We start from the raw sequence: 55,803 nt of genomic DNA, 5'->3' as shown, positions 1-55,803 counted from the left end.
GGATGGTGACCGCCGCCGGATGGTCGACGCTCGCCGCGGCGCGCGCCTCGCGGTGCAGCCGGGCGTAGGCGCGCCGGTGCGCGGCGTCGTGCGGATCGCCGGGCAGCCGCGGCTGTTTGACCGCGACGTCCCGTCCGACCAGCTCGTCGACGGCACGCCATACGGTGCCCATGCCTCCGGAGCCGATGCGCTCGGCCAGGCGGTAACGCCCCCCGATCAGACGTCCGCCGTCCCGGCGCACCTCGTCCCGGCGTCCCCCGTCAGTGCTCATGCCTCATGAGTACCGTGCGGGGGACGTCCACGACCAGCGCGGTGATCCACCTGTGACAGTGGGGAGTCGGCGGGGCGGACCCGGACCGGACTCAGAGCTTGTCGAGTTCCAGGTCCGCGATGGCGGTCCTGGCGACCTCCCGGCCGCGTTCGGTGAAGTCGCCCTTGCCCGGGTAGCCGATCAGCAGCTTGTACATGTCGCCGGACTTGGTCTTGTAGTAGAAGGCCTTCAGCTCGCGCGGGAGCGGATTCTCGCTGTCCGAGGTGGAGTAGACGACCGTGTTCTCCGCGGCCTTCTCGCCCTTGAACTCGGTCTCCTTCGAGTCGCTCGTGGGAGCGGGGTCGGTGCCCATGCCGAGGTCGTAGTTGCCGGACTTCTTGTAGTCCGCGTCGTCGTCGTACATCTCGGCCGCCGCGGTCGCCGCGATCTCTCCGTTGGCGTCCTCGGACTTCTTCAGGAGGGAGAGGCTGATCCAGACGCTGCCGCTCGCGTCGGTGAACTGGACCCAGTGCTTCTTCTCGTCCGAGTCGTCGTCCTCGGACTTCTTGTAGCCCTCGGGGACGGCAACGGTCGCGGCCAGTTCCTTCGACGCGTGTGTCGTCCAGCCCTCCGCGTCCGACCCCCCGAAAGGATTCACCGCCACCAGTACGCCCGCCGCCACCGCCGCGACGACCACGCCGGCGACGGCCGCGAGCGCCTTGCGGCTCAGGAAGATGCCCTTGCCGCGCGGGGCGTCACCGGCGCCCGCGACCGTCACGACCTGCGTCGGCGCCGGCTGCGGGGGCCTGGCCGCCTCCTCCAGGAGGGCGCGGACCTGCGCGGCGTTCGGGCGCTGACCGGGGTCCTTGACCAGCAGACGGTTGATCGCTTCGGCGAGCGGGCCCGAGGCGGACGCGGGCGCGGCCGGCGTCGCGTTCAGGACGGACTGGAGCGTCGCGGGGGTGTTGGTGCGGCGGAAGGGCGAGACGCCCTCCGTCGCGGCGTACAGCACGACACCCAGCGACCACAGGTCGGACGCCGGACCGGGCCGCTGGCCCAACACCCGTTCCGGGGCGATGAATTCGGGCGAGCCGACGAAGCCGCCGGTGTCCGTCAGGTTCGTCTCGCCCTCGATCTGGGCGATGCCGAAGTCGGTCAGGACGACGCGGTCGTGCTGGCCGAGCATCACGTTGTCCGGCTTCACGTCGCGGTGCAGGATGCCGGCCTGGTGCGCGGCGTCCAGCGCGTTCAGCACGTCGAGGCCGACGCGGGCGGCCTCCCTGGCGCCCAGCGTGCCCTCCTGGAGCGCGGCGCCGAGCGAACGGCCCTGGACCAGCTCCATGACGATCCACGGCTGGCCCTCCTCGACCGCCACGTCGTGGACGTTGACGACGGCCGGGTGGTCGAGACGGGCCGCGGCGCGCGCCTCGCGGCGCATCCGCTCGAAGGCGTTGGCGCGCTCGCGCTCGGGCAGGTGGTCGGGGAGCCGCGGCTCCTTCACGGCGACCTCGCGGTCCACCGTCTCGTCCTTGGCGCGCCACACCGTGCCCATGCCGCCGTGGCCGAGCTTGGCGAGCAGCCGGTAACGGCCCGCGATCAGCCGCCCGGCGCCGGGCTCGGGTTCGGCGGACCGGTCCGGCCGACCCGCCGCGGCCTGGTGCGGCTGGTGCGCCGCGGCCTGCTGGGGCTGGTGCGGCACGGCCTGGGTGGGCTGCGCGTACGGGGAGGGCGGCGGCGTGGGAGCGGCGGCCTGCTGGGGCTGCTGCGACGGCGGTTGCTGCGAAGGCTGCTGCGACTGCGCGTACGGGTTGTCGGGGTGAGCACCACCGCTCTGGCCGGATTGCCCTGGTACGCCGGGCTGTTGCGGCGGCTGGAGGCCGAAGCTGGTGGGTTCGTACGGGCCGTAGGAGGCTCCCCCGTTGTTACTCATGCCCTCATGAGTACCTTGCGGGGCACCCCCGTTTCCAGCCAGGCCGCCCACTTGTGACCGGGGCGATGCACGGGGCCCTCCGGCATCGGCGTACGCGGGCGTGGCCCCCGCCCCGGCGGCGTACGGGGACGGCTCGGCCGCGCCCGTACGCCGCCGACTCAGCGGCGCACGAACGTGTCGACCGCCGCGTCGAAGTACCGCCGGCCCTGCGCCGCGTCCGCCACCGGCGCCGAGACCCACACGGAGTACATCCGGCCGCCCTCCTCCCAGCAGAGGTCGACCGTGCGCCGGGCACCCTCCGCCGCGCTGAAGCCGTTCCAGGTGAACTCCCGCAGGGCGGCGGGCCTGCCGTTGCGCGTGGTCTCCGAGACCCTGCCGTCGCGGTAGCCGGGGTTGCTCCGGGGCCCCTCGGCGGCGGCGCGGCGCTGCGCGGCGAGCGGGCCGCCGGGCTCGGTCGCCGTCCTCCTGATGCCGATGCGATAGGTGCCGCCGGGCGATACGTAGGAGACGCGGGGCCCGTCCGCCTGGCGCCGGAAGCCCTCCGGCACGGCGAGCGCGAAGCCCTCGGGGTCCTTCGCGATGCGGTAGCCCTGCGGGGCCTCGGGCGTCGAGGGCCCCGGCGTCGCGGTCGTCACGCTGACCGTGGGACTGGGCGAGGGCGCGGGCGCGGACGACGAGGTGCCCGGGGTGCCGCCGCCGTCGCCACCCCGGGCCAGCAGGAACACGGCGGAGACCCCGGCCCCGGCGACGGCGGCCACCAGCGCGGCGGCGATCAGGACGGCCCTGCCGTGCCCGTCGGGCCCCGGGCGGCCCGATGACCCCGCACGTCCGGGAAGCCCCGGGAGTCCGGTGCGCCACCCCGGTCTCTCCCGCGTCACCGCGGGCATCCGCCCCGTCTCGACGTACGCCCGCAGCAACCGCTCCGCCTCCGCCGCGTCGAGCCGCCGGTCGGGGTCGCGCTCCAGGAGGCCGAGCACGACGGGCAGCAGCGGGGCGGCCGCCGGCGGCGGGCGTAACTCCTCGTAGACGACGGCGTGCAGGACGCCGCCGATCGAGTCGCGGCGGAACGGCGACTCCCCGGCCAGCGCGGTGACGAGCAGCGCGCCCAGCGACCACAGGTCGGACTCGGGCCCGGTCCGCTCCCCCGCCATCCGCTCCGGCGCCGTGTACTCGGGCGAACCGACGAACGACCCCACCTCCGTGAGCGTCGTCGCCCCGGTGACCTGCGCGATCCCGAAGTCGGTGAGCACGACGCGGCCGGTGGCGCTCTCCAGGAGCACATTGGCGGGCTTGAGGTCGCGGTGCAGGATGCCCGACGCGTGGGCGGTGCGCAGGGCGCCGAGCAGGTCGATGCCGATCCGCGCGACGGCGTGCGCGTCCAGCGGCCCGGACCGCTGGATCCGCCCGGCCAGCGAGCCGCCCTCGATCAACTCCATGACGACGTAGGGATGTTCGTCCTGCACGACGACGTCGTGGACGACGATGATGTGCGGGTGCCGCAGCTGCGCCACCGCCCGCGCCTCGCGCAGGGTCAGCTCGCGCTGCTGCGCCGCCTCGGTGTCGGAGAGCGCCTCGCCGAGCGCCAGTTCCTTGACGGCGACCTGCCGGCCCAGAAGATGGTCGGTGGCGCGCCAGACGACCCCCATGCCGCCCCGGGCGAGCCGTTCCTCCAGGCGGTAACGGCCCGCGATCACACGGGTGTTGCCCCTGCCGGACCCGCCTCCGCCGACGCTGCCCCCGTCGGCGCCGGTGCCACCTGCGTGGTCTCCCAGGCTCCCCATGCGGCCATCATGCCCCACACGTGTGCGAACGGAATGGGTCTCACCGAGCGGCGGGCGGGTTCCGGCCGCCGGATCACGCCAGTTGGGGGCCGTACCAGACACCCCAGGGGTGGGCGCGGGCGCTCAGCGCTCCCGCCACCCCCGGAGCATGGCGTCGAACCGCTCCCGGTTGGTGTCCCAGTCGTCGGCGGGGGCCGACAGATAGATGGCGTACTCGACGCCGTCACGACCGAGATACGCCTGGTCGATGGCGCGGCGCGGACCCGCCGTCGTGTCGTTCGCCCCCGCCGTCCAGCTGAACTCCCACAGGGCGCCGGGCTGGTCGCGGAAGGTGTTCGAGTCCAGGTGCAGCCGCTTGTACTCGGGCAGCTTGACCCGCAGGCCCTTCTCCAGGGCCACCTGGTGCATGTAGGGGTTCTCGAACTGGGGGTTGTCGTCGACGCTGATGCGCAGGAAGGTCCGCCCCTCGTCGGGCGTGTAGTCGACCTGGCTGCCGTCGGCCTCGCGCTTCCAGCCCTTGGGCAGCATGAGGCTGAAGCCGTCCGGGTCGTTCACCCGCTCCCAGCCGTCGGGGATGCCGCCCACCGACTTGCCGGGGGTCTGCGCGTGGGTGCCGGTCTGCCCGTCGCCGCCCGTGAAGTGCAGATAGCCGAAGACACCGCCGCCACCGAGCAGCGCGGCCACGACGACGAGGGCGACGACGGCGAACCGGCTCCGCCGCCCGCCGCGTTCGTGCCCGCCCGTGGAGTGCGGGTCCGGCCCTGCGACGACGGTGGACAGCTCGTTCGGGGCGCCGCGGTGCGGGCCACCGGCCTGCCCCGGCGTCGCCGTGTGCGTCCCGGTGGCCCCGGCGCCGGACGCGTGCACCTGCGTCGGCACGTACGCCTGCGCCCCGCTCGGCCGCCGTCCCTCCGCCGCCTCGGCGAGCATCAGCTCGGCCTCCTCGGCGGTCGGCCTGGCCGCCGGGTCCTTGCGCAGGAGCGCGCTGATGACCGGGGCGAGCGCGCCCGCGTGTTCGAGGTGGGCGGGCTCCTCGGTGACGACGGCCTGCATGGTGCCGAGCGGCGAGGTGCGGCGGAACGGCGAGTAGCCCTCGACCGCCGTGTACAGCGTCGCGCCGAGCGCCCACAGGTCGGAGGCGGGCCCGGGATTCGAGCCGCTGACCCGCTCGGGCGCCAAGTAGTCGACGGATCCCACGACTTCGCCGGTCCGCGTGATCGTCGAGTCGCCCTCGATCGCCGCGATCCCGAAGTCCGTGAGCAGGATCCGCCGGTCCGTCGCCAGGAGTACGTTGCCGGGCTTGACGTCGCGGTGCAGGACCCCGGCGGCGTGCGCGGCACGCAGCGCCTTGAGGGTCCACAGGCCGATGCGGGCGGCCTCCACGGGCTCGACGCGGCCGTCGTCCTTCACGGCGTCCGCCAGCGAACGGCCCTCGACCAGCTCCATGACGATCCAGGGCCGGTCGTCGTACTGCACGACGTCGTGGACGGTGACGACGGCGGGGTGGTTGATCCGCGCGGCGGCCCGCGCCTCCGTCTGCGTCCGCGTGAAGAGGACCGCGCGGTCGGCCTCCTGCACGTACTGCGCGGCCGTCAGTTCCTTGACGGCGACCGCGCGGTGCAGCACCTCGTCCTGCGCGCGCCACACCCGTCCCATGCCACCGCGGCCGATGGACTCACCGAGTCGGTAGCGGCCCGCGAGGAGCAGGCCCTGCGTCTGATTCACGTTCCCCCGCATTGGTCTTGACAGGGCCAGGTTAAGGAGCGGGGGCCGCGCAGGGAACCACAGGGGGCCTTAGGAGACCGCACTGTTAGGTCACACCCGCCTCAGCGGGCCCGTGCGGGCCGGGACGCTGACGGTCCGTCGTCCGGGCACTCACGGTGGGTGTCCGCGGCACCGGAGCTCAGCCGGTGACCTGGTAGCTGGCAGAGGCCTGTTCGTACAGCCGCGTCACCTCGTCCCGCTCCGCCTCCGGCCCGCGCACCTGCACCACGTGGTACTTGCCGCCGACGACCATCACCAGATTGCGTACGTAGACCTCGCGTCCCCCGGTGTCCTGCCAGGTGAACTGCCCCTCCGCCATGGCCCGCCCGCCCACGTCGATGCGGCGCATGCCGCTGGAGGTGGCCCAGGAGGAGTCGCGGAACGGCTGCAGTTCGCGCTCGTCCTCGCGCTGGTACTTCATGGGGTCGCCGCCATAGCTGCCGGTGCTGTCGCGGCCGGGGACCACGAGGAGCTCGAAGTCGCCGTGCGTGTAACGGACCTGCCCCCGGCCGTTCTTGGGCTGGCGGTCCCAGCCGCTCGCGACGGCGACGCGGAAGCCCTCGGGGTCCTTGCGCAGCGTGAAGCCCTGCGGCAGCTCGGGCCCGGTCTGCGGCTCCTGCGAACCGGGGCTCTTGCCGGGCTTGTCCTTGTCGGGCTTGCCTTTGTCGGGCTTCCCCTTGTCCGACTGGTCCTTCTCCGGCTTGTCCTTGCCGCCGTCGGTCCCGCCGCTCGCCTCCGGCGCCGAACTGACCTCGCCCGCGTTCCCCGCCCGGTCGCCCGAACCGCTCTCGCCGGACTTGGGCATGAACATCATGGCGTAGACGACGGCCGCGGCGAGACCGAGGAGGATGGCCAGCAGCAACAGCCGCCCCAGCGAACGGGGCCGGGCACCGCCACGGGCCTGCGGCGGCCGGCCCGGGCGCTCGCGGGCGGGACGGGGCGCGCGCGGCATCTCGGGGCGGCGGCCCGGTCCTTCGCCGCGGGAGGGGCCGGGCTCGCGGAACGGGCCGGAGTCACGGAACAGCCCCGGCTCGTGGGACAGTCCGAGGTCGCGGGAGAGTCCGGAGTCGTGGGACGGGCCCGGGTCGCGCGGCTCCCGCGTGTCGCCGGGCGGCTGCACGGGCGGGGCGGCGCGCAGGTCCCTGGTCCTGCCGGCCTGGCCCTTGTCCGCCCTGGCCTTCCCGCTCCGGCCCTTGCCCCGCTTGTGCCGCCCGTGTCCGTTCCCCTCGGCGGGCGCGGTGCCGCCCCGGCGCTTGCGGACGACCTCGCCGCGGCGGCGCACGATCGGCAGCCGCCCCGCGTCGTACGGCGGCACCGGCACGACGTGCGCCCCGGCCTCCGGCTCCGGCGCGGAGCGCACCAACGAACGCAGCCAGCCGCTCAGCTCCTCGAAGTCGAGCCGGTCGGTGGGGTCCTGACGCAGCAGGGACTCGACCACGGGGCGCAGCGGCCCGCACTCCTCGGCGAAGGCGGGCGGCTCGGCGCAGACGAGCTGGACCAGCTCGGCCGTGCTGTCCTCGGGGTACGGCGCGTGTCCCTGGACGGCGCGGAAGAGCAGCGCCCCGAGGGCCCACAGGTCGGTGGCGGGGCCGATCGGCGCGGCGAGGCGCCAGTTCTCGTGCACGGGTCCGGCCTGCTCGGGCGACCAGCGCTCGGTGACGGCCCCGACGACCACCATGCGGGCGTGCCGGGCGCGCTCGGCGGCGAGGGCGGTGGCGGGGCCGCGCGTGGCGGGCCCTTCGGCGCCGTCGTCGTCCCAGCTTCCGCGCGGCGCCGTCCCGGGCTCCGCCCCGCCGAAGCCGCCGACGCCCGTGTCCCTGTCCCTGCCGTCGGCCGGCTCCGGGTGCCGGCCCGCGCCGTTCGCGGCGCCGCCACCGCGTGTGTCCTCGGGTGCTCCCACGTCCGCGCTCCTGCTGCGCGGAACCGCGCCGTGCCAGGGCTTCGTCCCCGCCACGCCATAGGGATCGGAGATCCGCCCGTGCGTCCCGGGCTCGTCGTCCCCGCGCTCCCCGCCCCGTCCCTCGTGCTCGTCGCGCCCTTCGTACGCGGACGCGTAGCCGCCGGGCAGGGCGAGGGTGCCGGTGCGGTACGCGGAGACGGTCCGCCGCACCGCGGCGTCCGCGCCCCCGGCCGGCTCCGGAGCGGGATCGAGGGGCGCGTCCCCGTCCTCGTACTCCTCGTACTCCGCGTCGTACGCCGCTTCGTGTCCCGCCTCGTACTCCGCGACGTTCCCGACGGAGCCCGCCGAACCGGCGGGCTGGCCCGCCTCCACCGGCCGCGGGTCGTACCCGCACAGCGCCTCCTCGGCGGCACCGGCCGCGAGGCCGGTCAGCATCACGCGGCCGTCATCGCATATCAACACGGTCCGCGCCGTGATGTTGCGGTGCACCCAGCCGTGCGCGTGGAGCACCCGCAGCGCCGCGAGGACGTCGGCCGCGACCTCGGCGGCCCGGTAGGGGCTGAGCGGCCGGTCCGCCAGGAGCGCGGCCAGCGGTCTGGCCGCCACCAGCTCACTGACTATCCACAGCGAGCCGCCCTCGGCGAACACGTCGAAGACCTGGTCGAGCCGGGGGTGGTCCGGAATCTGCGCGGCGGTCTGCGCCGCCTCGATCGCGCGCCGCACCGCCGGATCCGTGGGCCTGCGCGTGGTCCGCGCCGAGGGCCTGCGCACCCCGGCCCCGCCCGCCCCGCCGCGCGGCACGAACCCGTCGGGCAGATCGGTCTCGTCGAGCACCTCGGCCTCGACGATCTCGGGCAACGGCACCTGTCTGACCAGGACTTCCTGGCCGCTGTAGGTGTCGAAGGCGCGCGACTCGGCGAGCTCGTACTCGTCCGCGGGAGGCAGCGGCAGGCGGTAACGGTCGGCGAGCACCCGTCCCGCATAGTCGTCCACGATGCCTCCCCCGTCCGCCCGGTGGTCAATTCCGTTCGTCTTGCGGCTCGTTGCGGCTGCTTACGGTCCGCAGGCACTCACGATACGTGCCGTGGGCGAACCGCAATGAGGGATATGAGATCTCAGGCCCGAACTCGGGGGCGCGCGGCATCACGGCGCCCCTTGGCCATGGGTTCTGTCCCTCCCCCGGAAGCGGGTTCCCTCAGGACTTCGGCTTGAACGTCTTCGTGAAGGTCTGCCACGCGGCCTTGCGCTGCGCGCCGCCCCAGTCGTCCGCCTTGGCGGTGTACATCATTCCGTAGCCGAGGCCGCCGTTGACGACGAAGCCGCGGTCTATGGAGCGGTACTTGGTCCCGCCGTCCACGTAGGTGAACTCCCAGTCGGCCGTGTTCCAGCCGCGGTAGTCCACCTTGTCTATCCGGATCCGGTCGTACTGCGACCGGACCATGTACTTCTCCTGGTTCTTCCAGTCGCTGACCGGGTCGTCCTTGGGCGTGGTCGTCCAGCCGATGAGCAGCTTCTGACCGTTCGGCCCGCCGAATCGCGTGCCCGCGCGGCCCGTGGACTGGTACTTCCACCCCTTGGGCAGCCCGATCCGGAAGCCCTGGCGGTCCTTGTGCGTCGACGCGGCGCCGTCCCCGGGCTTCTTGCCGTCGTCGTCCTTGCCCGCGTCGTCGCCCTCGCCCTCGTCGGGTCCCGCGCTCTCCTCCTTGCCCGGGTCCTTGGCCTTCTCGTCCCCGGAGGCGGAACCGTCGCCGGTGTCCTTGCCCTGGTCCTTGCCGGTGTCCGCGGCCTTGCCGTCGCCGCCGGCGCTCGCCCCGCTGGACGCGGCCTTGTCGCCGCCCTTGCTGTCCTCGCCCGCGCCGCCCTTGTCGTCGCCGGAGAGGGCGAAGGCGAGCACCGTGCCGAGCACCGCGAGCACGGCCACCACGGACACGATGACCAGCGTCCGGCGCGGCACCACGTCGGTGAGCGACGCCTTGGGCGGCACCCGCGGCGGCACACCGCCCGTGCCGGAGGGCGAACCGGCGGACGTCGACCGCGACGTGGCCGAGGTCCCGGTGCCGCGCGCGGTGGCGGACGCGGCCGCCTTGCGCACCGACGTGAGGGCACCCTTCAGCCGGTCGGCGGCCTCCTCGGTCCTGCTCCCGCCGGAGACACCGGCGGCGCTCGGCCCCGTACCCGTACCCGTACCCGCGCCCTGGCCCGCGCCGACGGCCGCACCGGTCCCCGCCGTCCTGGCGGGCTTGGTCAGCCGGGACGTCCTCGGGGACTTCGAGGGCCTGGAGGCCTTGGGGGTCTTCGGCGCCCTGCCCGGCGCCGGGGGCAGGGGGACCACCTTGGTGGCCTCCACCGGCTCCGGCTCGGCCGGGGTCTCCGGCGCGTGGACGACGTCCATCAGGAGCGCCCGCGCCCCCGTGTCGTCGAGCCGCTGCTCCGGGTCCTTGGCGAGCAGGCCGTAGATGACCTTCTCCAACGGACCGGCGTTCGTGGGCTGTTCCACGTCCTCGGTCATGACCGCGGTGAGGGTCGCGATGGCCGACCCCTTGTCGTACGGGGGAACGCCCTCGACCGCCGCGTACAGCAGGCCGCCGAGCGACCACATGTCGGCCGCGGGGCCCGGCTTGTGTCCGCGCGCCCGCTCGGGCGAGATGTACGAGGGCGCGCCGACGAGCATGCCGGTGGACGTGATCGAGGGGTCGCCCTCGACCTGCGCGATGCCGAAGTCCGTCAGGACGACCCGGCCGTCCTCGGCGATCAGCACGTTCGACGGCTTCACGTCGCGGTGGAGGATGCCCTCGCGGTGGGCGGAGCGCAGCACGTCGAGGACGGCGAGGCCGACCTCGGCCGCCCGCCGCGGCGTGAGCAGTCCGTCCTCGCGGATCGCCTCGGCCAGCGACTTGCCCTCGACCAGCTCCATCACGATCCACGGCCGGTCGTCCTCGTCGACCACGTCGAAGACCGTCACGGCGCCGGTGTTGCGGATCCGCGCGATCGCCTTCGCCTCACGCAACGTACGCGTGATGAGGCGGCGCTTCTCCTCCTCGTCGATGCTGGAGGGGAAGCGCAGTTCCTTCACCGCGACCGTGCGCCCCAGCGTCTCGTCCTTGGCGCGCCAGACCGTGCCCATGCCGCCGCGGCCGAGCACTTCCCCCAGCCGGTAGCGCCCGGCGAGGAGACGTTCGCTCTTGTCCTGACGGGCCTCACCCGTCTGCTCCGCGTCCGACATGCGTCCCCTCTGCTGCTACCGCTGCTACCCGAGCAACCCGCCCTGACAGAGCCTTCATTGTCCCCTACTCAAGGACCGGCCGACGCCCAGGGTCCACCGTCCCCCATGAGGGACCGCGCACAAGCGGGGGCCGCCCGTGCCGACACCGCGCTCACCGCGGGCCCTCCTCCCCACGGCCACCCCTGGCGGCGTGACGGCAGGCCGCCCACGACCGGCGCCACCGGCCTCTGACACCACTCTTCCGCTGCTCACGGCCGTGGGCAAGGCCCCACCGCGGCCGTCCGCGACGGCCGACACTCCCTCACCTTCCTGGTCAACACGGACAAGTTGGCCGATCGGGACCCGGAACCGGCCCTCCTGGACGCGGAGTTCCGCCCCGGGCCCGCCCGGGAGCCGACCTGGCCGACCTGGCCGTCCTAGCCGAGCGGCACGATGTCCGGCGCCCCCAGCCGCGCCGCGTCGGCCGTCAGGTCGTCCGGCTGCCGCTGCGACTCCCGCTCGGCCTCCACCCGCTTCTCGTAGTGCTGGACCTCCCGCTCGATCTGGTCCTTGTCCCAGCCGAGGACCGGCGCCATCAGCTCGGCGCACTCCTTCGCGCTGCGCGTGCCCCGGTCGAAGGTCTCGATGGAGATGCGGGTCCGCCGCGTCAGGACGTCGTCGAGGTGGCGGGCGCCCTCGTGGGACGCGGCGTAGACGATCTCGGCCCGGAGGTAGTCGTCCGCGCCGGGCAGCGGCTCGCCCAGCGTCGGGTCCGCGGTGACCAGCGCGAGGACCTCCTCGGCCAGCGAGCCGTAACGATTCAACAAGTGCTCCACGCGCACGACGTGCAGGCCCGTGCGCGCGGCGATCCTCGCGCGGGCGTTCCACAGCGCCTTGTAGCCCTCGGCGCCGACCAGCGGGATGTCCTCCGTGACGCAGTCGGCGACGCGCTGGTCGAGGCCGTGCACCGCCTCGTCCACGGCGTCCTTGGCCATCACGCGGTACGTCGTGTACTTGCCGCCCGCGACGACCACCAGGCCGGGGGCCGGATGCGCGACCGTGTGCTCGCGGGACAGCTTGCTCGTGGCGTCCGACTCCCCGGCGAGCAGGGGCCTCAGGCCCGCGTACACCCCCTGGACGTCGTCGCGGGAGAGCGGGACCGCGAGCACCGAGTTCACGTGCTCCAGGAGGTAGTCGATGTCGGCGCTGGAGGCGGCCGGGTGCGCCTTGTCGAGGTCCCAGTCCGTGTCGGTCGTGCCCACGATCCAGTGCCGTCCCCACGGGATGACGAACAGGACGCTCTTCTCGGTGCGCAGGATCAGGCCGGTCGTCGAGTTGATCCGGTCCTTGGGCACGACCAGGTGGATGCCCTTGGACGCCCTGACGTGGAACTGCCCGCGCTCGCCGACCATCGCCTGGGTGTCGTCCGTCCACACACCCGTGGCGTTCACGATCTGCTTGGCGCGGATCTCGTACTCCCCGCCGCCCTCCACGTCCTGCACCCGGGCGCCCACGACCCGCTCGCCCTCGCGCAGGAAACCGGTGACCCGTGCGCGGTTGGCGACCTTCGCGCCGTACGCCGACGCGGTGCGGACCAAGGTGGCGACGTAGCGGGCGTCGTCCATCTGCGCGTCGTAGTACTGCATCGCGCCGACCAGCGCGTCCTTCTTCAGGCACGGGGCCACGCGCAGGGCGTGGCGGCGCGTCAGATGGCGGTGCACGGGCAGGCCGCGGCCGTGACCGCGGGACATCGACATGGCGTCGTAGAGCGCGACGCCCGATCCCGCGTACAGCCTCTCCCAGCCCTTGTGCTGCAAGGGGTAGAGGAACGGCACCGGCTTCACGAGGTGCGGGGCGAGCCGCTCCAGGAGCAGTCCGCGCTCCTTCAGCGCCTCCCGTACGAGGGCGAAGTCGAGCATCTCCAGATAGCGCAGCCCGCCGTGGATCAGCTTGCTCGACCGGCTCGAGGTGCCCGACGCCCAGTCCCGCGCCTCGACCAGACCGGTGGACAGGCCGCGGGTGACCGCGTCGAGGGCCGTCCCCGCGCCGACCACTCCCGCGCCCACGACCAGGATGTCCAGCTCCCGGTCGGCCATTCCCGCCAGTGACTCGGCACGCTCCGCCGGCCCCAGTGTCGCTGTCCTCACCGCTGCCTCCCGTTGAGATCGGGTGTGGTCGGACTCACATCATGCCCAGATTTCCCCGCCGCCCGCTGACCGCGACCCCAGCCTGTGGACAACACTCCGGAGCCCCGCGCCACGCAATGCCGCAAATCGGTCATATTTACTCCTAGTCTGACATTGCGCTGGTCCGCCTTGTCCACAGGGCTTGCGCGCTCGTCCCGGTCCGGCTATTGGGAGGACGGCCCACCGCCATGCCCGCAGATCTCGCTGTCATCGGTCTCGGCCACCTCGGCCTGCCCCTCGCGCAGGCCGCCGTCGCGCACGGCATCGCCACCATCGGCTACGACCCCGTCCGCGCCGCCGACCTGGCCGGCGGGCGCCTGCCCTGCGACGGCGCCGAGGGGACCCTCACCGCCGCCGACGTCCGCCGGATGCTCTCCAGGGGCTTCGTGCCCACCGGCAACCCGGTCGAGCTCGGCCGGGTCCGCACCGCCGTCATCTGCGCCCCCACCCCGCCGGCCGCCGACCGCTCGCTCGACCTGAGCCAGGTGGCCGAGGCGGCACGGGCGCTGGCCGCACGACTGCGCCCGCACACCACCGTGATCCTCGAGTCACCCGCCTACCCCGGAGCCACCGAGGAATTCCTGCGCCCCATCCTCGAGGCGGGCTCGGGCCTGCGCGCCGGACGCGACTTCCACCTCGCCCACTCCCCCGGCCGCCTCGACCCCGGCAACCGCACCCACGGCTACGCCGGCACCCCCAAGGTCATCGGCGGGCTCACCCCGGCCTGCACCGAGTCGGCCGCCGCCTTCTACGGCCGCCTCACCGACAAGGTGGTCCGCGCCCGCGGCCCCCGCGAGGCCGAGACCGTGCACCTCCTGGAGACCAACTACCGGCACGTGAACATGGCCCTGGTCAACGAGATGGCGGTCCTCTGCCACGACCTCGGCATCGACCTGTGGGACGTCATCCGCTGCGCCGAGACCAAGCCGTTCGGCTTCCAGGCCTTCCGCCCGGGACCCGGCGTCGGCGGCCACGGAGTCCCGCTCGACATCCCCACCCCCGCCCGCGGCACCCGCCCCCTGCGCATGGTCGAACTGGCCCAGCAGGTCAACGACCGCATGCCCCAGTACGTGATCCAGCGCGCGGCGACCCTGCTCAACGAACACGGCAAGTCCGCCCGCGGCGCCCGCGTGCTCCTCCTCGGCGTCACCTACAAGCCCGACATCGCCGACCAGCAGGGCGCCCCCGCCCAGGAGGTCGCCACCCGCCTGATGGAGCTGGGCGCGGCCGTCAGCTACCACGACCCCCACGTCCCCAACTGGAGCGTACTCGGCCGCCCCGTCCCGCGCGCGGACTCCCTCTACGAGGCGGCGGCCGACGCCGACCTCACGATCCTGCTCCAGCACCACCGCACGTACGACCTCCAGGGCCTCGCCGTGAAGGCGCAGCTGCTCCTGGACACCAGGGGCGCGACCCCGGCGGGCGCCGCCCACCGCCTCTAGGCACGCGCGCGTGCCCGCACGCGTGAAGGGCCCGGACGCATCCGCGTCCGGGCCCTTCACGACGTCATGCGCTCGGCGCGGGCGTCACCGCTTGTGCTGGGCGTCCGCGACGGTCACCTCGACGCGCTGGAACTCCTTGAGCTCGCTGTAGCCCGTCGTCGCCATCGCGCGGCGCAGCGCGCCGAAGAAGTTCATCGAGCCGTCCGGGATGTGCGACGGACCGGTGAGGATCTCCTCGGTCGTGCCGACCGTGCCCAGGTCGACCTTCTTGCCGCGCGGCACGTCCTCGTGGACGGCCTCCATGCCCCAGTGGTGGCCCTTGCCGGGCGCGTCCGTGGCGCGGGCCAGCGGGGAGCCCATCATCACGGAGTCGGCACCGCACGCGATGGCCTTGGGCAGGTCGCCGGACCAGCCCACGCCGCCGTCGGCGATGACGTGCACGTACCGGCCGCCGGACTCGTCCATGTAGTCACGGCGGGCGGCCGCGACGTCGGCGACGGCGGTGGCCATCGGGACCTGGATGCCCAGGACGTTGCGCGTGGTGTGCGCGGCGCCGCCGCCGAAGCCGACCAGGACACCCGCCGCGCCCGTGCGCATCAGGTGCAGGGCGGCCGTGTAGGTGGCGCAGCCGCCCACGATCACCGGCACGTCGAGCTCGTAGATGAACTGCTTCAGGTTGAGCGGCTCGGCGGCGCCGGAGACGTGCTCGGCGGAGACCGTGGTGCCGCGGATCACGAAGATGTCCACGCCCGCGTCGACGACGGCCTTGGAGAACTCGGCGGTGCGCTGCGGCGAGAGCGCGGCGGCGGTGACGACGCCCGAGTCGCGCACCTCCTTGATGCGCTGCCCGATGAGGTCGGCCTTGATCGGCGCGGAGTAGATCTCCTGGAGACGGCGGGTGGCGTTCTCCGGGGCCAGCTCGGCGATCTCGTCGAGCAGCGGCTGCGGGTCCTCGTGCCGCGTCCACAGGCCTTCGAGGTTGAGCACGCCGAGGCCGCCGAGCTCACCGATGCGGATGGCGGTCTGCGGCGAGACCACGGAGTCCATGGGCGCGGCCAGGAACGGCAGCTCGAAGCGGTAGGCGTCGATCTGCCACGCGATCGAGACCTCCTTCGGGTCGCGGGTGCGCCGGCTCGGTACGACGGCGATGTCGTCGAAGGCGTACGCGCGGCGGCCGCGCTTGCCGCGCCCGATCTCGATCTCAGTCACGTTGTGGGGCCTTTCCCTCTTGGTCTGCCTGTCCAGTATCCCCGACACGCATGGAAGGGGCGGCCCCGGTGATACGGGACCGCCCCTTCCCCGCGCGCGTGGCGCCGGAAGACTACTTACTGCGGCTGTAGTTCGGTGCCTCGACCGTCATCTGGATGTCGTGCGGGTGGCTCTCCTTGAGGCCCGCCGACGTGATGCGGACGAAGCGGCCGTTGGCCTGCAGGTCCGGGACGGTGCGCCCGCCCACGTAGAACATCGACTGGCGCAGACCGCCCACCAGCTGGTGGACGACCGCCGAGAGCGGGCCGCGGTAGGGAACCTGGCCCTCGATGCCCTCGGGCACCAGCTTCTCGTCGGAGGCGACGCCCTCCTGGAAGTAGCGGTCCTTGGAGAAGGAGCGCTGGTCGCCGCGCGACTGCATGGCGCCGAGCGAGCCCATGCCGCGGTACGACTTGAACTGCTTGCCGTTGATGAAGAGCAGCTCTCCGGGGGACTCCTCACAGCCGGCGAGCAGGGAGCCCAGCATGACCGTGTCGGCGCCGGCGACGAGCGCCTTGGCGATGTCTCCGGAGTACTGCAGGCCGCCGTCGCCGATGACCGGGACACCGGCCTCCTTGGCGGCGAGCGACGCCTCGTAGATGGCCGTGACCTGCGGCACGCCGATGCCGGCCACGACGCGCGTCGTACAGATGGAGCCCGGTCCGACGCCGACCTTGATGCCGTCGACACCGGCGTTGATGAGCGCCTTGGCGCCGTCGCGCGTGGCGATGTTGCCGCCGATGACGTCCACGCCCGGGGAGTCCGACTTGATCTTGGCGACCATGTCGCCGACCAGGCGGGAGTGGCCGTGCGCGGTGTCGACGACGATGAAGTCGACGCCCGCGGCGACCAGCGCCTGGGCGCGCTCGAAGGCGTCGCCCGCGACACCTACGGCGGCGCCGACGAGGAGGCGGCCCTCCTTGTCCTTCGCGGCGTTCGGGTACTTCTCGGCCTTGACGAAGTCCTTGACCGTGATGAGGCCCTTGAGCACGCCCGCGTCGTCGACCAGCGGCAGCTTCTCGATCTTGTGGCGGCGCAGCAGCTCCATGGCGTCCACGCCCGAGATGCCGACCTTGCCGGTGACCAGCGGCATCGGCGTCATGACCTCGCGCACCTGGCGCGAGCGGTCCGACTCGAAGGCCATGTCACGGTTGGTGACGATGCCGAGCAGCTTGCCGGCCGCGTCGGTCACCGGGACACCGGAGATGCGGAACTTGGCGCAGATCGCGTCGGCCTCGGCCAGCGTCGCGTCCGGGTGCACCGTGATCGGGTCGGTGACCATGCCGGACTCGGAGCGCTTGACCAGGTCGACCTGGTTGGCCTGGTCGGCGATGGAGAGGTTGCGGTGCAGCACACCGACGCCGCCCTGCCGCGCCATGGCGATCGCCATGCGGGACTCGGTGACCTTGTCCATCGCCGCGGACAGCAGCGGGACGTTCACCCGGACGTTCTTCGAGACGAGCGAGGAAGTGTCGATCTGGTCGGGCGCCATGTCCGACGCGCCCGGCAGCAGCAGCACGTCGTCGTAGGTCAGCCCGAGTGTCGCGAATTTCTCGGGCACTCCGTCGACGTTTGCAGTCATGACACCTTCCCCAAATGGCCTTGATCGGTGCGGATGTCCATGCTAACGGGAACCGGGGGTGTCTCATTCCACGATCAAGATCATCGGCAAGCTTTGTACGTTCACACGTACGTCACGCGCCGTGAACCGCCCCGCCCGTCACTGCTCCGCGAGCGCCCGCAACCGGCTCAGGGCGCGGTGCTGCGCCACGCGCACGGCCCCGGGTGACATACCCAACATCTGCCCGGTCTCCTCGGCCGTGAGGCCGACGGCGATCCTGAGCAGCAGCAGCTCGCGCTGGTTCTCCGGAAGGTTGGCGAGCAGCTTCTTGGCCCACTCGGCGTCACTGCTGAGCAGCGCGCGCTCCTCCGGGCCGAGCGAGTCGTCGGGCCGCTCGGGCATCTCGTCGGACGGCACCGCGGTCGATCCGGGGTGGCGCATCGCCGCGCGCTGGAGGTCCGCCACCTTGTGCGCCGCGATCGCGAACACGAACGCCTCGAAGGGGCGCCCGGTGTCCTTGTAGCGCGGCAGCGCGAGCAGCACCGCGACGCAGACCTCCTGGGCCAGGTCCTCCACGAAGTGCCGCGCGTCACCCGGAAGCCGGGACAGCCGGGTGCGGCAGTAGCGCAGCGCGAGGGGGTGCACGTGCGCCAGGAGGTCGTGCGTGGCCTGCTCGTCGCCCTCCACGGCGCGACGGACGAGGGCACCGATCACCGTCGTCTTGTCATCGCGCATCGGTCCATGGTGCCTTGGCGGCGACTGGTCCGCGGCACCGCGGCCGTAGTTGTGCACTGAAGCGTTATGAGCAGGTGCGCCGGAACTCATCTCCTGCGCCCTCCCCTCCCGCTCGATCGACTCGTCCCCGAGGAACTCCACACATCAAGGATGCGGCATCGGCGACGAAACAAGCAGCGGCGGGCATCGGTCGCCCCGCCCACCACGCGGCGGGCGGGGAATGCCGTGCCCCCGCGGCGGCACACTTAGCGGACCAGACCCCAGCGGAAGCCCAGCGCCACCGCGTGCGCCCGGTCCGAGGCGCCGAGCTTCTTGAACAGCCGCCTGGCGTGCGTCTTCACCGTGTCCTCGGAGAGGAAGAGCTCGCGCCCGATCTCCGCGTTCGACCGGCCGTGACTCATGCCCTCCAGGACCTGGATCTCCCGCGCGGTGAGCGTGGGCGCGGCGCCCATCTCGGCCGAACGCAGCCTGCGCGGGGCGAGCCGCCAGGTCGGGTCGGCGAGCGCCTGCGTGACGGTCGCGCGCAGCTCGGCGCGCGAGGCGTCCTTGTGCAGATAGCCGCGGGCACCGGCGGCGACGGCGAGCGCGACCCCGTCCAGGTCCTCGGCGACGGTGAGCATGATGATGCGCGCACCGGGGTCGGCGGACAGCAGCCGCCGGACGGTCTCCACGCCGCCCAGGCCGGGCATGCGTACGTCCATCAGAATCAGGTCCGAGCGGTCGGCGCCCCAGCGGCGGAGGACTTCCTCGCCGTTGGCCGCCGTCGTCACACGCTCTACACCGGGCACGGTCGCGACCGCGCGGCGGAGCGCCTCTCGGGCAAGCGGGGAGTCGTCGCAGACAAGGACCGATGTCATGACTGTCCTCCGCGGCTCTCACAGCTGCTGCGCGTCACCTTGAGCCTCCAGGCTGGTACATATTCGTCACCTGTGCGGTTGACGCTCTCGGACACCTGCCCGAGCGCTTGTTCTTTCAACCGCCTCGCACTCTCAACGACGGTCACCCGAAAGAGTTACGGGGCGATCGGCCACCTTCGGCACTCTACGTGAGGGCGCGGACACAGCGCAGAGAGCGCGACGGACCCTCAACCTTTCATCACAAGCTATGCCCCATTTAGCGGCATTTCTTCCCTTTTCCTGGTGTCTGTGGCTAGATTCGCAATGAGTCATATTTTCATCTCCTTAGACAGTAGATGTACGGTCATCGACACCGTATCCGCGTCAGAACAGCTTCAATCCGCGTCAGAACGGCTTCAAGGGGACCAGCAATGGCAGATTTCTCCCGCCTTCCCGGACCGAACGCAGATCTCTGGGACTGGCAGCTCCTCGCGGCCTGCCGCGGGGTCGACAGCTCGCTCTTCTTCCACCCGGAGGGCGAGCGCGGAGCGGCACGCAGCGCACGCGAGAACTCCGCCAAGGAGGTCTGCATGCGGTGCCCGGTGCGTGCGGAGTGCGCGGCACACGCGCTCGCGGTGCGCGAGCCGTACGGCGTGTGGGGCGGCCTGACCGAGGACGAGCGCGAGGAGCTCATGGGCCGCGCGCGCCACCGCCTGGTCACGGCATCGGCGCCGGCGGGCGGGGCAGCCGTCCCGCACGGCTGAAGGAACGTTTCTTCGAAAGAGTCGCGGAGGCGGTGTCCCCGCCCCTCCGTCAGCGGGCCGCGGCCCGCGCGAGGTGGTCCAGCGTGGCGGCGACGGCCGGCACCTGCGCCAGGTCCGGCAGGGTGAGCGCGACGATCTCCCGCCGCACCGCGGGCTCCACCGTCACGGTGCGGGCGCCCCTGGGGCGCACCGGCTCGATCGCGAGCTCGGGCAGCACGGCCACCCCGAGGCCCGCGCCGACCAGCCCGATCACCGCCGGATAGTCGTCGGTCGCGAAGTCGATCCGGGGCACGAAGCCCGCGCTCTCGCAGACCTCCACCAGCTGCCTGCGACAGCGGGGGCAGCCCGCGATCCACGGCTCGTCGGCGAACTCACCCATCGTGACCGCGTCCGCCCCGGCGAGCCGGTGCCCCTCGGGCACGAGCCCGACGAGGCGGTCCGCGAGCAGGGGGCGCACGACGAGGTCGTCCCACTCCTCCGCGGCGGTCGCCCCCTCGTACCGGAACGCGAGCGCCACGTCGCAGTCGCCCTCGCGCAGCATCTCCACCGAGCGCGGCGGCTCGGCCTCCACGAGCGAGACGCGGGTGCCCGGGTGGGCCGCGCGCAGCGCCGCAAGCGCGCCCGGGACGAGCGTCGAGCTGCCGCTGGGGAAGGAGACGAGCCGGACCCGGCCCGCGCGCAGGCCCGCGATGGCGGCGACCTCCTCCTCGGCGGCGGTGAGTCCGGCGAGGATGCCCGCGGCGTGCCGCACCAGGGCCTCGCCCGCCTGCGTCAGGCGCATCTCACGGCCGGTGCGGATCAGCAGCGGTGTGCCGGTCGAGGCTTCGAGGGCCTTCATCTGCTGGCTGACCGCGGGCTGGGTGCAGCCGAGCTCGCGGGCCGCGGCCGAGAAGGAGCCGGTGGCGGCCACGGCGCGCAGGACACGGAGATGACGGGCCTCGATCATGCCGCGAGCATAAGCGACGCTTGGGCCCGGCGCGAAATATCGCGTCGCCGCTTTGAGATCGACGGGCATAGCCTGCCTGCATGGAGCTTCTTTCGGTAAACGTGGGCCGTCCCAAGGCCGTCGAGTACTCCGACGCACCCGCCGGCACCGGCATCGACAAACAGCCCGTCGAGGGCCCGGTCCGGGTGACCGCCCCGGGGCCCAAGGGCGTCTCCGGGGGCGGCCTCGCCGGTGACGCGATCTGCGACCTGCGCCACCACGGCGGAAACGACCAGGCGGTGTACGCGTACGCACGCGAGGACCTCGACGTCTGGGAGCGCGAGCTCGGCCGGACCCTGACCTCCGGCATCTTCGGCGAGAACCTCACGACGTCCGGCGTGGACGTGAACGGCGCGAAGATCGGCGAGCGCTGGCGGATCGGCCCCGACCTGGTCCTCGAAGTGACGAGCGGCCGCATCCCCTGCCGTACGTTCCAGGGGCACCTCGACGAGAAGGGGTGGATGAAGCGGTTCACCCGGCAGGGCGCTCCGGGGGCCTATCTGCGGGTGATCGAGCCGGGCGAGATCCGGGCCGGCGACAGGGTCGAGATCGTGCACCGCCCGGAGCACGAGGTGACCGTCGCCCTCTACTTCCGGGCCGTCACCACGGAGCAGGAGCTGCTGCCGCGCCTGCTGGCGGCGGGCGACGCGCTGCACCCCGAGGCGATCGAGCGCGCGCACACGTACGTGGCGAAGTACGCGCGACACGGCGGTCACTAGATCTCACTAGCCTTGGCGCATGACTACGGCTCTGATTACGGGATCTACCGCCGGCATCGGCGCCGCCTTCGCGCGGCGCCTCGCCGGTGACGGGCACAACCTCGTTCTGGTGGCGCGCGACACCAAGCGACTGCAGGACCAGGCGACCGAACTGCACGACCGGCACGGCATCGAGGCGGAGGTGCTGACCGCGGACCTCGCCACGGACGCGGGCATCGAGGCGGTCGAGCAGCGCCTCGGCAACCGCAGGGACCCGGTCGACCTCCTGATCAACAACGCCGGATTCGGCAACAAGGGCCGTTACCTGGAGGTCTCGCTCGCCGACGAGCTGACCATGCTCAAGGTGCACTGCGAGGCGGTGCTCCGGCTGACGTCGGCGGCGACGCGGTCGATGCAGGAGCGGGGCCGCGGCGGTGTGGTGAACGTGGCGTCGGTGGCGGCGTTCGTGCCGCGCGGGACGTACGGGGCCTCGAAGGCGTGGGTCGTGCAGTTCACCCAGGGCGCGGCGAAGGACCTGGCCGGCTCCGGGGTGCGGCTGATGGCGCTGTGCCCCGGCTTCGTGCGCACGGAGTTCCACCAGCGCGCCGGGATGGGCACGTCCAACATCCCCGGCTGGATGTGGCTCGACGCGGACAAGTTGGTCACGACCGCGCTGGCGGACCTCTCGCGCGGCAAGACCCTGTCGATCCCCGACCCGCGCTACAAGGCGCTGATGGGGGTGGTGAAGGTGACGCCGCGGGGCCTGCTGGGCGGCGTCACGTCGAGGACGGGCAGGAAGTACGGCCCGCAGTAGAGCGCCCTGAAGGGGCGCGGGGAACTGCGCGACCGGCCGGGAACAACCTGCACTCGGCAACGGGAAGCAACCCGGCAGACGTATTCCCGAAAAGGGCTGAGGCCCGGCTCCCTCGTACAGGGAGCCGGGCCTCAGTCACCGTTCAAGCGAGCGCGGCGGTCAGTGCGAGTGACCGTGGCCGTGGCCGTGACCGGCCTCGGCCTCTTCCTCGGCCGGCTTCTCGACGACCAGGGTCTCGGTCGTGAGCAGCAGCGACGCGATGGACGCGGCGTTCTCCAGGGCGGAGCGGGTGACCTTGACCGGGTCGATGACGCCGGCCTTGACCAGGTCGCCGTACTCGCCGGTCGCGGCGTTGAAGCCGAAGCCCTTGTCGAGCTCGGCGACCTTCGAGGTGATGACGTAGCCCTCGAGGCCGGCGTTCTCGGCGATCCAGCGCAGCGGCTCGACGGCGGCGCGGCGGACGACCGCGACACCGGTGGCCTCGTCGCCGTCCTTGTCGAGGTTGCCCTCGAGGACCTTGACGGCGTGCACCAGGGCGGAGCCACCACCGGAGACGATGCCCTCCTCGACCGCGGCGCGGGTCGCGGAGATGGCGTCCTCCAGACGGTGCTTCTTCTCCTTCAGCTCCACCTCGGTGGCGGCGCCGACCTTGATGACGCACACGCCGCCGGCCAGCTTCGCGAGGCGCTCCTGGAGCTTCTCGCGGTCCCAGTCGGAGTCCGTGGCCTCGATCTCGGCCTTGATCTGCGAGACGCGGCCCTCGACGTCACCGGCGTTGCCGCCGCCGTCGACGATCGTCGTGTCGTCCTTGGTGATGGTGACGCGGCGGGCGGTGCCCAGCACGTCCAGGCCGACCTGGTCGATCTTGAGGCCGACCTCTTCGGCGATGACGGTGCCGCCGGTGAGGGTGGCGATGTCACCGAGCATGGCCTTGCGGCGGTCGCCGAAGCCGGGGGCCTTCACCGCGACGGCGTTGAAGGTGCCGCGGATCTTGTTCACGACCAGGGTCGACAGGGCCTCGCCCTCGACGTCCTCGGCGATGATCAGGAGCGGCTTCGAGGCGTTGGCCTGGATGACCTTCTCGAGCAGCGGCAGGAGGTCCTGGATGGAGGAGATCTTGCCCTGGTGGATCAGGATGTACGGGTCGTCGAGGACGGCCTCCATGCGCTCCTGGTCGGACACCATGTACGGCGACAGGTAGCCCTTGTCGAAGGCCATGCCCTCGGTGAAGTCCAGCTCCAGGCCGAAGGTGTTGGACTCCTCGACGGTGATGACACCGTCCTTGCCGACCTTGTCCATCGCCTCGGCGATGAGCTCGCCGACCTGCGGGTCCTGGGCGGACAGACCGGCGACGGCCGCGATGTCGGCCTTGTCGTCGATCGGACGGGCGGTGGCGAGGAGCTCCTCGGAGACGGCCGCGACGGCGGCGTCGATGCCCTTCTTCAGGGCGGCCGGGGAGGCGCCGGCGGCGACGTTGCGCAGGCCTTCCTTGACCAGGGCCTGGGCGAGCACGGTGGCGGTGGTGGTGCCGTCACCAGCGATGTCGTTGGTCTTGGTCGCCACCTCCTTCACCAGCTGGGCGCCGAGGTTCTCGTACGGGTCCTCGACCTCGACCTCACGGGCGATGGTGACGCCGTCGTTGGTGATGGTCGGGGCGCCGAACTTCTTGTCGATGACGACGTTGCGGCCGCGGGGGCCGATCGTCACCTTGACCGTGTCGGCAAGCTTGTTGACGCCGCGCTCAAGGGCGCGACGGGCGTCCTCGTCGAACTTCAGGATCTTCGCCATGGGAGCGATTCAGCCCTCTCGAAAACTCGGGTGAACGAACTGCGCCCCTCGCCGCCCGGCAATCAGCGGGGTGACCAGGGGCGCAGCTCAAAAGCAAATCTGCTGGTGAAGCAGGTAAAGCAGTGAAGCGGTGAATTACTTCTCGACGATCGCGAGCACGTCGCGAGCCGAGAGGACGAGGTACTCGTCGCCGTTGTACTTCACCTCGGTGCCGCCGTACTTGCTGTACAGCACGACATCGCCGACCTTGACGTCGAGCGGCAGGCGCTCGCCGTTCTCGAAGCGGCCCGGACCCACGGCGAGGACGGCGCCCTCCTGGGGCTTCTCCTTCGCGGTGTCCGGAATGACCAGGCCAGAGGCCGTGGTCTGCTCGGCGTCGAGCGGCTGGACCACAATGCGGTCCTCGAGCGGCTTGATGGCAACCTTGGAGCTGGCGGTCGTCACGATCCGGTCTCCCCCTTCGGAGATCTCACGGGGTTAAGAGTCTGAGTGTGGCGACCAGGTGGATCCGTCGTCGCGGGTGCCGGACCTGCCCGTCGCTGTTGGCACTCTCCAGTGGGGAGTGCCAGAAGCGAGACTAGGACGGGGATTAGCACTCGGTCAAGCGGAGTGCCAATCGACTGCGTCGGGCTTTACGGGGACGGGGTGCCCCGCGCCGGGGCCGGCGGCGTCTTGCCCCTGTCGGGGCAGCGGGTTCTCGGAGGGGTGGGCCCTTCTTCCGCAGATCCTTGGTGTCCCTCTGCGATGTGGGGGCGCCTCGGTTCCCCGTACTCGGCACCGGGGGCTGTGCCCACCCGTTCCGCCCTGCGGAACGCCTGCCCACAGCGGTGCGGAGAACCTGGCTGGCCCGTCGGCTTGCGCTGGGGCATCTTCTGGGCCGCCTTCCTGCCCAGCCTCTCGATCGGGTCCACCGACTCCGCGCATCCCGTGAGCAGCGCGGGCGCGAGTACGCCGCAGAGGAGGGCCCCGGCGAGGAGGCGGCGGCGCGCTCGCGCCCGGGGGGTCACAGGTAGTCCTCCAGCCTGGCCACCGCGTACCCCTTGTCCGTGACCGTCTTCATGACCCTGCGGACCATGTCGGGCATGGTGCCCTTCCAGTCCTCACGGCCCCGGAAGTGCGTGAGGATGATGTCGCCGGGGTGCAGGTCGCGGTCCCACTCGCGCCACTCCATGTGGTCGGCGAAGCCCTCCGACGCCCACAGCGGGACCGCCTTGACGCCGCAGGACTTGGCGGCGCGCAGGGTGTCGGCGTTGTAGTTGCCGTACGGCGGGCGGAAGAGCTCGGGGCGCTTGCCGTAGCGCTTCTCGATGGTGTCCTGCATGCCGCAGATCTCGCGGCGCTGCGCCTCGTACGAAAGTCCGGGCAGATAGCGGTGGTTGAGGGTGTGGTTGTTCAGGGAGACACCGCGGTCCCGCATCTTCTTGAAGTAGCCGTAGTCCTCCTTGACCAGGTAGTCGCTGAGGAACGCCGTGTACGGGATGCGCAGCTCGCTCATCATCCTGAGCAGCTCCGGGTCCTTCTCGGCGCCGTCGTCGATGGTCAGGAAGACGACCTTGTCCTTCGTGGGGATCGTCGTGAAGACCGGCGGCAGGCTCGACTGGCCCTTCACCTCGAAGCCCTTGCGGGTGGTGATCCGCGGCTTGGCCTTCGGCGCGGGGGGCGCGGCCAGCGGGGTGCTCGCCAGGCCCCAGCGCTTGGCGGCCGCGGCCCGCGCGGCCTGGGCGGCGGCGAGCTTGTGGGCGTAGGAGTCGAGGGCGCGGGCGGGCGGGGCCTGCAGGGGCTGCTGGCCGTGGGCCGGCTTGACCGCGTCCGAGTCGGCACCGGAGGCACAGCCCGACGCGATCGCGGCGACGACCAGGACGGCCAGCGCGGTACGCGTCTGGTTCTTCCGTCTTCTGGCGGATTCTTCCTTTTGTCGTACTAGTTGCATGGCGCCGGATCTTTGCAGCTCACAGCCCCTTCGGGGCGCCGACACCGCCACCGGCCGCGCACCATCCACCGACTGGCCCACAATGGGGCGGGTGAACGACCCGAACACGCCGAGCGGCCGCGACGCCGGCCTCGACGACCCCCTCGCCGCCTTCGCCGCCCTTCGCACCGAGGAGGGCCGGGCCCTGCTCGACGAGGTGCGGGACGTCGATCCCGCGCAGGAGCTCGCCGCCGCGACCCGGCTGCGCCGCGAGCACCCGGCGCCGCTGGTCTCGGCGGCCCTGGCACAGGCGCGGCTGCGGCAGCGGGCCGTGGCGAAGTTCAGCGCCGAGGACGCGGCCCGGATGTTCTTCACGCCGAACGGCGTCGAGCAGGCCACCCGCACCTCCGTCGCCGCCTACCGCGCCGAGCGCTTCAAGGCCCTGGGCGTGCGCTCCCTCGCCGACCTGTGCTGCGGCATCGGCGGCGACGCCATCGCGCTGGCGCGGGCCGGTGTCTCCGTGCTCGCCGTCGACCGGGACCCGCTGACCTGCGCGGTCGCCCGCGCGAACGCCGAGGTGCTCGGGCTCGACGGGCTGATCGAGGTCCGCGAGGCCGATGTCACCGACGTGGACACCTCGGCGCACGACGCGGTGTTCGTGGACCCGGCGCGACGCTCCTCCAAGCGCGGCCGCATCTTCGACCCGGAGTCCTACTCCCCGCCCCTGTCCTGGGCGGTCGGGACGGCGCTCAAGGCCCCGCGCGCCGCGCTGAAGATCGCGCCCGGCATCCCGCACCAGGCGGTCCCCGCCGAGGCGGAGGCCGAGTGGATCTCGGACGGCGGCGACGTGAAGGAGGCGGTGCTGTGGTTCGGCACGGGCGCGCCCGCCTCGCACCGCGCGACGCTCCTGCCCGGCGGCGCCACCCTGTGGAGCCCGCTGGCCACGCTGCCGCCCGACCCGGAGGTGCGGCCCGTGGGGCGCTATCTGTACGAGCCCGACGGCGCCGTCATCCGCGCCCACCTGGTGGCCCGGGTGGCCGAGGAGGTGGCGGGCGGGCTGATCGACGAGACGATCGCGTACGTCACCTCCGACGCACGGCACGATTCGCCGTACGCCACCGCGTACGAGATCACCGACCAACTTCCCTTCAACGTGAAGAAGTTGAAGGCGCTGCTGCGGGAGCGGGAGGTCGGCATCCTGACGGTGAAGAAGCGGGGGTCGGCGGTGGAGCCGGAGGAGCTGCGGCGGAAGGTGAAGCCGCAGGGCAGGAACGCGGCGACCGTCTTCCTGACGCGGGTGGCGGGGGCGCCGACCATGCTGATCGGGCACCCGGCCCCGTGAGGGGCGCGGGAACCGCGCGACGCCCTCCCGGATACGCAGAGCCTCAGCAGTCGTCCGCCCGCGCCCGCAGCAGTTCCCGCTCCCGCTCGTTCCGCGCCAGCGCCGCCGCCCGTTCGAACTCCGCGCGCGCCTCGGCCCGACGGCCGAGGCGGGTGAGCAGGTCGCCCCGCACGCTGGGCAGCAAGTGGTAGTCCTTCAGGGCCGGTTCGGCGGCGAGCGCGTCGACCAGGGCCAGGCCCGCCTCGGGGCCCCGCGCCATCGCGACCGCGACCGCGCGGTTCAGCTCGACGACCGGCGAGGGTGCGCGGGCCGCGAGCAGGTCGTAGAGGGCGGCGATCTGGTGCCAGTCGGTCTCCTCGTACGTGTGCGCGTGGGCGTGGCAGGCGGCGATCGCGGCCTGTAGGGCGTACGGGCCGAGGGGGCCGCTCGCCGTGGCCTGGGCGCGCGCGAGCGCGGCGAATCCGCGCCGGATCAGCATCTGGTTCCAGCGGGTGCGGTTCTGGTCCTTGAGCAGCACGGGCTCGCCGGACGGGCCCGTGCGGGCGGCCGAGCGCGATGCCTGGAGCTCCAACAGGGCGGCCAGTCCGTGCACTTCGGGTTCCTTGGGCATGAGTCCCGCGAGCACCCGGGCGAGCCGGAGGGCGTCCTCGCACAGCGCAGGGCGCAGCCAGTCGTCGCCCGCCGTGGCGGCGTACCCCTCGTTGAAGATGAGGTAGATGACCTCAAGGACCGAGCCGAGGCGGGCCTCGCGGTCGGGGCCGTAGGGGACCTCGAAGGCGACGGCCCTGGCGGCGAGGGTGCGCTTGGCCCGCGAGATCCGCTGCGCCACGGTCGGCTCGGGCGTGAGCACGGCGCGGGCGATCTCCGCGGTGGTCAGGCCGCCGAGCAGGCGCAGGGTGAGCGCCACGCGGGCCTCCGTGGAGAGCACCGGGTGGCAGGCGGTGAAGACGAGGCGCAGGAGGTCGTCGTCGATGGCGTCGGGGTCGGCGGGCTCGTCCAGGTGGGGCGGCGCGGACTCCAGGTCGCGGCCCATCTCGGCCAGCTTGCTCGCGTAGCGCTCGCGGCGCCGGACCAGGTCGACGGCGCGGCGCCGGGCGGTGGTCATGAGCCAGGCGCCCGGGTTGTCGGGGACGCCCTGCTCGGGCCACTGTTCGAGGGCGGCCACCAGGGCGTCCTGCGCCAGTTCCTCGGCGATGCCGACGTCCCGTACGATCCGCGCGACACCGGCGATGATGCGCGGCGCCTCCATGCGGAAGACGGTCTCCACGGTGCGGCGGGGGTGCTCCGGAAGGTGGCTCACGGCCACCCATCAGAGCACCCCGGCGCCACGGCCGCAAAGGCGGGGGATCAGCCCTCGATCTCCCGGACCTCGGCGGTGATCGTCCAGTAGTCCTCGTGGGTCTTCAGGAACCGCTTGGTCCACTCGACGGCCTCGGCCATGTCCTTGGCCTGGCAGATGGAGTAGCCGCCGATGACCTCCTTGGTCTCGGTGAACGGGCCGTCGGTGACGGACAGTTCACCCTTGTCCCAGGTCACACGGGCGCCCTCGGCGGTCGGGCGCAGGCCCGCGGTGTCGAGCATCACCCCGGCCTTGGTGATCTCTTCGAGCAGCGCGCCCATGCGCTCCTGGAGCTCGGGGCTCGGGCCGCCCTCGGGCGCGTTGTTCTCGTCGATGCGGATCAGCGTCATGTAGCGCGGCATGGTGGTCTCCCAGCGGGTGGCGGCGGGGCTTCTCCTCGCCTCTCACCCCTGCGTCGAACGGGAGACGCCCGTTTCGACATCGTCGCCGAAATTCTTTGAACTTTCTTCCGGGGAGTACGTTTCCGCAGGTCGCGGCGGTGTCGGGGCGGGCGTTCGGCGGCCGTGGAGCACCGCGGTGGCCAGCGCGGCCGCCACCAGGAGCCCCGCGGAGACCGCGAAGGCCGCCGCGTGGCCCTCGGCGAGGGCGGCCCGGTCCCGCCCGGCGCCCGTGGCGCTCGCCGCGACGGTGACCAGGACCGCGAGGCCCAGCGAGCCGCCGAGCTGGCGCGAGCTGTTGAGCAGCCCGGAGGCCATGCCGGTCTCCTCGGGGGCGACGCCGTCGGTCGCCGCCGTGCCCAGCGGCACGAAGCACATGCCGATGCCGACACTGGCGACCAGGGACGGACCCAGGATCGAGCCGAGGAACGTGCCGTCCGCCCCGGCGGTCAGCGCGAACCACCCGAACCCGGCGGCGCCGAGCAGCCCGCCCGCCACGAGCAGCGTCCGCGCGCCGAGGCGCCCCACGGCCTTCGTCGCCACCGTCGACCCGGCCACGACGCCCGCGCAGAACGGCAGGAACGCGGCGCCGGCCGCCGTCGGCCCGTACTCCATGACCTGCTGGAGGTGGAGCGAGGTGAAGTAGAAGGCGGCGAACTGCCCCGAGGACATCAGGAGCGCGAAGACGTTCGCGGAGAGCACCGGCCGGTGGGCGGTGCCGAGCAGGCCGAGGCGCAGCAACGGGGCGCGCTTGCGGGCCTCGACGGCGACGAAGGCGGCGAGCAGGACGAGGGCGAGGGCGAGCGTGCCCAGCGTGGTGCCCGATGCCCAGCCGTACGTCTCCGTGCGCACGAGGCCGAGCACGAGCACCGCCGTGCCGGCCGTGACGAGCAGGGCGCCGGTCACGTCGAGGCGGGGCGCGGGGCCCGTGCGGCGGTCGGCGGGCACCCCGCGGCGCGCGGCGAGCAGCGCGCCGATCACCACGGGGACGTTGACCAGCATCACGGAGCGCCAGCCGACCCAGTCGGTGAGCAGGCCGCCCGCCATGATCCCGACCGCGCCGCCGAGCGCCCCGGCGACGCCCCACAGCCCGAGGGCGCGCAAACGGGCGGGCCCCGCCGCGTAGTTGACGGTGATCAGGGCGAGCGCGACCGGGGCGAGCGCCGCCGCGCCCGCGCCCTGCACGGCCCGCGCCGCTATGAGCTGCCCCGGCGTCAGGGCGAGTCCGCCCGCGAGGCTCGCGGCGCCGAAGACGACGAACCCCCACACGAGGGTGCGCCGCCGTCCCACCAGGTCGGCGAGGCGCCCGCCGAGCATGAGCAGGCCGCCGAAGGCGAGCGCGTAGGCGTTGACGACCCAGAGCAGCGAGTCGGCGGCGAAGCCGAGGTCGTCGCCCATGTCGGGCAGGGCGATGTTGACGACGGACATGTCGAGGGAGACGAGGAACTGCACGGTGAGCAGCACCGGCAACAGCAGATTCCCTTGCGTGGCTTTGGAGTTCACCATGCGGGGCACATTACTGTACGGCGTACGGAAATTGCACGCACGATCGCAGGCTCCCCCGGCGGAAGGCCGCGACCAGGGGCGCGACAATGGACGTCGTGGCAGCAGAGGAAGCAGCACAGGAAGCGGCCGGGGCGCCGGCGGGGGAACCGGCGCGGACGGAGGCCGCGGACAAGGCGGCGGGGAGCGCGGCCGGGCGCGGCGGGAAGAAGCGGGGCGTCGGACGCCCCCGCCGCATCGAGCCGGAGGCCATCGCCGCCGCCGCGCGCCGGATCCTCCAGGAGGAGGGCCTGGCCGGGCTGAGCATGCGCCGGGTGGCCAAGGAGGTCGGCACCACGCCGATGGCGCTCTACCACCACGTGCGCGACAAGGACGACCTCCTGATGCTCACGCTCTCCGGCACGGCCGACACGCTCCCCCGCCCCGACCTGCCCGCCGACCCGCGCGAGCGCCTGCTCACCGTCGCCCTGCACATGCACGCGACGCTGCTGCGGATGCCGTGGGTGGTCGAGGTGCTCAGCCTCGGCGACCTGACCGACCGGGGCGCCCTGTGGATGGTCGAGGAGATCATCGGCACCTGCGTCCGCCGCGGCATGACGCCGGCGGAGGCCGTCCGCGCGTACCGGACCATCTGGCACTGCGTCTACGGCGACCTGGCCTTCCGCCGCGCGATGGAGCGCCGCGCCGCCGACCCGGAGCGCAAGCGGTACTTCCCCGACCTGCTCACGGACGCGGACGCCGCCGAACTCCCCCACCTGGCGGCGCTGGCAGGCCAGTGGGCCGAGCTGACCGAGGACTACGACCCGCCCGGCCAACTGGGCGCGGTCATCGACGGGTTGCTCGCCCGGACCGCACGCCCGGACCGGCCCGAGGGGATGTGACAGGCTCCCCCGCATGCCCTTCGACCACAACGACCACTACCACCGGCTGCTCCTGCGGAAGCTGCCGCCGCACGGCCGCACCGCCCTCGACATCGGCTGCGGCACCGGCCGGTTCGCCCGCGCGCTCGCGGCCCGGGGCTACGAGGTCGACGCGCTCGACCCGTCGACCGAGGTCGTCGCCGAGGCCGAGGCGGCCGGCGGCGGCCCCCGCTACCGCGTGGCGGACGTGACCCGGGAGGACCTGCCCGCGGGGCACTACGACGTCATCACGTGCCTGGCGAGCCTGCACCACATGCCGTTCGACACGCTGACGCGACTGCGCGCCGCCCTCGCCCCCGGCGGCACCCTGCTCGTCCTCGGCTGCTACGCGGGGACGACCCCGTGGGACGTCGTGGCGTCCCCGGCCAACGCGGTGGCCCGGGTGACGGTGTACGCCTCGGAGCGGCTGCGCGGCGCGTACCCGCCCCCGCTCAAGGCTCCCGTGCGGCAGCCGGACATGCGCCTGCCGCAGGTCCGTGCCGAGGCACCCCGCCTCCTGCCCGGCGCGACCGTGCGCCACCTGCTCTTCTGGCGCTATCTGCTGACGTACCGCAGGCCGCTGGGGACCTGACACCCCGCCGCCGGGGCGGATCCGGCCGCCCGGCCGTCACCGGAGCAGACGGTCGACCAGGCCGTCCACGTACTCCGGGGTGAGCGGGCCCGCGCCGAACAGGACGCGGATGTACATCGGGGCCATGACGTGGTCGAGGACGGCCAGCGCGTCGGGGGCCGGCTCCCCGCGCTCGCGCGCCCGGTCGAGCATGGACTCCATCTGCCGTGCGCGTTCGGCGAGGAAGCCGTCGCGCAGGCGCAGGCCCTCGGGTCCGGAGCCGGAGCCGGACAGGGCGACGGCCAGGCGGAGCACGGCCAGACCGTCGGGTCCGGTGATCTCGCGGGCCACGGCGGCCGCGTAGGTGCGCAGGTCGCCGACCAGGTCCCCGGTGTCGGGCATCGGCGACCGCGCGTTGAGGCGGGTCAGCGTCACATCGGTGAGCAGCTCTTCGAGGCTGCCCCAACGCCGATAGACGGTGGTGTCGGCGACTCCCGCGCGGGCCGCGACCTCGCTGACGGTGAAGCCCCCGTACCCGCGTTCGCCCACCAGGTCGGTGACGGCCTGATGCACCGCCGCGCCGACGCGGGCGCTCCTTCCGCCGGGCCGCCGGGTGCGCTGTTGCTCGTCCATGCCTCCCACCTTAAAGCAGCCCGCACTTGCGTTTGTGCACCCGACTGCTCTACGGTCTCGCTTAACGCAGCCGCTGGCTGCTTTTAGGCGCAGGGGGAAGGACGTCATGCTCGTAGTGACCTGCCTGGGGCAGTTCATGGTGCTGCTCGACAACACGATCGTCGGCGCGGCACTGCCCGACATGCAGGACCGCCTGGGCGCGGACCTGACCGGCCTGCAGTGGATCGTGGACGCCTACGTCCTGCTGGTCGCCATGCTGCTGCTGTCCGGCGGGGTCTTCGCCGACCGCTTCGGCCGCAAGCGCGTGTACCTGAGCGGTGTCGCGGTGTTCACCGCCGCGTCCGTGCTGTGCAGCGTCGCCCCCTCGGTCGGCTGGCTGGTGGCCGGGCGGGTACTGCAAGGGATCGGGGCCGCGGCCCTGAGCCCCGCCTCGCTCGCGCTCCTGGTGGCCGCGCATCCCGCCCCGCAGGAACGGGTCAGGGCGATCGGGCTGTGGGCAGGGCTCAGCGGCATCGGCCTGGCCGCCGGGCCCGTGGCCGGCGGCGCCCTGACGCAGGCGTTCGGCTGGCCCGCGATCTTCCTGGTCAACGTGCCCATCGGCGTGGTCCTGCTGGTGGCCGGCCGACGCGTCCTGGCCGAGTCCCGCAACCCGGACGCCCGCGCCCTCGACATCCCGGGCACGATCCTGTCCGTCCTCGGGGTCGGCACCCTGTCCTACGCCCTGATCGAGGGCGGCGCGCGCGGCTGGACCTCACCGGTGATCCTCGGCGGCTTCGCCGCCGCGGCCGTCCTCCTCGCCGCGTTCGTCGCCGTCGAGCGGCGTCACCCCGCGCCGATGCTGCCGCCGGGCCTGTTCCGCCGACGGCTGTTCACCGTCTCCAACTCCGCCATGGTCGTGGTGGGGTTCGCGCTCATGGGCTCGTCGTTCTTCTTCTCGCAGTTCTTCGTGTACGTCCAGGGCAGCTCGATCCTGCGGGCCGGACTGCAGACCCTGCCCATGACCCTCGCCATGGTCGTCGTCAGCCCCTTCGCGGGCCGCCTCGCCGCCGCGTACGGCTACCGGTCCGTCGTCACCGGCGGCCTGGCCCTGGCCGGGCTCGGGCTCCTCACGCTGGGCGGGGTGCACGCCGACACCGGTTACGCCGCCGTGTGGTGGCGGCTCGCCACGGTCGGCGTCGGCTTCGCCCTGGCCATGTCCCCGCTGACCGGCGCCGCCATCCAGGCGGTCGACCCGCGGGAGGGCGGCCTCGCCTCGGGCATCAGCAGCACCACGCGGCAGATCGGCGCGGTGCTCGGTGTGGCGGTGCTCGGGGCCGTGGTCCGCGCCCGGCAGTCCGGCGGCGCCTCCTTCGAGGACGGCCTCGACAGCGCCTTCACCGTGGCCGGAGCCGTCACCCTGGCCGCCGCGCTGTGCACCGGCCTGTGGCTGGTGACGTCCCGGCCGACGCCCGCGCCGCCGGGCCCCGGCCGCGCGCCCGCCGGGCACTCCGATGCGCCCGGCGAGCCGGTGCGGAGTGCACCGGATCAGACGCCCTAGCCCGCCTCGACCGGCTCGAAGCGCCAGCGGTGGACCGCCCGCGTGACCAGGTCCGGCGCGGGCTCGGCCAGCTCGGGCAGTGCGGCGTCGAACGCGGCGTCCCACCAGGTGATGACGAGGACCCGGTCCTGCGGCGCCCGGAAGGTCTCGCGCCGCAGCGGCTCGGCGGAGAGCCGCTGCGCCCGCGCCCAGTCGAGCAGCTCCTGCCCGCGCCCCTCGACGGCGCGGGCCTCCCACATCAGCGCGACGCTCACGAGTAGAGGTTCTCCTTGCTGATCTCGTGCACGTGGTCGTGATCGTGGCCGTGGCCATGACCGTGCCCCGGCACGTGCGGCTCCGTCACCGGCAGCGACGAGTCCGCCGACAGGTCCCAGGACGAGGCGGACCGGTTGCGCGCCACCATCTCGGCGCCGAGCGCGGCGACCATCGCGCCGTTGTCCGTGCACAGCTTGGGACGCGGCACGCGCAGCCGGATCCCGGCCTTCTCGCACCGCTCCTGCGCGAGCGCCCGCAGCCGCGAGTTGGCGGCCACGCCACCGCCGATCATGAGGTGGTCGACGCCCTCGTCCTTGCAGGCCCGCACGGCCTTGCGGGTCAGCACGTCGACGACCGCCTCCTGGAAGGACGCCGACACGTCCCGCACCGGCACCTCCTCGCCCGCGGCCCGCTTCGCCTCGATCCAGCGCGCGACGGACGTCTTCAGACCGGAGAAGGAGAAGTCGTACGCCGGGTCGCGCGGCCCGGTGAGCCCGCGCGGGAAGGAAATCGCGTTCGGGTCGCCCTCGCGCGCGTAGCGGTCGATGACGGGACCGCCGGGAAAGCCGAGGTTCAGCACCCGCGCGATCTTGTCGAAGGCCTCGCCCGCCGCGTCGTCGATGGTCGCGCCGAGCGGCCGCACGTCCGAGGTGATGTCGGCGGACAGGAGCAGCGAGGAGTGACCGCCCGACACCAGCAGCGCCATGGTCGGCTCGGGCAGCGGCCCGTGCTCCAGCTGGTCCACGCAGATGTGCGAGGCGAGGTGGTTGACGCCGTACAGCGGCTTGCCGAGCGCGTACGCGTACGCCTTGGCGGCCGAGACCCCGACGAGCAGCGCGCCCGCGAGCCCGGGGCCCGCCGTCACGGCGATGCCGTCGAGGTCCTTCGCGCTCACGCCCGCTTCCTTCAGGGCGCGGTCGATCGTGGGGACCATCGCCTCCAGGTGGGCGCGGGAGGCGACCTCGGGCACGACGCCGCCGAAGCGGGCGTGCTCGTCGACGCTGGAGGCGACGGCGTCGGCGAGCAGGGTGGTGCCGCGGACGATGCCGACGCCGGTCTCGTCGCAGGAGGTCTCGATGCCGAGGACGAGGGGTTCGTCGCGCGAGTCAGCCATGAATCTCGGTTCCTTGTACGGATACGGAAGTGGAGGGGTCGGTGAGGCGCATGACCAGGGCGTCCACATTGCCCGGCTGGTAGTAGCCGCGCCTGAAGCCGATGGGCTCGAAGCCGAAGCGCTCGTACAGCTTCTGGGCCCGCGTGTTGTCGACCCGCACTTCCAGCATCACCTCGGCGCACTCGAAGGCGCTCGCGGCCCGCAGCAGGTCGGTGAGGAGCCGGGCCCCGAGGCCGGTGCCCCAGTGGTCGCGGGCCACGGCGATGGTCTGGACGTCGGCGAGGTCCCCGGAGGCGGCGAGCCCCGCGTACCCGACCAGGCGGTCGCCGTCCATGGCCACCACATAGCGGCGGGTGGCCTGCGGCCCGCGCGCGTGGGCGAGCTCGGACCAGAACATCCCGCGCGACCAGGCGTCGTCCGGGAAGAGCCCCTTCTCCAGGGCGAACACCGGGTCGATGTCCCACCAGCGCATCTCGCGCAGCACGGCGGCCGCGGTCACCTGGGTCACTTGGGGGTGACCACCTTGTAGTTCTTGGGCACCTGCGCGTCCGGCCTGCGCAGGTACAGCGGCCGTGGCTCCAGGAGCTCCTCGCCCGCGGCCAGCTTCGCGGCGGCCAGCGACGCGAGCGCCGCCGCCGAGACGTGCTCGGGGGCGCGGGCGTCGGGGAAGGTGTCGGGGTAGAGCAGCGCGCCGGCGCCGACCGCGGGCAGGCCCGCGACCTCGGCGGCGATGTCCGCGGGACGGTCCACGGCGGGCCCGCTCGCGCGGGTGCGCACGTCGTCGTAGCGCGCCCAGTAGACCTCCTTGCGCCGGGCGTCGGTGGCCACGACGAAGGGTCCCGACTCGATGCCGGAGGCGTACGCGAGGCCGTCCAGCGTGCACACCCCGTGCACGGGGACGCCGAGCGCGAGGCCGAACGTGTCGGCGGTCATCAGGCCGACGCGCAGGCCGGTGTAGGGGCCGGGGCCCACGCCGACGACGATGCCGGTGACGGCGTCGAGTCTCAGTCCGGCGTCGGCGAGCACACGGTCGACGGCCGGGAGCAGCAGTTCCCCGTGGCGCCGGGCGTCCACCTGGCTCGACTCCGCGATGACGGAGGAGCCGTCGTGGAGGGCGACGGTGACGGCGGGCGTGGCGGTATCCAGAGCGAGCAAGAGCACGCGAACAGCCTACGGCTCCGGCGCGCCGCGCACGGCCGTACCGGCATGGGGTGCGGCTGCCCGGGGAAGGGGCGCGGCTGCTGCTACCGTCACTCCGTAGCCGTACGCAGTACGAAGAGGTGGGTGGCGCAAGGTGTCAAGGAGCAGCTCGGGATTCGTGGCCGGGCTCACCGCCGCCGCGGTCGCCGCGGTCGGTTTCCTCGCCTATCAGGCCTCGGCCAGCGTGCCGGACGACCTGGGCAAGCGCCCCGACACGTCGCCCTCGGCCTCTGCGCGCTCCCCCAAGGACAAGAAGAACCCGACGGCGGTCCCCGCGGAGTCCGGGACGGGCAAGCGGGTCGTGTACTCCCTGGGCGACGACCGCGTCTGGCTGGTCGAGGAGTCCGGGAAGGCGCAGCTCACGTACCAGGTCACGCCGGGCACGGTGGATCCCGCGCCGGGCACCTACCGGGTCAGCTCGCGTTCCGGGACGGTCACCGGCACGGACGGCGTGCCGATCGAGCACGTCGTGCGGTTCACGACCGTCGACGGGATCACGGTCGGCTTCAGCGCCGCGGTCGACGGCTCGACGCCGAAGCCGGACCCGGAGAAGAAGACGGGCGGCATCCGCGAGTCACGCGCGCACGGCAACGCGATGTGGGAGTTCGCGGGGATCAGCCAGAAGGTCGTCGTCGTTCCGTAGGGACGTCACCCTCAGGAGTGCCCCCCTGCGGGCGCCGGGTCGTGCGGAGGCGTGTCGCACGCGCGGGTGTCGTACGCAGGCGCGTCGCGCACGGCGGCGTCGCACGCAGGCGCGGTACGCGCAGGCGTGTCGCGCGGAGGAGTGTCGCGCGGAGGCGTGGAGACCGCGCTCGCCGCGGCGCACGACGCCAGCAGATCGCTCATGGACAGGCGCGTGGGGGCCAGCGCACCCGACGGTCCCCGCAGCCCGCGCTGCCGCGGCTGTGCGTCACGTTCTGAAGCCGACATGGATGCCTCCTGGGACTTCGGGAGCAGACGTGGTTAGGTAGACCTAACCAAGACCCGTAACCCATGTGACCACGTGCGGCGCGCACAGCGCAACATTTTCCCGACGTCTTGTCGGAACGTTCGGGCGAACGTACGAGAACCGCCGGTGACGCGGTGGTCTCAGGCCGCGAGCGAGGCCAGATCCGCGTCGGCCCAGCGCGCGCCGAGCGCGGTCAGCGTCACCTCGCGCACCTCGTCCGTCGTGTCGCCCACGGCCCGGTCGATGACGACGTGCAGCCGGTCGTCCGAGAGCTCCTCGACCTTGCCGTCGCCCCACTCCACGACGATCACCGAGTCGGGCAGGGACACGTCGAGGTCCAGGTCCTCCATCTCGTCGAGCCCGCCGCCCAGGCGGTACGCGTCGACGTGCACCAGCGCGGGACCCGCGCCCAGCGGCGGGTGCACACGGGCGATGACGAAGGTCGGCGAGGTGACGGCGCCCCGCACGTCGAGGCCCTCGCCGAGGCCGCGGGTCAGGGTCGTCTTGCCGGCGCCGAGCTCACCGGTGAGCATGACGAGGTCGCCGGGGCGCAGCAGTTTGGCCAGGCGGCGGCCCAACTCACCCATCTGCCCGGGGGAGTTGACGGTGATCTTGAGCGTGTGGGCGGGGGCCTGGTGGTGCGGTGCTTCCATACCGCCCACGGTAGCCCCTGCGGGCGGGCGCTCCGGCCCACCCGACGACGGCCGCGGGCCTCACAGGGCCGCGCTGCGCGCCTCCTCCACGGCCCGCACCAGCAGGTCCGCGAGCCGGTCCGTGACCACTTCGGGGTGCTCCAGCATGACCAGGTGCCCGGCGTCCGGCACCAGGACCAGCTCGGCGTCCGGTAGCCGGTCGGCGATCGCCTCGCTGTGCTCGCTCGGCGTGACCAGGTCCTTGTCGCCGGCCAGCACGAGCACCGGCAGCTCGGCGAAGTGCTTGAGCGCCTCCGCCTTCTCGTGCTCGGCGAAGGCCGGATAGAACTCGGCGACCACGTCGATCGGCGTCGCCTCGATCATCCGCTCCGCGAACCGCGCGACGGCCGGATCCACGTCCTTGCGCGAGAACGAGTAGCGCTTGATGACGCCCGCGAAGAGGTCCGCGGTGGCCCGCCGCCCCCGCTCCACCAGCTCGGCCTGCGAGCCCAGCGCCCGCAGGACGCCGGGCAGCACCCGCCGGACCGCGTTCATCCCGGCCACCGGGAGGCCGAAGTTCACCTCGCCGAGGCGCCCCGACGACGTACCCACCAGGGCGACGCCCACGACGCGCTCACGGATCAGCTCGGGGAAGTGGTCGGCGAGGGCCATGGTCGTCATGCCGCCCATGGAGTGCCCGACGAGGATGAGCGGGCCCTCGGGCGCCGCGGCGTCGATGACGGCCTTCAGGTCGCGCCCCAGCTGGTCGATGGAGACCGGCGCCTTCCGGTCGGCCTGCTCGACACCGCGCCCCGAACGGCCGTGGCTGCGCTGGTCCCAGTAGACGGCGCGGACGACGCCGCGCAGGGCGGCGCGCTGGAAGTGCCAGGAGTCCTGGTTCAGGCAGTAGCCGTGGCTGAAGACGACGGTGACCGGCGCGGGCGAGCGGCGGCCGAAGAGGCGGCGCCGGCGCGGGGCCTGGGCGCTGTCCGCCTCGACCTCCTCGACCTCGTAGCTCAGCTCGGTGCCGTCGTCCGCGTACGCCGTGCCGGGCATGCCGCGCAGGGAGCCGTAGGGCCCCGAGGCGTCGAGCGCGAGCCGCGCCTTCTTGCGCATGCCGCGGCCGACCGTGAGCCGCTCGATGGCGACACCGGCCGCCGCGCCCGCGGCGATCACTCCTATCGCGGCGCCCGCCACCCCGGCCCGGCGCCAGTTCCCGGTCGCGGCGGCGGCCCGTGTCACCGCTTCCGCCGCGGCCGCCCCCGTGCTGGTCTCGCTCACGTGCCGCTCCTCGTCAGTTCACCGATCAGTCGTCCGGCTGCTCGTCCACTCCGGGTCGCTCGTTCACATAGACGCGCGGGACGCGCGATCCGATGCGGGTGATGATCTCGTACGCGATGGTGCCCGCGGCCTGCGCCCAGTCCTCGGCGGTCGGCTCGCCGCGGTCGCCAGGACCGAACAGCACCGCCTCCGCGCCGACCTCGGGCTCGTCCCCGCCGAGGTCGACGACGAACTGGTCCATCGCGACGCGGCCCGCGACGGTCCGCCACTTGCCGTCGATGAGGACCGGGCCCGTGCCGGACGCCTGGCGCGGGATGCCGTCGCCGTACCCGGCGGGGACGAGCCCGAGGGTCGTCTCGCCGGGGGTGATGTAGTGATGCCCGTAACTGACGCCGTGCCCCCCCGGGGCGTGCTTCACATGGGCGAGCGACGCGGAGAGCGTCATGACGGGCCGCAGCCCGAAGTCCTGCGGGGCGCCGACCTCGGGGCTCGGCGAGACGCCGTACATCGCGATGCCGGGGCGGACCAGGTCGAAGTGGGTCTCCGGGAGCGTGAGCGTGCCCGGGGAGTTGGCGATGTGCCGCACCTCGGGGCGTATCCCCCGCTCCTCGGCGTACGCCACCATCTCGCGGAAGACCGTGAGCTGCGCGGCGATCGAGGGGTGGCCCGGCTCGTCGGCGCACGCGAAGTGCGACCAGAGGCCGGTGACCTTCACCAGTCCGTCGGCCTCGGCGCGCAGGGACTCGGCGATCAGCTCGGGCCAGTCGGCGGGCAGGCAGCCGTTCCGCCCCAGGCCCGTGTCGGCCTTGAGCTGGATGCGGGCGGGGCGCCCGGCCGCGCGGGCGGCGTCCGTCACCTCGCGCAGCGCCCACAGCGCGCTCACCGACATGTCCAGGTCGGCCTCGATGCCCTCGCGCCAGGGGCCGCCCGGCGTCCACAGCCAGCACATGATCCGGCCGGGCAGGCCCGCGGCGCGCACGGCCAGGGCCTCCTCGGGCGTGGCGGTGCCGATCCAGGTGGCGCCGGCCTGGCGGGCGGCACGGGCGCAGGGCACCATTCCGTGGCCGTACGCGTCCGCCTTCACCACGGCCATGAACGCGGCATCCGGCGCATGGGCGCGCAGCGAGCGCACGTTGGCGCGCAGGGCGGCGAGGTCGATCTCGGCGCGGACACGGAAAGGGGCTGTCTCGTTCATCGCGGACAAGTGTCTCAGAGGGCGCCGACAGCCCCCGCTCCCACGGGTCGGGCCGGGCCTCAGGTGCCCGGCTTGCGGCCCCACACGTAGACGCGGTCGCCCTTGAAGAGGGTCTTCCACAGCGCGCGGGCGTCGGCGACCCGCATGTTCACGCAGCCGCGCGAGCCGGGCGGGCCGTACACGTTGCCGTAGATGGCGTGGAACGCCTGGCCGCCGTTGAAGAACTGGCTGTACGGCATGGGGGTGTCGTACAGCGACGACCAGTGGTTCTTGTGCTTCCAGTAGACCTTGTGCCAGCCGGTGCGGGTCCGGTAGCCGGCGCGTCCGGTACGGATGGGCACGGGCCCGAGCAGCACCTTCTCGCCCTTCTGCACCCACATCACCTGACGTGACAGGTCGACGCAGGCGAGGCGGTACGCGCGCGTGGGGCACCGCTTCGCGGCGTTCGGGTTCTTGCGGGCCGTGATCAGCCGCATCCGGGCCCAGGTCACCGGCCCGGCGAACCCGATCGCGGGCCGGATCCCCTCCTTGCGCTGGAACGCCCGGATCGCCCGGCAGTCGGCCGCGGACTGCCGGCCGTCCACCTCGCGCTTCAGCCAGCGCTCGATCTGCCGCTGGTAGGGACCGGTCCGCTTGGTGCAGGCGGGCGCGGCCTTGGTGGCGACCTCGCTCGGCGGCACGTACTCGACGAGCTCGTCGGCGGAGTCCGGCGCGTCCATGGGCTCGATCGCGTCCTCGGCGGCGCTCGGTGTGTACACGTGCGGCGCCAGCGCCTGGTCGGGGGTGTCGAGCTGCCACGGGTGGGGCGCGGGCGCCGGGAGGCCGGGGACCAGCGCGGCGGTCCCGGGGGCCGCGGGCCGCGGCGGCACGGGGTCCGCGGACGCGGGGACGGCCGGCAGGACGGCGGCGAGGGCGAGCAGCACGGGGATTCCGCGCCGGGCTGTCTTACTGATCATGTGATGAGCGAACCCGGCCCGGTGCCGTGCGGCGGTCAGCCGCGCGGAGGCGTCACTCGAAGGGCCGCCTCCGCACCGGCTCAGCGGCGGACGTCCCGCCAGGCGGCGGGCAGCGCGTCGGCCACGTCCTGCGCCCCCACGGGGGCCCCGTCCGCCGCGAGGCGTCCGGCGAGCCCGTGCAGATACGCGGCGACGGACCCCGCGTCACGCGCGTCGAGCCCCGCCGCCAGCAGGGATCCGGCGAGCCCGGACAGCACGTCGCCGCTGCCCGCGGTGGCGAGCCAGGGCGTCCCGGTGGGATTGACGCGTACGGCGCCCGCGGCCGAGCCGACCAGCGTGGTGGACCCCTTGAGCAGCACGGTCGCGCCGTACCGCCCCGCCAGCTCCCGTACGGCGGCGAGCCGTCCCGCCTCGACCTCGGCGCGGGCGACGCCGAGCAGCGCGGCGGCCTCGCCCGCGTGCGGGGTGAGCAGGGTGGGCGCGGTCCTGGCCCGTACGGCCGCCTCGCCCGCGAGCCGCAGTCCGTCGGCGTCGATCAGCACGGGGACGTCGGCCGCGAGCACGTCCGCGAGGCGGTCGGCGTCGTCGCCCAGGCCAGGCCCCGCGACCCAGGCCTGGACGCGGCCCGCCCTCGCCGGGGGCCCGGCGGACACCAGGGCCTCGGGGAACCGGGCGATGACGGCGTCCGCTGCGGGGCCCACGTACCGCACGGCGCCCGCGCCGCCGCGCAGGGCGCCCGCGACGGCGAGCACGGCGGCGCCCGGGTAGCGGGCGGAGCCGGCCACGATGCCGACGACGCCGCGCCGGTACTTGTCGCTCTCGCCGCCGGGTGTGGGCAGCAGCCGCGCCACGTCCTCGAAGTGCAGGGCCTCCGCTGCCCGCTCGCCGGCGTCGAGGCGCAGCCCGATGTCGACGAGCCGCACGGCGCCCGCGTGCTCCCGGGCGGGATCGATCATCAGGCCCGGCTTGTACGTACCGAAGGTCACCGTCACATCGGCGCGCACCGCGGCGCCGTGCACCTCGCCGGTGTCGGCGTCGACGCCGCTGGGGAGGTCGACGGCGACGACCAGGGCGTCCGGCCTGGCGGCGGCGACGAGGCGGGCGGCGGGCTCGCGGAGTCCGCCGCGTCCTCCGATGCCGACGATCCCGTCGACGACGAGCCGCGCCCGTGACACGAGCCCTTCCGCGCGCGCGTCGTCGCTCGCCACGACCAGGCCGCCCGCGGCCCGGAGCGCGGCGAGGCCGCCGGGGTGGGCGCGGTCCGGGGCCAGGAGCACGGCGCTCACCCCTGCGCCCCGCCGGGCCAGGCGGGCGCCGGCGTACAGGGCGTCGCCGCCGTTGTCGCCGCTGCCGACCAGGAGTGCGACCCTCGATCCGTACACCTTGCCGAGGAGCTGTGCGCACTCCGTGGCGAGGCCTGCGGCGGCGTGCCGCATCAACGCGTCGGCGGGCCCCTGGGCCATCAACTCCCGCTCGGCCGCCCGAACGCTGTCCACCCTGTACGCACTCCGCATCCCCCTAGTCTCCCCCGCGCACAGTTCCCCGGCACGGTCCGGCTGCGCCGGGGCTGGAGCCACACTTCCCGCCACCCGGCACCGTGGGCTGTGCCCACCCGTTCCGCCTTGCGGAACGCCTGCCCACAGCGGGAGCGGCCCCCACCGGCCCGCAGGCGCCCCACGGCCCGAGGGGACGTGGGGGTATGTGCGAACGGAGCACTGAGCGGGCGATGGCGTCTTTGGACTTGAGGCGCGGCGCAGGGATGGCGAGTACGCACATACCCCCGCGGCCCCGCCCCACAGACGGACAAGAGGCGCAGACGCCCACCCAAGGCGCCCCGCCAGAACCCTCACGCCTCCGCCACCACCACCGCCGAAGCCACCCCCGCGTCATGGCTGAGCGAGACGTGCCACGAGCGCACCCCCAGCGCCGACGCCCGTTCCGCCACCGTCCCCCGCACCCGCACCCTCGGCTGCCCGCTGTCCTCCACGTACACCTCCGCGTCCGTCCAGCGAAGCCCCGCCGGCGCGCCCAGCGCCTTCGCGAGTGCCTCCTTCGCCGCGAACCGCGCCGCCAGCGAGGCGACCCCCCGCCGCTCCCCGCTCGGCAGCAGCAACTCACCGTCCACGAACAGCCGTTCGGCCATGCCGGGCGTCCGCTCCAGCGCCGCGCCGAACCGGTCGATCTCCGCGACATCGATGCCAACCCCAATAATCACCGGGTCAGCGTGACACACCCCACCCTCCGCCCCGTTCAAACAGCCGTAACAATGGACTGTGATCTCTTCGGTCTCCGAGCCCACCAAGGCTCCGCGGAGCGCCCACCGGCACAAGCCGGAGGCGACTCCCTACGTCGACCTCACCCGCACGGAGTGGAGCGCGCTGCGCGCCAAGACTCCCCTGCCGCTGACCGCCGAGGAGCTGGAGAAGCTCCGCGGCCTCGGCGACGTCATCGACCTGGACGAGGTCCGCGACATCTACCTGCCGCTGTCCCGCCTCCTGAACCTCTACGTGGGCGCGACGGACGGCCTGCGCGGCGCCCTCAACACGTTCCTCGGCGAGAAGGGCTCCCAGTCGGGCACCCCCTTCGTCATAGGAGTCGCCGGCTCCGTGGCCGTCGGCAAGTCGACCGTCGCCCGCCTCCTCCAGGCCCTGCTCTCCCGCTGGCCGGAACACCCCCGCGTGGAGCTCGTCACCACGGACGGCTTCCTCCTGCCCACCAAGGAGCTGGAGGCCCGCGGCCTGATGTCCCGCAAGGGCTTCCCCGAGTCGTACGACCGCCGCGCCCTCACCCGCTTCGTCGCGGACATCAAGGCGGGCAAGGACGAGGTCACCGCCCCCGTCTACTCGCACCTGATCTACGACATCGTCCAGAACCAGCGCCTGACGGTCCGTCGCCCCGACATCCTCATCGTCGAGGGCCTGAACGTGCTCCAGCCCGCGCTCCCCGGCAAGGACGGCCGCACCCGCGTGGGCCTCGCGGACTACTTCGACTTCAGCGTGTACGTGGACGCCCGCACCGAGGACATCGAGCGCTGGTACCTGAACCGCTTCAAGAAGCTGCGCGACACGGCGTTCCAGAACCCGTCCTCGTACTTCCGCAAGTACACCCAGGTCTCGGAGGAAGAGGCCCTCGACTACGCCCGCACCACCTGGCGGACCATCAACAAGCCGAACCTCGTGGAGAACGTGGCCCCCACCCGCGGCCGTGCCACCCTCGTCGTACGCAAGGGCCCGGACCACAAGGTGCAACGCCTGAGCCTGCGCAAGCTGTAAGCCACCCGGAAGGCCCTGCCCCCATGCTGCATCTGCGCCTCATCACCCCCGCCGACAAGACGGACGACGTGGTGCGCCTGATCGAGAAGACGGTCGGCGCCACGCACCTCGCGGTGGTCCCCGGCGCCGCCCGCAACCCGGCGGGCGACGTCGTCATGTGCGACGTCGCGCGGGAGGCCGGCGACGAACTGCTCGGCGGCCTGCGCGCGCTGGAGATCGACAAGTGCGGCTCCATCGCGCTGGAGAACATCGACCTGTCGCTGTCGCTGCGCGCGGACAAGGCGGAGGACGAGGCCCCCGGCGAGGGCGCGGACGCGGTCCTGTGGGAGCAGCTGACCGAGGCGACCCACGAGGAGTCGACGCTCTCGGTCACCTACGTCGCGTTCCTCACGCTCGCCACGATGATCGCGGCCTGCGGCGTCGTGCTCGACAACGCGATCCTGATCGTGGGCGCGATGGCGGTGGGCCCGGAGTTCGGCCCGCTGGCGGGCTTCTGCACGTCCCTGGTGCGGCGGGCGCCCCGGCTGGCCCTGCGCTCGCTGATCGCGCTGCTCGTGGGCTTCGCGGTGGCGATGGTGATGACGGTGGGGTTCAGCTTCTTCATGGACGCGGTGAACCTGTTCAGCGACGACGCCCTGAAGTCGGAGCGCCCGAACACGAACTTCATCTACCGCCCCGACTGGTTCTCGTTCGTCGTGGCGGTCCTCGCGGGCACCGCGGGCACGCTCTCGCTGACCTCGGCGAAGTCGGGCGCCCTGGTCGGCGTCGCGATCTCCGTGACGACGGTCCCCGCGGCGGCGAACGCGGCGGTCGCCTTCAGCTACGACGAGTACCGCCAGGCCTGGGGCTCCACCGAGCAGCTCCTGCTGAACCTCCTCGGCATCGTCCTCGCCGGTACGGCGACGCTGCTGGCCCAGAAGTTCTTCTGGGCCCGACAGCGCGCGCGTACGGCGAGGACGCGGCACGTCCGGCCGTAGGAACTAGCCCAGCGCGGACTTCACGACGTCGGCGAGGCGGCCCGCCACGGACCGCGCCTGCTCGATGTCCGCGGCCTCGACCATGACCCGCACGAGCGGCTCGGTCCCCGAGGAGCGCAGCAGCACGCGGCCGGTGGTGCCCAGCTCACGCTCGGCGTCGGTGACGGCGGCGGACAGCTCGGCCGAGGTCTTCACGCGGGACTTGTCGACGTCCGGCACGTTGATGAGGACCTGCGGCAGCCGCTCCATGACCCCGGCGAGGTCCGCGAGCGTACGGCCGGTCTCGGCGACCCGCGCCGCGAGGAGCAGGCCGGTCAGCGTGCCGTCGCCCGTGGTCGCGTGGTCGAGGACGATCACGTGCCCGGACTGCTCGCCGCCGAGGGCGAAGCCGTGCTCCTTCATCGACTCCAGGACGTACCGGTCGCCGACGGCGGTCTGCACGAGCGAGAGCCCCTGCGCCTCCATGGCGAGCTTGAAGCCGAGGTTCGACATGACGGTGGCGACAACGGTGTCGTGCCGCAGCACACCGCGCTCCCGCATGGCGAGGGCGAGCACGGCGAGGATCTGGTCGCCGTCGATCTCGGCGCCGGTGTGGTCCACGGCGAGGCAGCGGTCCGCGTCCCCGTCGTGCGCGATGCCGAAGTCGGCCCGGTGCTCGACGACGGCTTCCTTGAGGAGCTCCAGGTGCGTGGAGCCGCAGCCGTCGTTGATGTTCAGGCCGTCGGGCTGGGCCCCGATGGTGATGATCTCGGCACCGGCGCGCGTGAAGGCCTCGGGCGAGACGCGGGCGGCGGCGCCGTGCGCCTCGTCGAGGACGATCTTCAGCCCGTCGAGCCGGTTGGGGAGCACACCGAGCAGGTGCGCGATGTACTGGTCCAGGCCCTGGTCGTACGACGTGACGCGGCCGACACCCGACCCGGTGGGCCGCTGCCAGGGAGCGCCGGTGCGGTGCTCCTCGTACACGGACTCGATGCGGTCCTCCAGCTCGTCGGCGAGCTTGTGGCCGCCGCGGGCGAAGAACTTGATGCCGTTGTCGGGCATGGCGTTGTGGCTGGCGGAGAGCATCACACCGAGGTCGGCGCCCAGCGCACCGGTGAGATGGGCCACCGCGGGGGTGGGCAGCACACCGACGCGCAGGACGTCCACGCCCGCGCTCGCGAGGCCGGCGACCACCGCGGCCTCCAGGAACTCCCCGGACGCGCGCGGGTCGCGGCCGACGACCGCCGTCGCGCGATGGCCCTCGAAGGTGCCCGCCTCGGCCAGTACGTGAGCCGCCGCCACGGAGAGTCCGAGCGCGAGCTCGGCCGTCAGATCCGCGTTGGCGACACCGCGCACGCCGTCCGTGCCGAAGAGTCGTCCCACTGCTGTCCTCCGAACGTTCAAGAAAACCACTTACGCCCTGGGCAAGAGGGTTCCAGGATCCCAGGGGTTCCGGATAAACGAACGCCCCGACAGCACAGTGCGTGCCGCCGGGGCGAACGAGAAGTACAAGCAGGCAGCGATTAGCGCTTGCTGTACTGCGGAGCCTTGCGGGCCTTCTTGAGACCGGCCTTCTTGCGCTCGACCGCACGGTCGTCACGCTTCAGGTAACCGGCCTTCTTCAGGGCGCCGCGGTTGTTGTCGACGTCGGCCTCGTTCAGCGCACGGGCGACACCGAGACGGAGCGCACCGGCCTGACCGGAGACGCCGCCACCCGAGATGCGGGCGATGACGTCGTAGCGGCCGTCCAGCTCGAGCACCTTGAAGGGCTCGTTGACTTCCTGCTGGTGGACCTTGTTCGGGAAGTAGTCCTCGAGCGTGCGCCCGTTGACCTTCCACTTGCCGGTGCCCGGGACGATCCGGACGCGGGCGATGGCGTTCTTGCGACGGCCCAGGCCGGCGGCCGGCTGCGGGTCGCCGAAGCGCGCGGCGTTCGACTCCGAGGTGTACTCGCCCTCGACGGGCGCCTCGGACTCGGTGGTGTACTGCTCGACGTCAACAACCTCGGTCTCTTCGACCGGCTGCTCAACGGTGGTCTCGGCCACGATTCTCCTCAGATTTCTTTACGTCTTTGGGGGTGGCCGGAACTACTGCGCGACCTGGGTGATCTCGAACGGGACCGGCTGCTGAGCGCCGTGCGGGTGCTGGTCGCCCGCGTAGACCTTCAGCTTCGAGAGCATCTGACGGCCCAGGGTGTTCTTGGGGAGCATGCCCTTGACGGCCTTCTCGATGGCCTTCTCGGGGCTCTTCTCGAGCAGCTCGTCGTAACGGACGGAACGCAGACCACCCGGGTAACCGGAGTGGCGGTACGCCATCTTCTGGGTCTTCTTGTTGCCGGAGAGGTGCACCTTCTCCGCGTTGATGATGATGACGAAGTCACCGGTGTCAACGTGGGGGGCGTAAATCGCCTTGTGCTTGCCGCGCAGGAGGGAGGCGGCCGTGGTCGCCAGACGCCCCAGGACGATGTCCTGAGCGTCGATGACGTGCCACTGGCGGGTCACATCGCCGGGCTTGGGGCTGTACGTACGCACTTCGTAGCCTTCGCTTCTTCAGTGGATGGGGTCCAGACACACGGCACCCAGGAAGCGATCATGCAGCTGGGGCTCACAATGCCGGGGACGCTGCCCGTATGCGAGCCACTGGTAACTGCTCCAGGGAACCTACGTAAGGGCCCTTTCGCGTGAGAACGAGGAAGCCAATACGTATCAGTCCACGAGACTACCCGCGCCGCCCCGTATGGGTCAAAACGCGGACCGGGAGACCGGCACCGCCGGCCCCACCGCCTCGGGCGGCCCTGTCATCTCCAGGGTAACCGGCTCCCTGCGCACACAGCACCGCGCGAGCGTGACCGCCAGGAGACACAGCGTGAGGCAGTCCTTGAAGGCCCGCCTGGTCCCGGGCTCCAGCCACGGCCAGGAGAACCCCGGCACCTGCGGCACCAGCGCCACCCAGAACCACGGGCTGCGCGCCGCTGCCCCCGGCACCAGGGCCCCGGCGAGCAGCAGCGGCAGGACGACCAGCAGATAGTGGTCGTAGGACGGCCGGGAGACGAGAAAGGCCGAAAGCATCAGCATCGTGGCGCACTCCACCACCCTCGACGGCCCCGCGTCCCCGCTCCCCCACCGCCGCCACGCACACCACACCCCGGCCGCCGCCGCGCACCCGGCGAGCAGCGTCGCCCCCGCCTGCGGCACCCCGAGCCGCCCCAGCACCGCCGACGGCGACGCCTCATAGAGACGTACGAAACTGTCGTCGCCGCGCAGCAGGAAGGGCAGCGTCCGCGTGAAGAACCCGGCCGGGTCCGGCAGCACGAGGGCAGCGGCCACGGACACCCCCGCGGGCACGCCCACGACGGCGCCCAGCGCCCGCCACCGGCGCGCGAGGACGAAGAGGAGCACGACGGGCGCGAGCAGCGGCTTCACGGCGACGGCGGCCCCGATGACGAGCCCCGCCGCCACCCACCGCCCCCGGCACACGAGCAGCAGGGCGAACGGCAGCGCGGCGGCGGACGCGACGGTCCAGTTGCCCAGCTGGACGAGGTGCCCGAAGGGCGCGAAGCCGAGCGCGAGGGCGAGCAGCCCGTACGCCGCGAACCGGCTGCGCCAGGACACCCCGTGGATCCGCAGCGCGCACGCCCACCCGGCGACCAGCCCCGCCGTGACGCCCGCGGGCACCAGGAAGCGTGCCACGGACACCGGAAGCAGGGCCTGCGGCACCGCCGCGAGCACGGCTCCGGGCAGATAGAGGAAGTGCCGGTCGGCGTAGGGCGAGCGGCCCTCCAGCCACGCCCGCGCGGCCCGCACCACGATGGCGTTGTCCATCCCGCCGTCCGGGACCTTCAGGCCCACCCGGACGACCCCGGCGGCCAGCACCACGGCGAGCACGCACCACACCTGCCACCCGGCCGGACGCGACAACCAACCACTAACAGCCGTTTTGCCCGTATTCATACGCCTCAGGCTAGGTCGGCAACCCCACGCGACCCCCGCTCAACATCCCCAACTCCCCGTCTAAGATGCGCCCCATGAGCTTTGGGCAAGGGGGACCTCAGTGGGGTCCGGGCGGAACGGGCGGACCCGGCGGCGGGCCCACGCCCGACTGGGCGGCACTCGCCGAGGCCTCCGAGGCGCGCACCCGCCGCCGCAAGTGGCTGATGATCGGCGGCGGCGCGTTCGCCACGATCGGCATCGCGGCGGCCGTGGCCATCACCGTCGTCACCGCCAACAGCGACGACGCCACCGCGTCGAACAAGCCGGCCAGCGAACTCCCCGCGACCGCGGACATCCCCGGCGCGAGCGACAAGCCAGGCCCGTCCTTCGAGGCGACCACCCCGCCGCCCCCGCCGGACCCCAAGGACTTCATCTCCAGCGCCAAGAAGGACAAGGCGCCGCTCACCCCCGAGGGCCTCTTCCCCGGCAAGACCTTCACGTCCGGCGAGAACGTCTACAAGAAGGGCGCGACCGACAGCACCAAGAAGTGCACGGCCGTCACCCAGAACTCCCTCGGCTCGATCCTCGCCAAGAACGACTGCACCCGCCTGATCCGCGCCAGCTACATCAAGGACGGCCTCGCGGTCACCATCGGCGTCGCCGTCTTCGACACCGCGGCCGACGCCGCGAAGGTCAAGGCGCAGGCGGAGAAGGGCCTGGTCGACTCCCTGCCGGGCAAGGGCGTCCCGGACTTCTGCCGCACGGGCGTGTGCCGCGGCACCTACAACGCCTACGGCCGCTACGCCTACTTCACCACCACGGGCTACACCAGCGGCAAGAACGTGACGACGACCGACCGCAAGGCGTACGGCGCCGGCGACACCCTGTCCCGCTTCGCCTTCCAGCGGATCAACCAGCGGGGCGAGGCCCAGGCATCGGCCGCGGCCGGCGCCCCGCCGCAGTAGGACGACCGACGCCCGGGCCGGGACTCAGCAGCACCCGGCCCCGGGCAGCGTCCGCTTGTTGCGCGCCTCCTTGCTGCGCGCGGCGAGCAACTCGTCGGCGGGATAGCCGACTTCCTCCAGCGTGAGCCCGTGCGGCCGCACGACGTGCACGGCCGAGTCGCGCACCCCGGCTTCGAGCACCTTGCCCGGCCACTCCGCGGGCCGGTGCCCGTCGCCCACGAACAGCATGGCGCCGACCAGCGAGCGCACCATGTTGTGGCAGAACGCGTCGGCCCGCACGGTCGCTTCGAGGATCCCGTCGTCCCGCCGCTCCCACCGCAGTTCCTGGAGCGTACGAATGGTCGTCGCGCCCTCGCGCCGCTTGCAGTAGGCGGCGAAGTCGTGCTCCCCGAGCAGCGGCTCGGCGGCGGCGTTCATCGCGTCGAGGTCCAACTCCCAGTCGTGCCACAGGACATGACCCCGCAACAGCGGATCGACGCCACCGGGGTGGTCGGTCACGCGGTACGCGTACCGCCGCCACACCGCCGAGAACCGCGCGTTGAACCCGGCGGGCGCCTCGGCGACCCGCCACACCCGCACATCGTGCGGCAGCCGCCCGGCGAGCCGCCGCAGCAGCTTCTCGCGGTGCTCGGCCCACACGTCCTCGGGCAGGTCGACGTGCGCGACCTGCCCGCGCGCGTGCACCCCGCTGTCGGTGCGCCCCGCGACGGTCAGCTCGTACGTCTCCTTCGACCGCGTCACGGTCCGCAGCGCGTCCTCGATCTCGCCCTGGACGGTCCGCTGCCCCTCCCGCTGCTTGGCCCAGCCGGAGAAGTCCTTGCCGTCGTAGCTCAGGTCGAGCCGCACCCGGACGAACCCGGGCTCCACATCCTCACTCACACACAGATCCTCTCAGGAACGCGAAAACGGGCCCGCCCCAAGGGGGCGGGCCCGCTCACGAGGGCTCAGCCTCAGGCGTCCTTGGACTCCTCGGCCGGGGCCTCGACGGCCTCGTCGGACTTGGCCTCGACGGCCTCGTCCTTCTTCAGGGCGTCTTCCTTGACGGCACGCTTGGTCGCCGCCTCGGCCTCACCGGTGGCCTGCTGGGCCACGGTCAGGGCCTCCACCAGCTCGATGATCGCCATGGGCGCGTTGTCGCCGCGGCGGTTACCGATCTTGGTGATGCGGGTGTAGCCACCCGGGCGGTTCTCGTAGCGCGGGCCGATCTCCGTGAAGAGCGTGTGCACGATGCTCTTGTCGGTGATGACCTGCAGCACCTGGCGGCGGTTGTGAAGGTCGCCCTTCTTCGCCTTGGTGACCAGACGCTCCGCGTAGGGACGCAGACGACGGGCCTTCGCCTCGGTGGTGGTGATGCGGCCGTACTCGAAGAGCTGCTTGGCGAGGTTCGCCAGCAGGAGCTTCTCGTGCGCGGCGCTGCCGCCCAGACGGGCACCCTTGGTGGGCTTCGGCATGGTGTTTCTCCTAGTGATCTGCCCCGGCCGTATCAGGTACCGGGGTCAGTGGACCGCGCCCCGTAAGGGGCGCGGGGAACTGCGCGACCAGCCACAGCGGACACGCAGCCAAAATCAGACCTAGTACTGCTCGGTCTCGACGAAGCCCGCGTCCGCGTCGTCGTCGGCGCCGAAGGCGTCGGCCGCGGCGGTCGGGTCGAAGCCGGGAGGCGAGTCCTTGAGGGCCAGGCCCATCCCGTTGAGCTTCATCTTGACCTCGTCGATCGACTTCGCACCGAAGTTGCGGATGTCGAGCAGGTCCGCCTCGGAGCGGGCCACGAGCTCACCCACGGAGTGGATGCCCTCGCGCTTGAGGCAGTTGTACGAGCGAACGGTGAGCTCGAGCTCCTCGATCGGCAGCGCCAGGTCGGCGGCCAGGGCGGCGTCCGTCGGGGACGGACCCATGTCGATGCCCTCGGCGTCGATGTTCAGCTCGCGGGCCAGACCGAACAGCTCGACCAGGGTCTTGCCGGCGGACGCCATGGCGTCACGCGGGCGCATGGCCTGCTTGGTCTCGACGTCGACGATGAGCTTGTCGAAGTCGGTGCGCTGCTCGACTCGGGTCGCCTCGACCTTGTAGGTGACCTTGAGGACCGGCGAGTAGATCGAGTCGACCGGGATACGGCCGATCTCCTGGCCGACCTGCTTGTTCTGCACGGCGGAGACGTAGCCGCGACCGCGCTCGACGGTCAGCTCCATCTCCAGCTTGCCCTTGCCGTTCAGCGTGGCGAGGACGAGGTCGGGGTTGTGGACCTCGACACCGGCCGGGGGCGCGATGTCGGCGGCGGTGACCAGACCCGGACCCTGCTTGCGCAGGTACATCACGACCGGCTCGTCGTGCTCCGAGGAGACGACCAGCTGCTTGATGTTGAGGATCAGGTCGGTGACGTCCTCCTTGACGCCCGGCACGGTGGTGAACTCGTGCAGGACACCGTCGATGCGGATGGACGTGACCGCCGCACCCGGGATCGAGGAGAGGAGCGTACGGCGCAGGGAGTTGCCGAGGGTGTAGCCGAAGCCCGGCTCCAGCGGCTCGATGACGAACCGGGAGCGGAACTCGTCGACGACCTCTTCGGTCAACGAGGGACGCTGAGCGATCAGCATGAAGTGATTCCTTCAGTCATGGGCACCCACTATTTGATGCCCGACCAGTTCTTACCAAGGGTACGGGCGGCACGGCCCCCGAAGGGTACGTACCGCCCGAATCCTCGAAGCAACCGCGCAAGCGGCGACGCGTCAGACGCGGCGACGCTTGGGGGGACGGCAGCCGTTGTGCGGGGTCGGGGTGACGTCCTGGATGGAGCCAACCTCGAGGCCGGTCGCCTGGAGCGAACGGATGGCGGTCTCACGACCGGAACCCGGGCCCTTGACGAACACGTCGACCTTGCGCATGCCGTGCTCCTGGGCGCGACGGGCAGCCGACTCGGCGGCCATCTGCGCGGCGAACGGCGTGGACTTGCGCGAGCCCTTGAAGCCGACGTGGCCGGCGGAGGCCCACGAGATCACGTTGCCGGTCGGGTCCGTGATGGACACGATCGTGTTGTTGAACGTGCTCTTGATGTGCGCGTGGCCGTGAGCGACGTTCTTCTTTTCCTTGCGGCGCACCTTCTTGGCAGCGCCCTGACGTCCCTTGGGGGGCATCTCAAACTCCTACGGGAGGTGGTCGGTCCTGCAGCGTCAGCTGTCGATAGACCGCTGAGCGAGGACTACTTCTTGCCCGGCTTCTTCTTACCGGCGATGGCGCGACGCGGGCCCTTGCGGGTGCGGGCGTTGGTGCTGGTGCGCTGACCGCGGACGGGCAGGCCACGGCGGTGGCGGAGACCCTGGTAGCAGCCGATCTCGACCTTGCGGCGGATGTCGGCCTGGATCTCGCGACGGAGGTCACCCTCGGTCTTGATGTTCGCGTCCACGTACTCGCGGATCTTGACGAGGTCTTCCTCGGTCAGGTCGCGAACACGGGTGTTGCGGTCCACCTCGGTGGCGTCCAGCGTCTGCTGGGACAGCGTCCGGCCGATGCCGAACACGTAGGTGAGGGCGACCTCGATGCGCTTGTCGCGCGGGAGGTCAACGCCTTCAACGCGTGCCATTCATGGCTCCTGTTGATTCTTCGGAGGTCTTCAGCAGAACCACTCCCAGGTGCCGTACGAGGTACATCCTGGGTCCTCGGCCTCCGACCGAGGGTGTCGCCCTCCATGACCGGTGGAACACCGGCGGAACTGAAGAGGGACGGGTCCTGCGTATGTGCTTATGTGCGTCGCGCGAAAATCTGCGAACTGCAGTGGTGCGTCAGCCCTGGCGCTGCTTGTGGCGCGGGTTGTCGCAGATGATCATGACTCGGCCGTGACGGCGGATCACCCTGCACTTGTCGCAGATCTTCTTGACGCTCGGCTTGACCTTCATTGGGTGAGGTTCTCCGGGTCAGTGCCACCACCCCGCCGGAGCGGGATGCGGGCAAGATCTACTTGTACCGGTAGACGATCCGGCCACGCGTCAGGTCGTACGGAGACAGCTCCACCACGACCCGGTCGTCAGGGAGGATGCGGATGTAGTGCATACGCATCTTGCCGCTGATGTGTGCCAGGACCTGGTGGCCGTTCTGGAGCTCCACCTTGAACATGGCGTTCGGAAGAGACTCGACGACAGTGCCTTCGATCTCGATGGCACCTTGCTTCTTGGCCACGCTTCGCCCTTCGAATCGACTACCTTGATCGACTCCGTTCCCCGCATGCAGACACACGGATGCACGAGAGCCGACGCGTCAGTCTACGTCAGTGCACTCGGAAAGACGAATCGAGGAATTGTGCCCCACTGACAAGATCCTTAAGCAGGAGGGTCCTGTGCGTGGGAAGGCGCGCCGCAAGGGCGGCACGGGTGGGTACAGCCCCCTGTGCCGGGCAGCGAAAAGGGAGGCGCCGGCCCCGGCGCGGCCGGGACCGGACAGAGGCAGGCCTCAGCCCAGCGGATCCGGCGCGACAGTGACCCCGTACTCCGCGAGCCGCGCCTTGCCGCAGTCGGGAGCGGTCAGCACGATCGGCCCCGCCTCCGTCAGCGCGACGGAGTGCTCCCAGTGCGACGACCAGGTCCCGTCCGTCGTGATGACGGTCCAGTCGTCCTCAAGGACCTCGGTCCGGGGCGTCCCCAGTGACACCATGGGCTCGATGGCGAGGCAGAGCCCCGGCACCAGCTTCGGCCCCTTGCCCCGCCGCCGCTCGACGTAGTTCAGCAGATGCGGGTCCATGTGCATCTCGGTGCCGATCCCGTGCCCGCCGTAGTCCTCGACGATCCCGTACTTGCCGCCGCCCGGCTTCGGCTGCCGGCGGATGTACGTCTCGATGGCACGCGAGATGTCGACGAGCCGGTTCCCCTGCTTCATCGCCGCGATGCCCGCCCACATCGACTCCTCGGTCACCCGGGAGAGCTCGACCAGGTCCGGGGCGTGACCGGTGCCCACGAACGCGGTGTACGCCGCGTCGCCGTGCCAGCCGTCGATGATCGCGCCCGCGTCGATCGAGATGATGTCGCCGTCCTTCAGGACGGTCTTGTCGTCCGGGATGCCGTGCACGACGACCTCGTTGACCGAGGTGCAGATCGTGG

At 72.4% G+C, this 55,803-nt stretch carries 54 protein-coding genes (2 of these 54 cut by a window edge); 12 read left to right on the top strand and 42 right to left on the bottom strand.

All coding sequences use genetic code 11. The annotated features are described in order from the left end of the window. The 7 genes from AB0L89_RS23975 to AB0L89_RS23945 form a co-directional block, all read right to left on the bottom strand. Window positions 1-271: the start of a serine/threonine-protein kinase gene (locus tag AB0L89_RS23975; protein WP_365144188.1), read on the bottom strand. It extends 1,640 nt beyond the left edge of the window; the window shows 271 of its 1,911 coding nt (coding positions 1-271); its start codon is at window positions 269-271; the stop codon falls past the left edge of the window. 91 nt (window positions 272-362) lie between these two features. Beyond that, the gene (locus tag AB0L89_RS23970; protein WP_365144185.1) at window positions 363-2,180 is read right to left on the bottom strand and encodes a serine/threonine-protein kinase; all 1,818 of its coding nucleotides are present in this window, start codon (window positions 2,178-2,180) and stop codon (window positions 363-365) included. A gap of 158 nt (window positions 2,181-2,338) precedes the next feature. Continuing rightward, entirely contained in the window at window positions 2,339-3,826 is a 1,488-nt protein-coding gene (locus AB0L89_RS23965; RefSeq protein ID WP_365144305.1) for a serine/threonine-protein kinase, read from the bottom strand. A gap of 258 nt (window positions 3,827-4,084) precedes the next feature. Beyond that, window positions 4,085-5,698, bottom strand: coding sequence for a serine/threonine-protein kinase (locus AB0L89_RS23960; protein ID WP_365144182.1), 1,614 nt, complete (start codon window positions 5,696-5,698; stop codon window positions 4,085-4,087). Between the two features lie 166 nt (window positions 5,699-5,864). Next, the gene (locus tag AB0L89_RS23955; RefSeq protein ID WP_365144179.1) at window positions 5,865-8,618 is read right to left on the bottom strand and encodes a protein kinase; all 2,754 of its coding nucleotides are present in this window, start codon (window positions 8,616-8,618) and stop codon (window positions 5,865-5,867) included. 202 nt (window positions 8,619-8,820) lie between these two features. Continuing rightward, window positions 8,821-10,848 carry a serine/threonine-protein kinase gene (locus AB0L89_RS23950; protein WP_365144176.1) on the bottom strand — a complete coding sequence of 676 codons (2,028 nt, stop codon included), beginning with the start codon at window positions 10,846-10,848 and terminating at the stop codon, window positions 8,821-8,823. Window positions 10,849-11,264: 416 nt separating this feature from the next. Continuing rightward, complete coding sequence (locus tag AB0L89_RS23945; protein WP_365144173.1) at window positions 11,265-12,974, bottom strand: glycerol-3-phosphate dehydrogenase/oxidase; 1,710 nt, start codon at window positions 12,972-12,974, stop codon at window positions 11,265-11,267. Between the two features lie 227 nt (window positions 12,975-13,201). Between AB0L89_RS23945 and AB0L89_RS23940 the strand changes: the two genes are divergently transcribed. Beyond that, window positions 13,202-14,455: a nucleotide sugar dehydrogenase gene (locus AB0L89_RS23940; protein ID WP_365144170.1), complete on the top strand. Its 1,254-nt coding sequence runs from the start codon at window positions 13,202-13,204 to the stop codon at window positions 14,453-14,455. 84 nt (window positions 14,456-14,539) lie between these two features. On the opposite strand, the gene AB0L89_RS23935 is transcribed toward AB0L89_RS23940, so the two are convergent. The 4 genes from AB0L89_RS23935 to AB0L89_RS23920 all read right to left on the bottom strand — a co-directional run bounded on the left by AB0L89_RS23935 (window position 14,540) and on the right by AB0L89_RS23920 (window position 18,856). Then, window positions 14,540-15,664, bottom strand: coding sequence for a GuaB3 family IMP dehydrogenase-related protein (locus AB0L89_RS23935; RefSeq protein WP_055697436.1), 1,125 nt, complete (start codon window positions 15,662-15,664; stop codon window positions 14,540-14,542). Window positions 15,665-15,776: 112 nt separating this feature from the next. Next, window positions 15,777-17,285 (bottom strand): IMP dehydrogenase, encoded by a 1,509-nt coding sequence (gene guaB, locus AB0L89_RS23930; RefSeq protein WP_365144166.1) that lies wholly within the window; start codon window positions 17,283-17,285, stop codon window positions 15,777-15,779. Between the two features lie 138 nt (window positions 17,286-17,423). Further along, on the bottom strand, window positions 17,424-17,999 hold the full coding sequence (locus tag AB0L89_RS23925) for a sigma-70 family RNA polymerase sigma factor (RefSeq protein ID WP_055697434.1): 576 nt from the start codon (window positions 17,997-17,999) through the stop codon (window positions 17,424-17,426). A 245-nt stretch (window positions 18,000-18,244) separates the two neighbouring features. Next, complete coding sequence (locus AB0L89_RS23920; RefSeq protein ID WP_003948568.1) at window positions 18,245-18,856, bottom strand: response regulator transcription factor; 612 nt, start codon at window positions 18,854-18,856, stop codon at window positions 18,245-18,247. A gap of 410 nt (window positions 18,857-19,266) precedes the next feature. On the opposite strand from AB0L89_RS23920, the gene AB0L89_RS23915 reads away from it, so the two are divergent. After that, the gene (locus tag AB0L89_RS23915; protein ID WP_365144162.1) at window positions 19,267-19,599 is read left to right on the top strand and encodes a WhiB family transcriptional regulator; all 333 of its coding nucleotides are present in this window, start codon (window positions 19,267-19,269) and stop codon (window positions 19,597-19,599) included. Between the two features lie 49 nt (window positions 19,600-19,648). Here the strand turns inward: AB0L89_RS23915 and AB0L89_RS23910 are convergent, their stop codons facing one another. Continuing rightward, window positions 19,649-20,545, bottom strand: coding sequence for a LysR family transcriptional regulator (locus AB0L89_RS23910; RefSeq protein ID WP_365144159.1), 897 nt, complete (start codon window positions 20,543-20,545; stop codon window positions 19,649-19,651). A gap of 80 nt (window positions 20,546-20,625) precedes the next feature. Between AB0L89_RS23910 and AB0L89_RS23905 the strand changes: the two genes are divergently transcribed. Together AB0L89_RS23905 and AB0L89_RS23900 are read left to right on the top strand one after the other, a co-directional pair. Further along, window positions 20,626-21,303 (top strand): MOSC domain-containing protein, encoded by a 678-nt coding sequence (locus AB0L89_RS23905; RefSeq protein ID WP_365144156.1) that lies wholly within the window; start codon window positions 20,626-20,628, stop codon window positions 21,301-21,303. Between the two features lie 19 nt (window positions 21,304-21,322). Then, a complete protein-coding gene (locus AB0L89_RS23900) occupies window positions 21,323-22,096 on the top strand; it encodes an SDR family oxidoreductase (protein ID WP_365144153.1) in 774 nt (257 codons plus the stop codon). A 159-nt stretch (window positions 22,097-22,255) separates the two neighbouring features. Here the strand turns inward: AB0L89_RS23900 and groL are convergent, their stop codons facing one another. From groL to AB0L89_RS23885, 3 genes are all read right to left on the bottom strand, one after another. After that, window positions 22,256-23,884, bottom strand: a complete 1,629-nt coding sequence (gene groL, locus AB0L89_RS23895) for a chaperonin GroEL (RefSeq protein WP_365144150.1) — start codon at window positions 23,882-23,884, stop codon at window positions 22,256-22,258. A 135-nt stretch (window positions 23,885-24,019) separates the two neighbouring features. Next, window positions 24,020-24,328 carry a co-chaperone GroES gene (groES, locus tag AB0L89_RS23890; protein WP_006347174.1) on the bottom strand — a complete coding sequence of 103 codons (309 nt, stop codon included), beginning with the start codon at window positions 24,326-24,328 and terminating at the stop codon, window positions 24,020-24,022. 559 nt (window positions 24,329-24,887) lie between these two features. Beyond that, a complete protein-coding gene (locus tag AB0L89_RS23885; protein WP_365144147.1) occupies window positions 24,888-25,814 on the bottom strand; it encodes a polysaccharide deacetylase family protein in 927 nt (308 codons plus the stop codon). An 82-nt stretch (window positions 25,815-25,896) separates the two neighbouring features. Between AB0L89_RS23885 and AB0L89_RS23880 the strand changes: the two genes are divergently transcribed. Beyond that, a complete protein-coding gene (locus tag AB0L89_RS23880) occupies window positions 25,897-27,135 on the top strand; it encodes a methyltransferase domain-containing protein (RefSeq protein WP_365144144.1) in 1,239 nt (412 codons plus the stop codon). 43 nt (window positions 27,136-27,178) lie between these two features. Here the strand turns inward: AB0L89_RS23880 and AB0L89_RS23875 are convergent, their stop codons facing one another. The 3 genes from AB0L89_RS23875 to AB0L89_RS23865 form a co-directional block, all read right to left on the bottom strand. Next, window positions 27,179-28,384, bottom strand: a complete 1,206-nt coding sequence (locus AB0L89_RS23875) for a sigma-70 family RNA polymerase sigma factor (RefSeq protein WP_365144302.1) — start codon at window positions 28,382-28,384, stop codon at window positions 27,179-27,181. Between the two features lie 98 nt (window positions 28,385-28,482). Further along, complete coding sequence (locus tag AB0L89_RS23870; protein WP_365144141.1) at window positions 28,483-28,836, bottom strand: YciI family protein; 354 nt, start codon at window positions 28,834-28,836, stop codon at window positions 28,483-28,485. A 42-nt stretch (window positions 28,837-28,878) separates the two neighbouring features. Continuing rightward, the gene (locus tag AB0L89_RS23865; protein WP_365144138.1) at window positions 28,879-30,378 is read right to left on the bottom strand and encodes an MFS transporter; all 1,500 of its coding nucleotides are present in this window, start codon (window positions 30,376-30,378) and stop codon (window positions 28,879-28,881) included. Window positions 30,379-30,611: 233 nt separating this feature from the next. On the opposite strand from AB0L89_RS23865, the gene AB0L89_RS23860 reads away from it, so the two are divergent. Both AB0L89_RS23860 and AB0L89_RS23855 read left to right on the top strand, forming a co-directional pair. Then, entirely contained in the window at window positions 30,612-31,256 is a 645-nt protein-coding gene (locus tag AB0L89_RS23860) for a TetR/AcrR family transcriptional regulator (protein ID WP_365144299.1), read from the top strand. Between the two features lie 13 nt (window positions 31,257-31,269). Further along, complete coding sequence (locus AB0L89_RS23855; RefSeq protein ID WP_365144135.1) at window positions 31,270-31,866, top strand: class I SAM-dependent methyltransferase; 597 nt, start codon at window positions 31,270-31,272, stop codon at window positions 31,864-31,866. Window positions 31,867-31,902: 36 nt separating this feature from the next. On the opposite strand, the gene AB0L89_RS23850 is transcribed toward AB0L89_RS23855, so the two are convergent. Next, a complete protein-coding gene (locus AB0L89_RS23850; protein WP_365144132.1) occupies window positions 31,903-32,478 on the bottom strand; it encodes a TetR/AcrR family transcriptional regulator in 576 nt (191 codons plus the stop codon). 106 nt (window positions 32,479-32,584) lie between these two features. Here AB0L89_RS23850 and AB0L89_RS23845 point away from each other — a divergent pair, with 106 nt between their 5' ends. After that, complete coding sequence (locus AB0L89_RS23845) at window positions 32,585-34,015, top strand: MFS transporter (RefSeq protein WP_365144129.1); 1,431 nt, start codon at window positions 32,585-32,587, stop codon at window positions 34,013-34,015. On the opposite strand, the gene AB0L89_RS23840 is transcribed toward AB0L89_RS23845, so the two are convergent. Genes AB0L89_RS23840 through tsaB form a run of 4 tightly spaced genes read right to left on the bottom strand, consistent with a single transcriptional unit; the run spans window position 34,012 to window position 36,545 of the window. Beyond that, window positions 34,012-34,269, bottom strand: a complete 258-nt coding sequence (locus AB0L89_RS23840; protein WP_365144126.1) for a hypothetical protein — start codon at window positions 34,267-34,269, stop codon at window positions 34,012-34,014. The two genes, AB0L89_RS23845 and AB0L89_RS23840, sit on opposite strands and share 4 nt — an antisense overlap. Next, window positions 34,266-35,384, bottom strand: a complete 1,119-nt coding sequence (gene tsaD / locus AB0L89_RS23835; protein ID WP_365144123.1) for a tRNA (adenosine(37)-N6)-threonylcarbamoyltransferase complex transferase subunit TsaD — start codon at window positions 35,382-35,384, stop codon at window positions 34,266-34,268. Before tsaD ends, AB0L89_RS23840 begins: the two co-directional genes overlap by 4 nt. Next, on the bottom strand, window positions 35,377-35,856 hold the full coding sequence (rimI, locus tag AB0L89_RS23830; protein WP_365144296.1) for a ribosomal protein S18-alanine N-acetyltransferase: 480 nt from the start codon (window positions 35,854-35,856) through the stop codon (window positions 35,377-35,379). The genes tsaD and rimI overlap by 8 nt, the downstream gene beginning before the upstream one ends. A gap of 32 nt (window positions 35,857-35,888) precedes the next feature. Continuing rightward, a complete protein-coding gene (gene tsaB / locus AB0L89_RS23825) occupies window positions 35,889-36,545 on the bottom strand; it encodes a tRNA (adenosine(37)-N6)-threonylcarbamoyltransferase complex dimerization subunit type 1 TsaB (protein WP_365144120.1) in 657 nt (218 codons plus the stop codon). Between the two features lie 133 nt (window positions 36,546-36,678). Between tsaB and AB0L89_RS23820 the strand changes: the two genes are divergently transcribed. Beyond that, window positions 36,679-37,227 carry a hypothetical protein gene (locus tag AB0L89_RS23820; RefSeq protein WP_365144117.1) on the top strand — a complete coding sequence of 183 codons (549 nt, stop codon included), beginning with the start codon at window positions 36,679-36,681 and terminating at the stop codon, window positions 37,225-37,227. 11 nt (window positions 37,228-37,238) lie between these two features. Here AB0L89_RS23820 and AB0L89_RS23815 read toward each other — a convergent pair whose 3' ends face one another. The 7 genes from AB0L89_RS23815 to AB0L89_RS23785 form a co-directional block, all read right to left on the bottom strand. Beyond that, on the bottom strand, window positions 37,239-37,514 hold the full coding sequence (locus AB0L89_RS23815) for a hypothetical protein (RefSeq protein WP_365144114.1): 276 nt from the start codon (window positions 37,512-37,514) through the stop codon (window positions 37,239-37,241). A 159-nt stretch (window positions 37,515-37,673) separates the two neighbouring features. Beyond that, a complete protein-coding gene (tsaE, locus tag AB0L89_RS23810) occupies window positions 37,674-38,186 on the bottom strand; it encodes a tRNA (adenosine(37)-N6)-threonylcarbamoyltransferase complex ATPase subunit type 1 TsaE (RefSeq protein WP_365144111.1) in 513 nt (170 codons plus the stop codon). A 60-nt stretch (window positions 38,187-38,246) separates the two neighbouring features. Then, entirely contained in the window at window positions 38,247-39,446 is a 1,200-nt protein-coding gene (locus AB0L89_RS23805; protein ID WP_365144108.1) for an alpha/beta hydrolase, read from the bottom strand. Window positions 39,447-39,471: 25 nt separating this feature from the next. Continuing rightward, on the bottom strand, window positions 39,472-40,641 hold the full coding sequence (alr, locus tag AB0L89_RS23800; protein WP_365144105.1) for an alanine racemase: 1,170 nt from the start codon (window positions 40,639-40,641) through the stop codon (window positions 39,472-39,474). A gap of 59 nt (window positions 40,642-40,700) precedes the next feature. Beyond that, complete coding sequence (locus AB0L89_RS23795; protein ID WP_365144102.1) at window positions 40,701-41,597, bottom strand: L,D-transpeptidase family protein; 897 nt, start codon at window positions 41,595-41,597, stop codon at window positions 40,701-40,703. 80 nt (window positions 41,598-41,677) lie between these two features. Continuing rightward, complete coding sequence (locus tag AB0L89_RS23790) at window positions 41,678-43,111, bottom strand: NAD(P)H-hydrate dehydratase (RefSeq protein WP_365144099.1); 1,434 nt, start codon at window positions 43,109-43,111, stop codon at window positions 41,678-41,680. Window positions 43,112-43,443: 332 nt separating this feature from the next. Next, on the bottom strand, window positions 43,444-43,812 hold the full coding sequence (locus tag AB0L89_RS23785; RefSeq protein ID WP_365144096.1) for a holo-ACP synthase: 369 nt from the start codon (window positions 43,810-43,812) through the stop codon (window positions 43,444-43,446). A gap of 61 nt (window positions 43,813-43,873) precedes the next feature. Here AB0L89_RS23785 and coaA point away from each other — a divergent pair, with 61 nt between their 5' ends. After that, window positions 43,874-44,869, top strand: a complete 996-nt coding sequence (coaA, locus tag AB0L89_RS23780) for a type I pantothenate kinase (RefSeq protein WP_365144293.1) — start codon at window positions 43,874-43,876, stop codon at window positions 44,867-44,869. A gap of 23 nt (window positions 44,870-44,892) precedes the next feature. Next, window positions 44,893-45,846: a DUF389 domain-containing protein gene (locus tag AB0L89_RS23775; RefSeq protein WP_365144093.1), complete on the top strand. Its 954-nt coding sequence runs from the start codon at window positions 44,893-44,895 to the stop codon at window positions 45,844-45,846. Window positions 45,847-45,849: 3 nt separating this feature from the next. On the opposite strand, the gene glmM is transcribed toward AB0L89_RS23775, so the two are convergent. From glmM to AB0L89_RS23755, 4 genes are all read right to left on the bottom strand, one after another. Further along, the gene (gene glmM / locus AB0L89_RS23770; protein WP_365144090.1) at window positions 45,850-47,208 is read right to left on the bottom strand and encodes a phosphoglucosamine mutase; all 1,359 of its coding nucleotides are present in this window, start codon (window positions 47,206-47,208) and stop codon (window positions 45,850-45,852) included. Between the two features lie 140 nt (window positions 47,209-47,348). Then, a complete protein-coding gene (gene rpsI, locus AB0L89_RS23765; protein WP_306332666.1) occupies window positions 47,349-47,870 on the bottom strand; it encodes a 30S ribosomal protein S9 in 522 nt (173 codons plus the stop codon). A gap of 42 nt (window positions 47,871-47,912) precedes the next feature. Further along, complete coding sequence (rplM, locus tag AB0L89_RS23760) at window positions 47,913-48,356, bottom strand: 50S ribosomal protein L13 (RefSeq protein ID WP_055569478.1); 444 nt, start codon at window positions 48,354-48,356, stop codon at window positions 47,913-47,915. A 210-nt stretch (window positions 48,357-48,566) separates the two neighbouring features. Beyond that, window positions 48,567-49,775 (bottom strand): glycosyltransferase family 87 protein, encoded by a 1,209-nt coding sequence (locus AB0L89_RS23755; RefSeq protein ID WP_365144086.1) that lies wholly within the window; start codon window positions 49,773-49,775, stop codon window positions 48,567-48,569. A 74-nt stretch (window positions 49,776-49,849) separates the two neighbouring features. Here AB0L89_RS23755 and AB0L89_RS23750 point away from each other — a divergent pair, with 74 nt between their 5' ends. Then, window positions 49,850-50,719 carry a hypothetical protein gene (locus AB0L89_RS23750; protein ID WP_365144083.1) on the top strand — a complete coding sequence of 290 codons (870 nt, stop codon included), beginning with the start codon at window positions 49,850-49,852 and terminating at the stop codon, window positions 50,717-50,719. A 24-nt stretch (window positions 50,720-50,743) separates the two neighbouring features. Here the strand turns inward: AB0L89_RS23750 and truA are convergent, their stop codons facing one another. The 8 genes from truA to map all read right to left on the bottom strand — a co-directional run. After that, window positions 50,744-51,598: a tRNA pseudouridine(38-40) synthase TruA gene (gene truA, locus AB0L89_RS23745; RefSeq protein WP_365144080.1), complete on the bottom strand. Its 855-nt coding sequence runs from the start codon at window positions 51,596-51,598 to the stop codon at window positions 50,744-50,746. 71 nt (window positions 51,599-51,669) lie between these two features. Beyond that, complete coding sequence (gene rplQ, locus AB0L89_RS23740) at window positions 51,670-52,170, bottom strand: 50S ribosomal protein L17 (protein WP_365144077.1); 501 nt, start codon at window positions 52,168-52,170, stop codon at window positions 51,670-51,672. Window positions 52,171-52,290: 120 nt separating this feature from the next. Continuing rightward, window positions 52,291-53,313: a DNA-directed RNA polymerase subunit alpha gene (locus AB0L89_RS23735; protein WP_016645160.1), complete on the bottom strand. Its 1,023-nt coding sequence runs from the start codon at window positions 53,311-53,313 to the stop codon at window positions 52,291-52,293. 132 nt (window positions 53,314-53,445) lie between these two features. Continuing rightward, entirely contained in the window at window positions 53,446-53,850 is a 405-nt protein-coding gene (gene rpsK / locus AB0L89_RS23730) for a 30S ribosomal protein S11 (protein WP_003948617.1), read from the bottom strand. Window positions 53,851-53,915: 65 nt separating this feature from the next. Further along, complete coding sequence (gene rpsM, locus AB0L89_RS23725; protein WP_055698234.1) at window positions 53,916-54,296, bottom strand: 30S ribosomal protein S13; 381 nt, start codon at window positions 54,294-54,296, stop codon at window positions 53,916-53,918. A gap of 199 nt (window positions 54,297-54,495) precedes the next feature. After that, a complete protein-coding gene (gene rpmJ, locus AB0L89_RS23720) occupies window positions 54,496-54,609 on the bottom strand; it encodes a 50S ribosomal protein L36 (protein ID WP_003948619.1) in 114 nt (37 codons plus the stop codon). 58 nt (window positions 54,610-54,667) lie between these two features. Then, complete coding sequence (gene infA / locus AB0L89_RS23715; protein WP_003948620.1) at window positions 54,668-54,889, bottom strand: translation initiation factor IF-1; 222 nt, start codon at window positions 54,887-54,889, stop codon at window positions 54,668-54,670. Window positions 54,890-55,159: 270 nt separating this feature from the next. Continuing rightward, a protein-coding gene (gene map / locus AB0L89_RS23710) for a type I methionyl aminopeptidase (RefSeq protein ID WP_365144071.1) crosses the window boundary here: on the bottom strand, window positions 55,160-55,803 show its 3' portion. 193 nt of this gene lie beyond the right edge of the window; 644 of the gene's 837 nt are visible here — the last part of the coding sequence; its start codon lies beyond the right edge, outside the window — the gene reads right to left on this strand; the stop codon is at window positions 55,160-55,162.

The sequence above is a fragment of the Streptomyces sp. NPDC052114 genome, assembly GCF_040680155.1.
Taxonomy (GTDB): Bacteria; Actinomycetota; Actinomycetes; order Streptomycetales; family Streptomycetaceae; genus Streptomyces.
The sequence above is the reverse complement of the archived record's forward strand: the minus strand, read 5'-3'. Positions and strand labels throughout refer to the sequence as shown.

What these genes read in the sequence shown, in the direction of transcription:
- AB0L89_RS23795 (WP_365144102.1), bottom strand. Translation starts at nt 41,597, where the DNA reads ATGATCAGTAAGACAGCCCGGCGCGGAATCCCCGTGCTGCTCGCCCTC.
- AB0L89_RS23875 (WP_365144302.1), bottom strand. Translation starts at nt 28,384, where the DNA reads ATGGAGGCGCCGCGCATCATCGCCGGTGTCGCGCGGATCGTACGGGAC.
- AB0L89_RS23870 (WP_365144141.1), bottom strand. Translation starts at nt 28,836, where the DNA reads ATGCCGCGCTACATGACGCTGATCCGCATCGACGAGAACAACGCGCCC.
- tsaE (WP_365144111.1), bottom strand. Translation starts at nt 38,186, where the DNA reads ATGGAAGCACCGCACCACCAGGCCCCCGCCCACACGCTCAAGATCACC.
- rimI (WP_365144296.1), bottom strand. Translation starts at nt 35,856, where the DNA reads ATGCGCTGGTGGGACATCGACCCGGTGTTCGCCCTGGAGAAGGGGCTC.
- AB0L89_RS23940 (WP_365144170.1), top strand. Translation starts at nt 13,202, where the DNA reads ATGCCCGCAGATCTCGCTGTCATCGGTCTCGGCCACCTCGGCCTGCCC.
- AB0L89_RS23950 (WP_365144176.1), bottom strand. Translation starts at nt 10,848, where the DNA reads ATGTCGGACGCGGAGCAGACGGGTGAGGCCCGTCAGGACAAGAGCGAA.
- AB0L89_RS23865 (WP_365144138.1), bottom strand. Translation starts at nt 30,378, where the DNA reads ATGGTGAACTCCAAAGCCACGCAAGGGAATCTGCTGTTGCCGGTGCTG.
- AB0L89_RS23850 (WP_365144132.1), bottom strand. Translation starts at nt 32,478, where the DNA reads ATGGACGAGCAACAGCGCACCCGGCGGCCCGGCGGAAGGAGCGCCCGC.
- AB0L89_RS23905 (WP_365144156.1), top strand. Translation starts at nt 20,626, where the DNA reads ATGGAGCTTCTTTCGGTAAACGTGGGCCGTCCCAAGGCCGTCGAGTAC.
- AB0L89_RS23960 (WP_365144182.1), bottom strand. Translation starts at nt 5,698, where the DNA reads ATGCGGGGGAACGTGAATCAGACGCAGGGCCTGCTCCTCGCGGGCCGC.
- AB0L89_RS23815 (WP_365144114.1), bottom strand. Translation starts at nt 37,514, where the DNA reads ATGTCGGCTTCAGAACGTGACGCACAGCCGCGGCAGCGCGGGCTGCGG.
- AB0L89_RS23925 (WP_055697434.1), bottom strand. Translation starts at nt 17,999, where the DNA reads ATGCGCGATGACAAGACGACGGTGATCGGTGCCCTCGTCCGTCGCGCC.
- tsaD (WP_365144123.1), bottom strand. Translation starts at nt 35,384, where the DNA reads ATGGCTGACTCGCGCGACGAACCCCTCGTCCTCGGCATCGAGACCTCC.
- AB0L89_RS23855 (WP_365144135.1), top strand. Translation starts at nt 31,270, where the DNA reads ATGCCCTTCGACCACAACGACCACTACCACCGGCTGCTCCTGCGGAAG.
- AB0L89_RS23970 (WP_365144185.1), bottom strand. Translation starts at nt 2,180, where the DNA reads ATGAGTAACAACGGGGGAGCCTCCTACGGCCCGTACGAACCCACCAGC.
- guaB (WP_365144166.1), bottom strand. Translation starts at nt 17,285, where the DNA reads ATGACTGCAAACGTCGACGGAGTGCCCGAGAAATTCGCGACACTCGGG.
- rpmJ (WP_003948619.1), bottom strand. Translation starts at nt 54,609, where the DNA reads ATGAAGGTCAAGCCGAGCGTCAAGAAGATCTGCGACAAGTGCAGGGTG.
- AB0L89_RS23910 (WP_365144159.1), bottom strand. Translation starts at nt 20,545, where the DNA reads ATGATCGAGGCCCGTCATCTCCGTGTCCTGCGCGCCGTGGCCGCCACC.
- AB0L89_RS23900 (WP_365144153.1), top strand. Translation starts at nt 21,323, where the DNA reads ATGACTACGGCTCTGATTACGGGATCTACCGCCGGCATCGGCGCCGCC.
- AB0L89_RS23915 (WP_365144162.1), top strand. Translation starts at nt 19,267, where the DNA reads ATGGCAGATTTCTCCCGCCTTCCCGGACCGAACGCAGATCTCTGGGAC.
- AB0L89_RS23775 (WP_365144093.1), top strand. Translation starts at nt 44,893, where the DNA reads ATGCTGCATCTGCGCCTCATCACCCCCGCCGACAAGACGGACGACGTG.
- rpsM (WP_055698234.1), bottom strand. Translation starts at nt 54,296, where the DNA reads ATGGCACGCGTTGAAGGCGTTGACCTCCCGCGCGACAAGCGCATCGAG.
- rplQ (WP_365144077.1), bottom strand. Translation starts at nt 52,170, where the DNA reads ATGCCGAAGCCCACCAAGGGTGCCCGTCTGGGCGGCAGCGCCGCGCAC.
- AB0L89_RS23845 (WP_365144129.1), top strand. Translation starts at nt 32,585, where the DNA reads ATGCTCGTAGTGACCTGCCTGGGGCAGTTCATGGTGCTGCTCGACAAC.
- AB0L89_RS23965 (WP_365144305.1), bottom strand. Translation starts at nt 3,826, where the DNA reads ATGGGGGTCGTCTGGCGCGCCACCGACCATCTTCTGGGCCGGCAGGTC.
- AB0L89_RS23755 (WP_365144086.1), bottom strand. Translation starts at nt 49,775, where the DNA reads ATGAATACGGGCAAAACGGCTGTTAGTGGTTGGTTGTCGCGTCCGGCC.
- groL (WP_365144150.1), bottom strand. Translation starts at nt 23,884, where the DNA reads ATGGCGAAGATCCTGAAGTTCGACGAGGACGCCCGTCGCGCCCTTGAG.
- rpsK (WP_003948617.1), bottom strand. Translation starts at nt 53,850, where the DNA reads ATGCCCCCCAAGGGACGTCAGGGCGCTGCCAAGAAGGTGCGCCGCAAG.
- AB0L89_RS23790 (WP_365144099.1), bottom strand. Translation starts at nt 43,111, where the DNA reads ATGCGGAGTGCGTACAGGGTGGACAGCGTTCGGGCGGCCGAGCGGGAG.
- AB0L89_RS23735 (WP_016645160.1), bottom strand. Translation starts at nt 53,313, where the DNA reads ATGCTGATCGCTCAGCGTCCCTCGTTGACCGAAGAGGTCGTCGACGAG.
- AB0L89_RS23885 (WP_365144147.1), bottom strand. Translation starts at nt 25,814, where the DNA reads ATGCAACTAGTACGACAAAAGGAAGAATCCGCCAGAAGACGGAAGAAC.
- AB0L89_RS23920 (WP_003948568.1), bottom strand. Translation starts at nt 18,856, where the DNA reads ATGACATCGGTCCTTGTCTGCGACGACTCCCCGCTTGCCCGAGAGGCG.
- alr (WP_365144105.1), bottom strand. Translation starts at nt 40,641, where the DNA reads ATGAACGAGACAGCCCCTTTCCGTGTCCGCGCCGAGATCGACCTCGCC.
- AB0L89_RS23750 (WP_365144083.1), top strand. Translation starts at nt 49,850, where the DNA reads ATGAGCTTTGGGCAAGGGGGACCTCAGTGGGGTCCGGGCGGAACGGGC.
- AB0L89_RS23880 (WP_365144144.1), top strand. Translation starts at nt 25,897, where the DNA reads ATGGGGCGGGTGAACGACCCGAACACGCCGAGCGGCCGCGACGCCGGC.